This window comes from Streptomyces sp. NPDC002054 (assembly GCF_040296685.1).
Classification (GTDB): Bacteria; Actinomycetota; Actinomycetes; order Streptomycetales; family Streptomycetaceae; genus Streptomyces.
This window is the reverse complement of sequence record NZ_JBEOXT010000014.1, coordinates 1-57,671: the sequence shown is the minus strand read 5'-3', so window position 1 is coordinate 57,671 and position 57,671 is coordinate 1. Positions and strand designations below refer to the sequence as shown.

Genomic DNA, 57,671 nt, shown 5'->3' with positions numbered 1-57,671 from the left:
TCGCTGGCCCGTACTTCAACCTCTCCACCCCGGAGCCGACCGGTGTGGTGACGGTCGTGGCCCCGCAGGACTCCTCGTTCCTGGGCCTGATCTCGGTGATCGCCCCGGTGATCGCGACGGGCAACACGGTCGTGGTGATTGCCTCGGAGAAGTCCCCGCTCCCCGCCCTCTCCCTGGGCGAGGTGCTGGCCACCTCCGACCTGCCCGGCGGCGTGGTCAACATCCTGTCCGGCAAGGCCGGCGAGATGGGCCCGCACCTGGCGTCCCACCAGGACGTCAACGCGATCGACCTGGCCGGTGCGGATGTGGCGCTCGCCAAGGAGCTGGAGGTCGCGGCGGCCGACAACCTCAAGCGCGTCCTGCGTCCACAGCCTGTGGACGACTGGACCGCCGACCCGGGCACGCACCGCATGACGGCGTTCCTGGAAACCAAGACCGTCTGGCACCCCACGGGCTCGCTCGGCGCATCGGGCTCTGCCTATTAGGGCTCGGTTCGCCTCCGGCGGCGCTTCTGTCGGCTCCAGGAGGGCGTGCGTCCTCAGAAACCACTCGTTCCTCGCGGTTTCCTCCGGGCGCTCGCCCTCCTTCGCCGACGCGCCGCCTTCGGCTCACTCGCCCGCGCAGGCTTCGGCGGGACGGGCAAGGGGCGGCTGCGGCCGGTCCTGACAACGGCAGGGCTCACTTGCCCGCAAAGACCGGCCCCGGCAGCGAACCCCCGCGCTGCCGGGGCCTTTCGTCTAGCGCTGCCCGTTGAGCGGTCCCAGCAGGGACGAGACCGCGGTCGTGGGGAGTTCGCCGACCGAGGGGCCCTGGGTGAGTACCCCGGTGACCATCGTGGTGCCCACCGCCGGGAAGTCGGCGACCTTCGTGCCGACCCCGTTGTCCAGCGGGTCCACGCCGGTACCGGCGAGCGGGTTCACCTTGAGCGCGGTGACGGGATCGGTGATGCCGGCCAGCGCATGTGGCACCGACACCTCACCGGCCTGGGCCGCGCCCGCGGCCATCGCCAGGGCCGCGCCGGCCATCGAAACGGTCAGACCGGCGTTGCGGAGAGCGTGCCGGGGTGCGGATGATGCGTGACGTCCCATGCACTCAGCGTAGTTGAGGTGTGATGCTGAATACCAACGGGCCTCCGCGGGGATCCCCTACGCGGGGTAATGCGTCACACTGGTGTCCCGTGAGCTGTTCATCTCCCCTTCCGACGCGCGTCGTCCTGTTGACGGGTCCCTCGGGTTCAGGAAAGTCCTCGCTGGCAGCCCGGTCCGGGCTGCCAGTCCTGCGTCTCGACGATTTCTACAAAGAGGGGTCGGATCCGACCCTTCCGCTGGTCGACGGCAGCTCCGACATCGACTGGGACTCTCCGCGGTCCTGGGACTCGGACGCCGCCGTGGCGGCCGTCGCCGCGTTGTGCGGGGCGGGTCGGACCGCGGTGCCGGTCTACGACATCGCCACCAGTTCCCGGACCGGTTCCGAGACCCTCGACATCTCGCGCACCCCGCTGTTCATCGCGGAGGGGATCTTCGCGGCCGACATCGCGGCCCGGTGCCAGGAGCTGGGGCTGCTGGCCGATGCGATCTGCCTGCGCGGGCGGCCGTCCACGACGTTCCGGCGGCGGCTGTCGCGCGATCTGCGGGAGGGGCGCAAGTCGATGCCGTTCCTGCTGCGCAGGGGATGGCGGCTGATGCGCGCCGAGCGGGGCATCGTGGCCCGGCACGTCGCGCTGGGCGCGCACGCCTGTGGCCGGGACGAAGCGCTGGGCCGCCTCGCCGCGGCGGCGGCCGGCCGCCACCGCACGGCCGGCGCCACCAGCGGCGCCGCCGCCTAGGCCCGGGCCGTACGTGGTTGAACCCGCGCCCGGATAGGCACGTGGTTCAGGTGGGCAGCAGACCCTGCCCGCCAGTCGACGGACGGAGTCCGGCGCAGCCGGGCGAAGCCCGGGAGGCCCCTTGGGGCCGAGCGGTGCGAGTCCGGCGTCCAAAAATCAGAACAGCGCGGGATCAGTCGGACCCCCGGCCGACTGATCCCGCGCGTTCCCCCATGGCCTCCGTCCCACCCCCGCAGGACGGCCCCCGTGGCCGTTGGCTCTCAGGCGACGAGCTCCTCGAAGGACTCCGCCTCGTCACGGCCGAAGCTCAGCGCCTCGTCCTCGCGCAGCCGGCGCAGCGAGCGCCAGATGCTCGACTTCACCGTGCCGACGCTGATGCCCAGGATCTCGGCGATCTCCGGGTCCGTACGGCCCTCGTAGTAGCGCAGCACCAGCATGGTGCGCTGCGGCTCCGGGAGGCGGGTCAGGGCCTGCCACAGGACCGCGCGGAGTTCGGTGCCGCGCATCGCGTCCGAGTCGCCGACCGTCTCCGGCAGTTCCTCGGTCGGGTACTCGTTCAGCTTGCGCCGGCGCCAGGCGCTGATGTGCAGGTTGGTCATGGTCCGGCGCAGGTAGCCGCCGACCGCGGCCTTGTCGGTGATCCGGTCCCAGGCGCGGTACGTCGAGAACAGCGCGCTCTGCAGCAGGTCCTCGGCCTCGTGCCGGTCGCCGGTCAGGTGGAACGCGGTCGCGAAGAGCGCGGCCCGGCGCTCCTGGACGTACGCCGTGAACTCGGCCTCGGAGGAGGGCGACGGCGCAGCCGGTGCAGACTGCGTGCGCTGCGCGGGAACCGCCTGGTACTCGTTGGCGTCAATGGCTGTGAGATGAGCCGGCCGGGGCCGGGAGACCGTACGGGCAGCCGTCCGGCGGTTCACATCGTGCAGCCGCGTGACAACCGCGCTGGGCGTGGTGCTGTGCAGCGTGTTCATCTCGCGCCTCCTGATCGGTCCGACATCGAAAAGACTGCCGGGCCGACTTAACCGAGGTGTCCGCCGACTGTCACAGGGCTGTCACAGCCGCCTGTCGCGTGTCGCGCGGACCGCGGCTGTCGATCGTGACCGTTCGACGGTCGAAGTCCGAAGGGGGCATGGGACAGAATGAGCGGGTGCCTTTCCTGTTGCTGATCGAGGACGACGACGCCATCCGCACGGCCCTCGAACTCTCCCTGTCACGCCAGGGCCACCGTGTGGCCACCGCGGCGACGGGCGAGGACGGCCTGAAACTGCTGCGTGAGCAGCGGCCGGACCTGATCGTGCTGGACGTGATGCTGCCCGGGATCGACGGTTTCGAGGTCTGCCGGCGGATCCGGCGCACCGACCAGCTGCCGATCATCCTGCTGACCGCCCGCAGCGATGACATCGACGTGGTCGTCGGACTGGAGTCCGGTGCCGACGACTACGTGGTCAAGCCCGTCCAGGGCCGGGTGCTGGACGCCCGCATCCGGGCCGTGCTGCGCCGCGGTGAGCGGGAGGCCAGCGACTCGGCGACCTTCGGTTCCCTGGTCATCGACCGGGCCGCGATGACGGTCACCAAGAACGGCGACGACCTCCAGCTGACCCCGACCGAGCTGCGGCTGCTGCTGGAACTCAGCCGCCGGCCGGGCCAGGCACTGTCCCGGCAGCAGTTGCTCCGCCTGGTGTGGGAGCACGACTACCTCGGCGACTCCCGGCTGGTGGACGCGTGCGTGCAGCGGCTGCGCGCCAAGGTCGAGGACGTGCCGTCCTCGCCGACGCTGATCCGGACCGTGCGCGGGGTCGGCTACCGCCTGGACTCCCCGCAGTGATCCGCGCGCTGCTCGCGGGCCGGCGCTGGACCAGCCTGCGGCTGCGGCTCCTGATCGTGTTCGCGCTGGTCGCGCTGACCGCCGCGGTGTCGGCGTCCGGGATCGCGTACTGGCTGAACCGGGAGGCGGTGCTCACCCGTACCCAGGACGCCGCCCTCGGGGACTTCCGGCAGGAGATGCAGAACCGTGCCGCCGCGCTGCCCGGCGACCCGACCCCGCAGGAACTGCAGCGCACCGCCGAGCTGATGGCGGGCAGTGCCCCCGGGTACAGCGTGCTGCTGGTGGACGAACGCAAGAGCGGGCAGAAGGTGTCCGGTTCGGCCGGGCCGGACGCGTTCACGCTGGAGGACGTACCGAAGTCCCTCCAGTACGCGGTGAACGACCAGCAGAAGGTGACCGCGGCCAACGACGCCGAGTACCACATGTACTGGCAGCGGACGAAGCCCGACGGCAACCCGTACCTGGTGGGCGGCACCCGGATCGTGGGCGGCGGGCCGACCGGCTACATGTACAAGTCCCTGGCCACCGAGCGGGACGACCTGAACGCGCTGGCCTGGTCGCTGTGCATCGCGACGGCCCTGGCCCTGCTCGGTTCGGCGCTGCTGGCGCAGGCGGCGGCGCGGACCGTGCTCAAGCCGGTGCAGCGGCTGGGCGACGCCGCCCGCCGGCTGGGCGAGGGCGAACTGGACACCCGGCTGGACGTGTCCGGCACCGACGAACTGGCCGACCTCTCCCATACGTTCAACAAGACGGCGGAGGCGCTGGAGAAGAAGGTCGCCGACATGAGCGCCCGGGAGGAGTCCAGCCGGCGGTTCGTGGCGGACATGTCGCACGAACTGCGGACCCCGCTGACCGCGTTGACCGCGGTGACGGAGGTGCTGGAGGAGGAGGTCGAGGGCCTCGATCCGATGATCGCGCCGGCCGTGAACCTGGTGGTGAGCGAGACCCGGCGGCTCAACGTCCTGGTCGAGAACCTGATGGAGGTCACCCGCTTCGACGCGGGCACGGCCCGGCTGGTGCTCGACGACGTGGACGTGGCCGACCAGGTGACGGCCTGCATCGATGCGCGCGCCTGGCTGGACGCGGTGGAACTGGACGCGGAGCGGGGCATCGTGGCCCGGCTGGACCCGCGGCGGCTGGACGTGATCCTGGCGAACCTGATCGGCAACGCGCTCAAGCACGGCGGCTCGCCGGTCCGGGTTTCGGTGCGGATGGACGCGCAGTGGCTGGTGATCGAGGTACGGGACAACGGCCCGGGCATCCCGGAGGAGGTCCTCCCGCACGTATTCGACCGGTTCTACAAGGCGAGCGCCTCGAGGCCGCGTTCGGAGGGCAGCGGGCTCGGACTGTCCATCGCGATGGAGAACGCGCACATCCACGGCGGTGACATCACGGCGGCCAACTCCCCCGGGGGCGGTGCGCTGTTCACGCTGCGGCTGCCGGTCGACGTGGGAAGGGTGAGCGCCGGTGGCGAGGACACGGATGCAGATGCGTAAGCGGGTACAGGTGGGCGTGGTCGGGGTCGCGCTGTTGCTCTCCGGATGCGGGATCCGGGCCACCACCGTCCCGGTGGACGTGGGCGCGGCCCCGTCGCGGGTGTCCTGTGACATCCCGGCACAGAACGCCGCGACCTCCGTCCAGGGCTTCAGGGCCACCGTGGAGCTGGTCTGCGGATCGCAGCTGGTCGGTGTGGAGCGGGTGGTGCCGGCCCCGGAGAAGCGGCCGGTGCGGGAGCCGGAAGCGCTGGTGGCACAGGCACTGCTGGAGGCGCTGGAGCGCAACCCTTCCGGAGAGGAGCGGGAGGCGGGGTTCACCACCGGGGTTCCGGCCGGGCTGTCGGCGGTCCGGTCCCGGACCGGGGACCCGCAGGGCACCCTGCGGCTGAGCCGCCGGCCGGAGGACCTGCCGCCGGTGGCGCTGGCCCAGGTGGTGTGCACGCTGGCGGGCAGCGAGGCCGTTTCGGCGGGCCCGGGCCCGGTCATCCTGGGCGGCCCGGACGCGGATCCGCCGCGCAAGTGGGAGTGCACGGACGCGATGCGGGCCCGCCCGGAATCGGTGCCCACCCTGGGCGAGATAGCCCGTACGACACCCTCGCCGACACCCTCGCCGGCAGGGTCCCCGTCGCCGTCGGCCTCGGCCTCTTGACCCCGAGCGCGCTTGAGGTCCGCCCCTACGAGGTGGTCCGGGAGGTCGGCCCGGTGGCGCCCCGCGGCTGACGGCCCGCGGCTGACGGCGCGCGAGCCCGGTGGCGGGGCCGCTCAGGTCCGCCACCGGGCGGCCATCGGAGGCGGGCTCAGTTGGCCGCGTACAGCCGGACGGCGAATTCGGCGATCTCCTCGTCGGAGAGGTTCTTCGCCAGATTGGCCTCGGTGATCATGCCGACCAGGCGGTGGCCGTTCTGCACGTCGATCACGGGCATCCGCTTGATCTGGTGCATCTCCATGCTGTCCACGGCTTCGGTGGCGCTGCTCTCCGCATCGATCCAGTGCAGGTTCCCGCCGAGCTCGCCGGCCTTCATCGTCGCCGGGTCCTTACCCTCCGCGCAGCACTGGATCACGATGTCGCGGTCGGTGACCAGGCCCTGGAGACGCTGGTCGTCCCCGCAGATCGGCAGACAGCCGACATTCAGATCGCGCATCATCCGCGACGCGTCGAGCAGGGACTGGTGCTCGCCCACGCACTGCACACCGGCGGTCATGATGTCCCGGGCCCGCAGGTTCTTCGCCATGGTTCCTCCTTGGTTGCCATCGTTCCCTGTGGTTCCCACTACGAGCACAGCACGGATGGCGGAACACGGCGCGCCGGGCGCGCGAAGGCCCCCGGACCTCAGGGGGAGGGTCCGGGGGCCTTCGGCGGAGCCGGGCGGGTCAGATGCCCGCGGCGGCGGCCAGGTCCTTCTTGACCGCGGCCAGCACATCGGCACCGCGGACGCGGGCCGAGGCCAGGTCGGAGGCGTCCGCCACCGGGACCACGACCTCCAGGTAGCACTTGAGCTTGGGCTCGGTGCCGGACGGGCGGACGATCACCCGGGCCTTGTAGTCGCCGTCCAGGTAGTAGCGCAGGCCGTCGGTGGGCGGCAGTGCGTCGGTCCCCCGGGTGAGGTCCTCCGCCGAGGTCACCCGCAGGCCCGCCAGCACGGTCGGCGGCTGCTCCCGGAGCCGCTGCATGGCGTCGGCGATCACCGACAGGTCCTCGACCCGGACCGACAGCTGGTCGGTGGCGTGCAGGCCGTGCTCCATCGCCAGATCGTCCAGCAGATCGGTCAGGGTGCGGCCGTGCTCCTTGAGCTCCGAGGCCAGCTCGGCCACCAGCAGGGCGGCGGTGATGCCGTCCTTGTCGCGGACGCCCTCGGGGTCCACGCAGTAGCCGAGCGCCTCCTCGTAGCCGTAGCGCAGACCCTCCACCCGGGAGATCCACTTGAAGCCGGTGAGGGTCTCCTCGTAGCCGACCCCGGCCGCCTCGGCGATCCGGCCCAGCAGCGAGGAGGAGACGATGGACTCGGCGAAAACGCCCCGAGCGCCCTTGTGCACCAGGTGCTCGGCCAGCAGCGCGCCGACCTCGTCGCCGCGCAGCATCCGCCAGCCGCCCTCGACGCCATCGTCCGGAACGGCCACCGCGCAGCGGTCGGCGTCCGGGTCGTTGGCGATCACGATGTCCGGGCCCGCCGCGCGGGCCGCCTCGAAGGCGAGGTCCATCGCACCCGGCTCCTCCGGGTTGGGGAAGGCCACGGTGGGGAAGGCGGGGTCCGGTTCGGCCTGTTCGGCGACCAGGACGGGGGCCGGGAAGCCGGCCCGGGCGAAGGCCGCCATGACGACGTCCTTCCCGACGCCGTGCATGGCCGTGTAGACGGTCCGCACGGTGCGGGGGGACCCGGGGCTCAGGACGGCGTCCGTACGCGCCAGGTAGGCCTCCAGGACCTCGTCCCCGAGCTGTTCCCAGCCCTCCGCCGGACGCGGTACGTCGGCCAGCGCGCCGACCGCCGCGATCTCGGCGGCGATCTCCGCGTCCGCGGGGGACACGATCTGGGAGCCGTCGCCGAGGTAGACCTTGTAGCCGTTGTCCCGGGGCGGGTTGTGGCTCGCGGTCACCTCGACGCCGGCGACGGCACCCAGGTGCCTTATGGCGTACGCGAGGACGGGCGTCGGCAGCGGACGGGGCAGGACGGCGGCGCGCAGACCCGCGCCGGTCATCACCGCCGCGGTGTCGCGGGCGAAGTCCGCCGACTTGTACCGGGCGTCGTAGCCGACGACGACCAGGCCGCCCTCGTGGCCCTTCGCCTTGAGGTAGGCCGCGAGGCCCGCCGCGGCCCGGATGACCACCGAGCGGTTCATCCGCATCGGACCGGCCCCGATCTCGCCGCGCAGTCCGGCGGTGCCGAACTGCAGGGTGCCGGAGAAGCGGTCCGCGAGCTCGGTGAGGTCCTGTGCCTCGATGAGCCCGCGGAGCTCCGCGGCGGTCTCGGGGTCGGGGTCCTCGGCCAGCCATGCCTGGGCCCGTGCGATCAGATCGTCCTGCACTACTTCCGCCTAACCTCTCGCGTCGCCTACGCCTGGTGCTACCAGCGTCCTACCAGCCTGCTCAGATCCGGGCGAGGACCTGGGTGAGCAGCTCGCCCATCCGGGCGGCCGAGTCGCGGCCGGCCTGGAGGACCTCTTCGTGGTTGAGCGGCTCGCCGGACAGGCCCGCCGCCAGGTTGGTGACCAGCGAGATGCCGAGCACCTCGGCGCCGGCCTCACGGGCGGCGATGGCCTCCAGCACGGTGGACATGCCGACCAGGTCGGCGCCCATGACGCGGATCATGTTGATCTCGGCCGGGGTCTCGTAGTGCGGGCCGGGGAACTGGACGTAGACGCCCTCTTCGAGGGTCTCGTCGATCTCCTTGCACATCGCGCGCAGGCGAGGCGAGTAGAGGTCGGTGAGGTCCACGAAATTGGCGCCGACGATCGGCGAGGTCGCGGTGAGGTTGATGTGGTCGCTGATCAGGACCGGCTGGCCGGGGCGCATGCCCTCGCGGAGGCCGCCGCAGCCGTTGGTGAGCACGACCGTCTTGCAGCCGGCGGCCACGGCGGTGCGGACACCGTGGGCGACCGCGGCGACGCCGCGGCCCTCGTAGTAGTGGGTCCGGCCGAGGAAGACCAGCGCGCGCTTGTCGCCGATCTTGTACGAGCGGACCTTGCCGCCGTGGCCGGCGACGGCGGCTGCGGGGAAGCCGGGCAGCTTGGTGATCAGGAACTCGGCCTCGGGAGCGCCGAGGGCTTCGGCGGCCGGGGCCCAGCCGGAGCCCATGACGAGGGCGACATCGTGGGACTCGGCGCCGGTGAGCTCACGCAGACGCGCGGCCGCGGCGTCGGCGGCGGCGTGGGGATCGGTAACAGATGCGTTCACGCAGACGAGCGTAGCCGCTCCTGGCCTACGCGCGTAGATGTAACAGCTCACGGTGTTCGGATCGTTGCCTTGTCGTTTCCGACGATTTGCGCCACCCACCTGCGACGCAGCCCCGTTTCCGGGGCCGGAGGCAGTCAGCAGGGACGCTTGCGGAGTTCCATCACATAGTCGTGGGGGGCGCCCGCGGACTCCGCGGCGTCGGCGATCTCGCCGAGGTAGCGGGCCGACGGCAGGCCGCCCTCGTAACCGTTCAGGACGTACACCCAGGCGGCCTCCTCGCCGTCCAGGGTGTGCACCCGCACCCGCATCCGGCGGTAGATGTCGAGCCCGACACCCTCCCAGCGGTCCATGGACTCCTCGTCCGCGGGCGCGATGTCGTAGAGCGCGACGAAGACCTGCTGGCGCGGGGCCTCCACGATCGTGGCGAGGGCGCCCTCCCAGCCCATCTGCTCGCCGCCGAAGGTCAGCCGCCAGCCGTTGATCCAGCCCGTGCCGCGCAGCGGGGAATGCGGGGCGCGGCGCGTCATCAGCCGCGGGTCGAGGTTGCCGGCGTACGCGGCGTAGAGCGACATGAGGTCGAGGGTACGGGAGGGGTGGCGCTGGACGCCCGTCGCCCGCACTCCCGGATGGCCGCCCCGGGCGGAAGCACCTTGAAGCGTGCGGGACAATGGAGCACGGAATGCATCCCCCGGGGAAGACCCCCCGGACACACCGGCCGGGGCGGCTGCCGGCCGGGCAGACGTGAGGCGGACTTTTCGTGACCCGGATCGTGATCATCGGCGGCGGACCCGGCGGGTATGAGGCGGCGCTCGTGGGCGCTCAGCTCGGCGCGGAGGTGACCGTCGTGGACTGCGACGGTCTGGGTGGGGCGTCGGTGCTCACCGACTGCGTCCCCTCCAAGACCCTCATCGCAACCGCCGAGGTCATGACGAACTTCGATTCGTCCTACGAAGAGCTGGGGATCATCGTCGCGGACGACACCCCCCACCTCGAGCAGGCCGCCCGCGTGGTCGGCGTGGACCTGGGCAAGGTCAACCGCCGTGTGAAGCGGCTCGCGCTCGCCCAGTCGCACGACATCACCGCCTCCGTCACCCGGGCCGGCGCCAAGGTCATGCGCGGTCGCGGCCGGCTCGGCGGCCCGCAGGGCATCGACGGCACCCGGGACGTCATCGTCACCGCCGCCGACGGCACGGAAACGATTCTGACCGCCGACGCGGTGCTGATCGCCACCGGCGGCACCCCGCGCGAGATCCCGGACGCCCAGCCCGACGGCGAGCGGATCCTGAACTGGACCCAGGTCTACGACCTCGACGAGCTCCCCGAGGAGCTCATCGTGGTCGGCTCGGGCGTCACGGGCGCCGAGTTCGCCGGCGCGTACCAGGCGCTGGGCTCGCGGGTCACCCTGGTCTCCTCCCGCGACCGGGTGCTGCCCGGCGAGGACCCGGACGCGGCGGCCGTCCTGGAGGACGTCTTCCGCCGCCGCGGCATGAACGTCATCGGCCGGTCCCGCGCCGAGTCCGCCAAACGGGTCGGCGACCGGGTCGAGGTCACCCTCTCCGACGGCCGGGTCATCACCGGCACCCACTGCCTGATGGCGGTCGGCGCCATTCCGAACACCAAGAACATGAACCTGGAGGAGTCCGGGGTCCGGCTCAAGGAGTCCGGGCACATCTGGACCGACAAGGTCTCCCGCACCTCCTCGCCCGGCGTATACGCGGCCGGCGACGTCACCGGCATCTTCGCCCTGGCCTCCGTCGCCGCCATGCAGGGCCGGATCGCGATGTACCACTTCCTCGGCGACGCGGTGACCCCGCTCAACCTCAAGACGGTCTCCTCGAACGTCTTCACCGACCCCGAGATCGCCACCGTCGGCTACACCCAGGCGGATGTGGACGCGGGCAAGATCGAGGCCCGGGTGGTGAAGCTGCCGCTGCTGCGCAACCCGCGCGCCAAGATGCAGGGCATCCGGGACGGGTTCGTGAAGCTGTTCTGCCGTCCGGGCACCGGCATCGTGGTCGGCGGTGTGGTCGTCTCCCCGCGTGCCAGCGAACTGATCCACCCCATCTCGATCGCGGTCGACAACAATCTGACGGTCGAGCAGATCGCAAACGCGTTCACCGTGTACCCCTCGCTGTCCGGGTCGATCGCCGAGGTGGCCCGCCAGCTGCACACCCGGAAGGCGTCCGGGGAGGCGTAACCGCCTGCGAACGACCGCCGCCTGCAAGGGGGTTGGGGGTGGGGTGCCGGGGCGGCCCCGGATGTTCACGAACAACTCGGGCCGCGTATACCACTAGTCACCCCACCTTGCGAACAACTTCGGTATTCCGGCGCAAAGAGCTGAAAGCAGACGGTCGCCCGCGTTACCGTCTGTTTCGTGTTCGCTGCAGAACGTCGCCAGTTGATCCTCGAAATGGTGCGCGCCAACGGAGCCGTGTCGCTCCGTGAGCTCGCCCGCGTCGTCCAGACCTCCGAAGTGACCGTACGGCGGGACGTGCGGGCGCTGGAGGCAGAAGGACTCCTCGACCGCCGGCACGGCGGTGCGGTGCTGCCGGGCGGGTTCACCCGTGAATCCGGCTTCCCGCAAAAGTCCCACCTCGCGACGGCGGAGAAGACCGCCATCGCCGATGTCGCGGCCGGCCTCGTCGAAGAGGGCGAGGCCGTTGTCGTCGGTGCGGGCACCACGACCCAGGAGCTGGCCCGCCGGCTCGCCCGGGTGCCCGGCCTGACGGTGGTGACCAACTCCCTCCTGGTCGCCCAGGCGCTGGCCCATGCCAACCGGGTCGAAGTGGTGATGACCGGTGGCACCCTGCGCGGCTCCAACTACGCGCTGGTGGGCAGCGGGGCGGAGCAATCCCTCCAGGGGCTGCGGGTCTCCCGGGCCTTCCTGTCGGGCAGCGGCCTGACCGCGGAACGGGGCCTGTCCACGTCCAACATGCTCAGCGCGAGCGTGGACCGCGCCCTGGTGCAGGCGGCGGCGGAGGTGGTGGTCCTCGCCGACCACACCAAGCTCGGCACCGACACCATGTTCCAGACGGTGCCGACGGATGTCATCACCCGCCTGGTCACGGACGAGCCGCCACCGCACGACGACCGGGCCGCCGCGGAGCTCCAGGCCCTGGCGGACCAGGGCGTCCAGGTCACCGTCGCGGGCTCCGGCCCGGCCACCGGCGTCGACGGCCTCCCGGGCCGCCGCCCGCGCCGCGAATCCCCCCTCCCGGTCCAACGCCGCGGCGGCCCGACCGCCCAACTCCGCAGCGCCCCGGCTCTGTCGGAGCCGGGGGAACGGGAACGCGAGCGGGCGAGGGTGGCGGACCTCCGGCGGCGGTAGCGGCAGCGGGCGGCCGAGCGTGAGAGAAGGGCCCCGCCGGAAATTCCGGCGGGGCCCTTCGTATTGCGTTACTGGTGCTTACCCTTCGGGGGGCCGTAGTTCGCGGTCAACCTCTCCGCGTACTCCGTCGGCACGTTATCGCGAAAGACCATCGCGAGTGACGTCTCCAGTGCGCCTTGCGCATCGGTGAAGGGGCCGAACCGCTCACGCCATTCGTTCTGTGCCCCCGGGCTCGGGAACCCCCGGAACACCGATACTTCAGGATCCCTTTCGCCCCAGCAGCCCCACTGTCCGGAGGGCCCCGTAAGGGTGATGACGTTCGCCGAGATGGCGATCGACCCGAAGATGTCACCCTTCGGCTCGTGGCTGATCGCCTCCCAGTAATCGTCTTCCGTGGCATCGACGGACAGCGAGACCGCCGGGTACACCTGGTAATCGTTCAGGTAGTACGTCTGGCAGTCCGGCTTGAGGACCACCAGATCGATCCGGTCGTCCCCGTGCCATCGGGCCATCTCGCACAGGGCCGGCCAGATCTCCGGGGCGAGCAGCGAATCGAAGTCGTAGAACAACGATTCGCCCCAGGTCCCTTTGAAAACCTGCCCGGGCAGCCGGGCGGCCGAGTCGAAAACGGCCTCGCTGCGGGAGAGGGCGGCCAGATACGCATCGTGATCGATCATGGTCTGATTCTCCTCCTCCGTCGTCGGTCATCGGGCACGGTCGTCAGTCCGTCCCCAGCCTGATCTTGAGATTGGCCTTCTTCGTCGTGCCGTCGTAGAAGTCGGCGGTCCATCCGTCGTAGCTGTCGGCCTTCGCCCGGAGGAAGTACTTCTTGCCGTCCTTCAGGTACATGGCCATGTCCGGGCCCTTGTCGATGAACTTCCATCCGTTCGCGACGAGGTTCTCACCGAATTCCTTGGGACCGACGTCCGTCTGGACGTTCCGGACGGAATCCCCCTTGGTCTTGTCCACGTACTGCGACGAGGTGCGGCAGTTGGTGTTGTGGACGAGGACAGGAGTCGCATCCGCCAGCACGTAGTAGCTGTGCAGGTTCCCGACGGTCAGGTTGTGGACCGTGGAGGACGCGGACGTCCACCGTTCGACCGCGGTGATCTGGACGTACGCCCCGGAACCGGTCCGGAGCCATTCGCCCTGGTCGAGGTCCTTGGCGTCGATCCACTCGCCGAGTTCCTCCACCCAGAACGGGTGTCCGGCCGTCGCGGTGACCGAAGCCACAGCGTCACCCCGGTCGCCGTCGACATCGACGGTGACGCGGACCAGCTTCTTGACGCCGTGCCCGTTGATCTCGCCCACGACCGATTCGGAGCGGGTCTCACCAGTCTCCGGATCGGTTGCCAGGACGCGGTCACCGATCCTGACGTCCTCGATGGACCTGGTGGTGCCGTCCGCCATCAGGACCGCGGTACCAGGCACGAAGCTGTTGTTCTCACAGCCCGGGGGAGCACCGGACTCCTTGGGCTTCGCCGTGTCCTTGCCGCCGGAGGCCTCCTGGCCGCCGCTGTCGGATTCCTTGTCCTTCGACTTCTTGGGTCCGTCGGCCTTCTTGGTCTCGGCTGCCTTGGAGGCCTTTCCGTCGCCGTCGGCCTTCTTGGCCTTCTGCGCGGACGCCTTGCCTTGCTTGGCTGCTGTGGCCTTGGCTTCGTCGGCCTTCTTGGCGGCTGCGGCTGCGGCTTCTTGTGCGGCTCTTCGGGCTGCTGCTGCTTCTTCCTCGAGTTTTCTTGCTCGTTCGGCGGCTTCTTCTATTTGTCGTTTCCATTCGGCCAGGTCTTCGGCGTACTTGGCCATGGCCTGTTGGTAGCGCTCGACCCGGCGGAGGATGTCCCGTGCCAGTGCGAGCTTCTGCGACCAGCTGTTGAAGGCTTCCCAGGCGCGGTCGAGTGCCTTGAGGATGCGCTTGGCGCGTCCCGCGAAGGGCAGGGCCGCGTCGAGGGCCAGGCTGGCACAGGCGCCCCACGATCCGCTGAGGCAGTCGCGGATGTCGTTGTAGCCGGAGGCGTCCTTGAGGATGCCCAGGGCGATCTCAAGGGCGATGTCCAGGGCGCTCTTGCCCTGGATCATGTTGGCCCAGGCGGCTTCCGCGTCCGTGAAGTCCTTGATCGGCATCGTGGGAGGCGCGATCGAGAGACCCGACGGGTCACTGAAGGTGACCGGGGAATTGTTGGCGTAGACGTAAGGGTTCTGCTGCTTGGCTTCGTTGAAGTCGACGATCGGGTCGACTGAGAGGAACCGGCCCGTGGCCGGGTCGTATTCGCGTGCGCCGAGGTGGACGGTCCCGAGGGACTCGTCGACCTCACCGCCGATGAAGCCCTTCTTGCCCGGCCAGACGGTCGGGGCGGTGCCCCGGGCCTCGCCGTACGGCGTGAACTTGCGGCGGGTGACCGCTCCGGTCTTGGCGTCCACCGCGGTGGTCGCCGTCCCGTTGTTGTCCCGCATCAGGTACGACGTGGTGATCACGCCGTCCTTGGCCGTCTTCACCAGCACCGGTCCGGCGGGGTGGGCGTAGTAGCGGGTGCCCTCCAGCTTGCCGGCCTTGGTGAGCTTGACCTCGGTGCCCGGCAGGTACAGCGTGGTGCCGGTGGCATCACGCTTGATGAGACGGCTGCCGCCGGCGTCGTAGACGAACTCCGTGGACTCCGTGCCCTTGGTGACCTTGGCCAGCTGGCCGGTCGTGTCCCATTCCCAGTTCTGGGTGTCGCCCTGGATGGTGCGGGTCTTGGTGTTGCCGACCGCGTCGTAGGTGTAGGACTCGGTGCGGGATCCGCCGGGTCCGGTGGTGTCGACCTTCTTGAGGCCGTTGGCGCCCGCCTGGCCGGGGGTGCCGTAGGTGTAGGTGCGGGTGACGTCCTTGGTGGGGTCACCGGTGGGGCTGTGCTGGATCTCCTTGGTGCGGTTGCCGGCCGCGTCGAAGCTGTAGGAGGACCAGTACGGGTTGGGTCCGCCGACCTGCGGCTTGGAGCCCGGTCCGGACGCGTTCGGCTGCGCGGCGCAGTCGTCCGTCGCCGTCCAGGCCTCGTCCATGCGGCGCATGTAGTCATACGCGAAGCACTGGGTGTCGGCGGTGGGGTTGGTGCCCTCCTTGTCGGAGATCTTGAGGATGTTGCCGACGGCGTCGTAGCCGTAGGAGGTGTCGCTGATCGCGGCGGGCGACTTCTCCTGGCTGTTGACGCTGCGCGTCAGGCGCCGGGTCTGCTCGTCGAAGAAGTTGGACGTGTAGACCTGGGATCCGGCCGCGCCCGCGTAGGTGCGCAGGACGTCGCCCATGGGCGAGTAGTCGACCTTGTCGACGAAGGTCTTGCCTTCGATGCCCATGACGGTGGGCAGCTCGAAGTGGTTGTACTTCATCGTGGTGAGCTCGATCGGCAGACCACCGACCGCGGGCTGCTCGGTCCACTCGGTGAGGCCGGTGTTCTCCCGGTAGCCGGTGGTGAACTCGTAGCTGCCGCCGAGCTTGCCCTCTTCGGCCGGGATGGTGATCCGCGAACCGGTCGCCCGGTACTCGGTGTCGTACCCGGTGACTTCCTGCGTGTACGCCTTGCCGTTCACGTACCGGGTGGAGGCCACCGGCAGGCCGACGGCACCGGGGAGGGTGTCGAAGGTGTTCGAGGTCAGCTTCGGGCCGGTGATCGAACCCTCATGGGTGGCGATGATGCGGCCGAGTGCGTCGTACTCCGGGGCGATGACCTTGCCCCGCCCGTCGGTCACGGTGGCCAGTCGGTCGCCCTGGCCGTACGTGATCGTGGACGTGCCCTTTTCCGGGTCCGTCTGCTTGGTCTGGCGACCGCGGATGTCGTACTCGAAGCCCCACTTGTCGCCGGCCTGGTTGACGACCGACTCCAGCGCGCCGCGCTGGTTGTAGGCGTAGGTCGTCTTGTCGTAGGCGCCGGTCGGGGAGTCCGAGCGGTAGTAGCGGAGTTCGGTTTTGCGGCCGGCTCCGTCGAGGAAGGCCCGGGTGGGGGTTTCGCCGGTGGGCGGGTCGACGGTGATGTTGTCGCCGCCGTAGGTGGTGGTGGTGCGGGAGGTTTCCTCGCCGAGCTTGCGGGAGATCTGGGCGGTGGAGCGGCCCGAGCCGTCGTACTCGGTGACGGTGGAGGAGGGGACTTCGTTGTCGCGGGGTGCGAACTGGACGCCGGAGGCTTCGCCTGCGGTGTAGTAGGCGCCGTTGGACTTCCAGACCTGGCCGAGGCTGTTGTAGAAGGTGTCGGAGATGATCCGACCGCCTGCGAGGGCTTCCATCTGGGTCTGGCGGATGCGCAGGCTGCTGTCGTAGATGTCGTAGCTGGTGCGGTACGTACCGTCATCCAGCAGCGCCTTGTTCGTGATGACGACCGGACCATCGGTACGGACGTCGTACGAGAACATGCCGTTCGGCGACTTGGCGGTGGGGTTCCGGGACGGGGACCACACCTTGGCGAGACGGCCGAGGGCGTCGTACTCCATCACCTGGCGACGGCCGTTGGTGTCCTGCTTCGCAAGGACGGAGCCACGGCCCAGGTCGGTCTCCGTGGTTTCGGTGTGACCGGCGTGGTTGGTGGAGACGACCTTGGTGACGATCTGCCCGGAGGCAGGTGTGTAGTCGAGCTTGGTGACCTTGCCGAATACGTCGGTGCTGGTCTTGGGGCGGCCGTAGGCGTCGAAGGTCGCGCTGCCGTCCACCTGGTACTGCGGAGTGCTGCCGCTGTAACCGGTGAGGGACTCCGTGGACTTGACGTTGCCCGCGGCGTCGTAGGACATCTTGATGTCCGAGGTCACGTCCGCTGGACGTTGGACCGCCGCGTCACACGCCTTGGCGACCGTTTCGATGCGCTTCTGGCGGGCGATGATCCAGCGGGTCTCGTCCGCGTCGTACTCGTATCGGCTGCAGCTGTCGTCCGAGGGATCGGCAATGTCGCCCTTGCTCGACACCCATTGGGCGAAGCCGCGGTCGTCGTACTTGGTTTCCATGGCGGTGCGGCGCCAGCCGCGGCCGTCGGAGAGCAGGATGCGCGAGTTGACGTGCGTGGTCTGCTGGACGAAGGCCTGCTGGGGCTCGATGTCCTCGGCCGCGGTTTCGCCCTTGCGGAGGCGGGTGGCGGTCGGCCCGTGGATCCAGGGGGTGTAGGTGGTGGCTGCTTCGAGGGCGCCGCCTTCGCCGTTGTAGGCCAGGACCTCGCGGGTCTGGCCGGCGTAGAGGCGGTGGTCGTCGATCTCGTTGCCCTCGGAGTCCTTGACCTTGACCGACTTCTTGCCGCCGTCGGGGGCGGCGCGGTCGCCGTCCAGGCCGCGGAAGAAGAGGGTTTCGGTCATGGAACGCTTGTCGGGGGCTGCGCCGATGTATGTCTTGACGCGTTCGTAGCCGCGCCACTGCGACCAGGTGCGCGTCTTGGGCCGCATCATCTCCGTTTCGTCGTCGAAGGCCCAGGCGGGCTTTCCGAGGAACTGGTAGGAGGTGGTGCGGGTGGGGGAGTTGCCGTTGCGGTCTTCTTCACGGACGGAGTCCACGATGTGCTTGTGGAACCAGTCGGTGGAGTAGATCTTCCGCTCGCGCTTGGGGTCGGTCGGGTCCGGGAGTTCGGAGATGACCGGGTAGCAGCGCAGGGTGTTGTTCTCGGGTGAGGCCGGCATGACGCGCGGGTCGGCGACGCGGCACTCGGGATCGGCGTAGTTGACGGCGATGGTCGAGCCGGTCTCGGTGTCGATGGCCTCGATGCGGTACCGCTTGTAGGGGACCTTGCCGTCGCCGTTGCCGTCGACGCGGTTGTCGAGCTGCTTGCCGCGGAATTTCACCGGGGGCAGTTCGATCGCGGTGCCGTTCTTGCCCACGTGGCGGATCTCCGACAGCCACAGCGGGTAGTCGGATCCGTCACCCGTCATCGGGAAGTCCTGGATCAGGTTCCAGGTGTCGACCGGCTTGTGGGCGGTGCCGTTCCACACGAACGTGTTCACGTCCGTGAGGCGCTTGCGGCTGAAGAAGGTCGGGGTGAACCGGCCCTTGCATTCCTCGCCCTTGGCACACAGCTGGTCGCCTGGGGTGTCCGGCCACTGCTTGGCGATGTTCCAGTCGACCTCCGGCTTGAGCTTTGCCGGGTCGCAGTCGAACGTGGTCGTCTTCAGGCAGCGTTCGGCGACGGTGAAGCGGGCCTCGGCGGGGGCGGAGGCGAAGAGGTTGTCCTCACGCAGGCCGTAGGAGATGCGGTCCAGCCAGCCGGAGCGGGTGTATTCGCGGGCGGTGGAGCCGCCGGCGATCTTGTAGTTGGAGCCGTAGTAGTTCTGTTCCTTCTGGTACCAGTACGTCATCGCGTTCCCGCGGGGGTCCACGACGTAGTCCAGGTTCCAGCGGTAGGCCTGGTCACAGACGGCGTCTGCGAAGGTGGCGTTGTAGCAGGGCTCGCCGGGGTGGTTGGCGTAGACCGGGACCGTCCAGGTGGAGTTGGTCACCGGCTTGCCTGCGGCCCAGTTCTTCAGCTTGTTCTGGCCGAAGTAGAACTGGATGCCCTGCGGGTTGGTAAACCGCCAGTGCTCGCCTTCCTTGTCACCGTTGTCGGCGCCGGTCAGCAGTTCCAGGCGGGAGCCGTCGTCCTTGGCCGGACGCCACTTCTTCGTCTTGTCGTCCAGGACCAGGGGCGTCGAGCCGCCGTTCAGGGACATCGTGACCATGGGTGCGCCGTGGCAGAGGTCGCCGGTGTCGTCCTTCGGGTTGTTGAACCCGGAGCCGGCACGCTTGTCCTGGCTGCAAGGGACGTAGCCGCGCTCGATGTAGTTCGAGGCCAGGTCCCAGCCGTCGCCGACCCAAGAGGTCTGCTGGGCAGAGGCGTTGGTGCGGCCGTCGATGTTCGCGCTGGAGTAACCCAGTGAGAGGGACGGGCTGGGGCCGCCGAGGGAGGCGGGGATGTCCAGCGGGTAGGACCAGGAGAAGTCACCCGCCGAGCCGCCGGCCTGCCAGGAACCCGAAGCGCTGAGCGACGTGGCCTTGTAGGTGCCGTTGGCGCCGTCCGCGCCGGCCGTGGCCGACAGCATCATCGCACCGCCTGCCGCCGCGGCGGCCGGGGCGGACATGAACGCGCTGCCCGCGGACTTCGCGGCGGGACCCGGGTTGGCCGGGGCGTCGAAGGTCGCGATGAGCTTGCCGGTGACGGGGTCGTTCTTCGTCACCACATCCTTGGCCTCCCGGCACTCCGGGCGCTCGGGGGTGGTGAAGGCACAGGCGGGAACGGCCTTGAAGCGGAGGCGGGAACCCCAGCCACCGCCGTAGGCGTTCTTGAACGTGTTGTAGTCCAGCTCCACCGACACCGGAGCCGAAGCCTTGCCCGCGTCGGTCCGCTGGACCGACAGCAGCAGGCCGTTGCCGGCCCCCGCGCGCTTCGCCGCGGCCCGGTCGTGCAGATCGACCTTGACCTTGACCCCGCCCGTGGCGTCGGCCGCCGGAGCCCCCGCGGCTGCGGCGGAACGGCGGTCTGCCGAGGGCGGGTTCTTGGCCGGGAGGGCGGAGACGGAGACGGGGAGCGTGCCCGCCTTCACCGCCTTGCCGGGCTTGCCCGCGCCGTCTGCGGCCGGTGCGGAACCGGCAGCGGAGCCGGTGGCTGATTTCATCGCCGCGGCGGCCGGGACCGGCGCGTCGGGCAGGCTGATCTCAGCCGTTCCGGGTGCGGGCCAGGCCACGCCCGGCGCGGACTTCCACGCCTTCTTCTGCGACTCCGCGGGCCCGGCCGCCGGCTTGCCCTTGACGTCGGTACCGGTGACCTTCGTCAGCTTCTGATTGCCGGGCAGCTTGGGCTTGGAGTCCGCCGAGGCCTCCACCACGGTCAGGCCCGTGGCCAGCACGCTGGCGGCGATGAGCGGTATCGGCCACCGCCACGCACGCCTCAGAGGCGCACGCATCACATGCGCCTGGGTTCTTTTCAAGATTCGAACACTCCTGATTCTGGCACGCGGATCACCGTGATTCCGCGCATTTATCAAACGCGCAGAACCTAACAGTGGCGGGCTTGCCAGTCGAGAAATATCCGGAGGGTGTCAGTCCGCATATGTGCAGGTGAGAGGCATGGTGAACGGAGGGTTAAAATCGGAATTTGGCGTTCCTGTGGGTCTTCGTGTATATGGGCTGGCGGTCTCGGAAGATGGGATCCCGGTCGAATGAAGGGCGCTTCGGCTGCTACAAATCAATCGAACACGTCGAGCCGATATCGGGATGGCTGAATTCCGCTTTCCGGTTGGAGGCTCAGCCGACTCTTTTCGGCCGCTCCCCGGGGTGGGGTGTGGTCGGAACCGACACCGAGGACCCACTCAGTGAGACCTTTGCCGACGCGGACCCGCGTCACCGGGTCGCCCTCCCGCAGGGCGCCCGTACTCACCGTGGCGACCGCCCTGGTCGCCACCCTGCTCGGCGCGGTGCCCGTCGCCGCGGCGGCCGGACCGGGGCTCGCCCCGGCCGCCGCCAAGCCCAAGCCCGGCAAGCCTGCCGCCACCGAGTCCGAGCAGGCGGTCAAGGCGAGCGCCGAGGCCAAGCGCACCGGCAAGCGCGTCGAGATCATCTCCCAGCGCACCGAGAACGAGGAGGTCTGGGCCAACCCGGACGGCTCCTTCTCCACCGAGCAGGCGCTGGTGCCGATCCGCGTCCACCGCGGCGGCAAGCTCGTTCCCGTGGACACCGGCCTGGCCAAGCAGAAGGACGGCCGGATCGCCACCAAGGCCACCCGTACCGGACTGACCTTCTCCGGCGGCGGCACCGCGCCGCTGGTGACCATGCGCAAGGACGGCCGGGACGTCTCCCTGACCTGGCCGAAGCCGCTGCCCAAGCCGACGGTGGAGGGCAACAGCGCCACGTACCCGGAGGTGCTCAAGGGCGTCGACCTGCGGGTCGCCGCGGACGCCACCGGCTTCTCGCACCAGCTGATCGTGAAGAACCGGGAGGCCGCCGCCAACCCGGAGCTCGGCTCCCTCACGTTCGGTCTCAAGGGCAACGGCGTCAGCGTACGCAAGGAGGCCAACGGCGAGCTCCAGGCCGTCGACCCCTCCGGGCAGACCGTGTTCAGCTCCGCCAAGCCCCAGATGTGGGACTCGGGCGCGGAGAAGACGGCCGCGCCACAGCCTGCGGCGGACGCCAAGTCGCCCGCAGCCAAGGCCCCGGCAGCCGCCCCGGCCGCCGCCCCGACCGCGCAGGGCGACGGCACGCCCGTCACCGAAGGCATCGACCTCGGCAGCAAGCAGGCCGACCTCGGCATCGACCTCAAGGGTGACAAGCTCACCCTCACCACGGACCGGCAGCTGCTGACGGCCGCGGACACCGCCTACCCCGTCGTCATCGACCCGAAGTGGCGGGACGACTGGAAGTCCGCCTGGACGGTGGCCTACAAGCACAACGGCATCGCGGGCACCGCCGACACCAACTACTGGAACGGCGGCACCCTCAGCGACGACGCCCGCGTCGGCTGCGCCAAGGACGCCGCCAAGGGCGGCGCCGTGGTCTGCGCCAAGACGTTTTTCCAGGTTCCCATGGGCAACCTGTGGGGCAAGAAGATCCACGACGCCACGCTGCGGATCCAGCAGAAGTCGGCCGGCTCCTGGAGCTGCAAGTCCGGTGACATCCAGGTCTGGGACACCGATGTCATCAGCAAGAAGACCACTTGGAACAACCAGCCGGACTGGAACCGGATGGTGGACGCCTCCGGCCAGTCCTACGGCGGTCGCAACTGCCCCGGTGACGGCGACACCATCGAGCTGGACGTGACCTCCGCGGTCGCCGCCGCCGCGAGCGGTAAGTGGCCGACGTGGACCCTGGGCCTGAAGGCCGCGAAGGACACGGTCGACGTCTCCTGGCGGAAGATGAACCCGGACAGCGTCCGCATCTCCACCAAGTACAACACCGTCCCGACCGTCTCCGAGCGCACGACGGACCCGTACGTGCCCTGCACGGGCGGCACCATCGGCCGGACGGACCAGGTCGTCCTGCGCGCCCGGGTGAAGGACGCCGAGGACAACGGCCTCACCGCCGAGTTCCACTACTGGAGGGCCGACGACTACAGCGGCACTCTGAAGAAGGTCTCCGACAAGAAGACCTCGGGCAGCGTCGCGATGGCGACGATCCCGGCGCCCACCGACGGTACCTACAAGTGGGACGTCAAAGTCTCCGACGGCACCGACGCCAGCGCCTGGGCCGGCCAGTGCTCGTTCACCGTGGACCTGAAGGGCCCGACCTTCAAGCCCAAGGTGTCCTCGGCGCAGTTCCCCGAGGACAACCAGACGGACAACGGCTACGCCCGCACCGAGGGCACGTTCAAGTTCGAGAACGGCGGCGCGACGGACGTCGCCAAGTACCAGTGGTACACCTCCGACAACCCGACCGTCCGTACGGCCGTCCCGACCGCCAAGGGCGGACCGGTGGAGGTCAAGTACACCCCGCTGGCGGCGGGCCCCCACAGCCTCTACGTGTGGAGCCTGGACGCGGCGGGCAACTCCTCGAACAAGACGTTCTTCCAGTACTACGCCAAGCGCCCGCTGGAGCGGGACAAGCACGGCGACGTCAACGGCGACGGCCAGACGGACATCTGGAGCGTCGACCCGGGTGACGGCCAGTTGTGGGTGGTCCCCGGTACGGCCGGCGGCGCCTTCGGCGTGCCCCGGAAGACCGACTACGGCAACTTCGCCGGCGCCCGGTCCCTGACGCAGTGGGGCAGCTGGAACGAGGGCGACTACTACGAGGACCTGATCGCCCTGGAGCCCTCGGCCGACGCCACCCGGCAGAACCTCTACGTCTACCGCGGCGCGGGCAACGGCGAGCTCGAGAACCCCGAGGCCAGCAGGATCGAGCTGAACACCCGCTACGACGACAACGACCACTGGGCCAACGCCGACCAGGTGCTGGCCATCGGCAGCGTCAACGACGACCCGCTGCCCGATCAGGACTCCGGCGACGGCAAGATCGACGAGGCGGACCAGGCCGATCTGCTGGTCAAGACCGGCGGAGAGCTCTGGCTCTACTTCGGCCAGCCCGACGGCGTCCTGGACCGGCGGTCCTACGACCCGATCCCGCTCGGCAACGCCGACTGGCAGGACATGACCCTGATCGCGCCCGGCGACCTCAACAAGGACGGTCTGCCGGAGCTCTGGGCCCGCGACAAGACCAGCGGCAAGATCCACCAGTACACCAGCCGCCCCTCCACCGACCCGGCTTCCAAGGCCGGCATCGACCTGGCCGTCTACGGTGAGGCGGCAGCCCGCACCCAGTCCATCGGCACCGGCTTCACCGGTGCGGCCCGGCCCCACCTGACCAGCCTCGGCGACTTCGAGAAGGACGGCTTCGCCGACCTGTGGTCGCGTGACAACAACGGCGTGCTCTGGGAGTTCCAGGGCCGTCAGCCGGTCAGCGGGTCCGCCTTCGGTGCGCCCCGCCAGATCGCGGTCGGCGGTACCCCGTGGTCCCAGTGCGAGAACGTGGCGTCGGTGACCGCCGGAACCACCCAGCAGCTGTGCGGTCCGATCCTGGCGAAGTTCAAGGCCAAGGGCGGCGTCGCCTACGCCAAGCCCTCGGGCAAGGTCACGGAGAACCCCGACGGCGGCAAGTTCGTACACCTGCGGACCAATGGCGCCACAAGTGACAACGCCTCCATCTACTGGCACCCGAGCACCGGTGCCTGGCTGGTCGTGAACGGCATCCGCGCGAAGTGGATCGCCCTCGGCGCCGAGAAGGGCGTCATGGGCTACCCGACCTCCGACGAGAGCAAGACGTTCGACGAGGTCGGCTCGTTCTCCACCTTCTCCGGCTCCGGCGGCGCCGGCGCGATCTACTGGACGCCGGACCTCGGTGCCTGGTCGGTCCACGGCGGCATCTACAACCGCTACGTCCAGATGGGCGGCCCGAGCCGCCTCGGCTACCCGACGACCGACGAGACCAACCTCACCGACGGCAAGGGCCGCTACAACCACTTCCGCAAGCGCGGCCAGACAGCGGACAGCGCCTCCATCTACTGGACCTCCGCCACGGGCGCGCACCCGGTCTACGGCCAAATCCGCGCGAAGTGGATCGCACTCGGCGCGGAGAAGAGCACCCTGGGGTACCCGAAGTCGGACGAGTACGAGGTCGCGGCCGGTCCCCGCGCCGACTTCACCGGAGGCTACATCCGCTACAACCGGACGACCGGCGTGGCGACCAACTACTCTCCCAACCACCGCACCGCGGACCAGCGGACCGACCTGTCCGGCGACTTCAACGGCGACGGCCGCAGCGACCTGGCGACCGTCTACGACTACGGTGACAACACCACCGCCCTGTGGGTGCTCAACGCCCGTGCGGACGGCGGGTACGAAGAGCCCACGGTGCGCTGGACCAGCGCCAAGGGCAGCTTCTCCTACGCCCGCGCCAAGTGGGTCGCCGGCGACTTCAACGGCGACGGCCGCACCGACATCGGCGCGGTCTACGGCTATGCCGACGGCAGCAACGCGCTGTGGAACTTCCTGTCGAACGAGAACGGCACCTTCACCCCGGTCAAGGGCCTGACGGCGGCCGTGGGCAACTTCGACTGGGACAGGGGCATCTACGTCGCCGGCGACTACAACGGCGACGGACGGTCCGACATCGCGATGGTCTACGACTACAGCGACGGCGCGGCCGGCCTGCACACCTGGACGGGCAACGCCAACGGCACCTTCAACTCGGGTGTCGCCAGCTGGCGGGTGGGCACCGGGAACTGGTGGATCTTCCACGCCTCGTTCCGGTCCGGTGACGTCAACGGCGACGGCCGCGACGACATCATGGCGCTGTACGGCTACACCGCCGGCGGCGTCGCGATGTTCACCTTCATCGGCCAGCCGAACGGCGGCTTCGCCGCTCCGGTCAAGTCGTGGACCAAGACCAAGGAGCAGTGGGACTACGCGCGCACCAAGTTCACGGTCGGCGACTACAACGGCGACGGCCGTGCCGACGCGGCGCTGATGTACGACCACGGCGACGGCCACGCCTCGCTGGACACCCTGCTCGGCCAGCCGGACGGCAAGGTGGGCGCCGAGCTGCGCAGCTGGGACACCCCCGAGGGCAACTGGTACGCGTCCAGCGCGGGCATGCCGGTGTCGGGCGACGCCGACGGGGACGGCCGCGACGACGTGTCCAGCATGTACAACTACGCCACCGGCGCCACGAGCGCCTTCACCTTCAAGAGCCGCCCCGACGGCGGCTTCGAGAACCCCTCCCGGAGCTGGCAGGCCCTGCCCGGCACCTGGTAACACCTGCATGACATGACGGAGCCCCCGCCCGGAACGATCCGGGCGGGGGCTTCGTTCATGAGAGCGTCTCGATCGGCACTTCTCCGAGAAGATTGAGAACGACCTTCTCCAGTGCATCCTGGCCGAGTCGCCTGAGAGACGAAAGGTGACTCTCGGGGACGTCGATCAGTACACAGGTGCGCATGTTCTTCCCCGATTCAAGGAACCAGAGATAGCACCTGAACGACCTTTCCCCCACAGATTCACGATATCCGTTCTCCAGCAGGGGCATGAAGACGTGAAGTCCGTTCCTGTCCACGCGGCCGGTGGAGATCAAAGGATCCAACCGGGCGTTCAAGAACGCACTCCTGGGGTCATCGCGGATTGCGAGGAGTTCCGAGTATGAAGCAACCATCACTCCATACTCGCCCGTCACCAGTCCAGACTGTTCCATAGGTCATCCATGCTCTTGCTGCCGCCTCCACCGCCGCCGCCGTCGAAGTCGTCAAACATGCTCATGTCCCTCCGGTGGCGCTGAATGGCAACCCGTGTGCTCCATTGGATCTTGCTGTTCGGGTCATCCGCTCGCCGTGCAAGCTCAGCTACCCGGTGGTTACCCTGAACCACCGTGTTGAGCTCATTGAGGGTGATGAACTCTCCGTCATTCGGATTGTTGATCGCGTTGAGGAAATCATCATCGGAAAGGTCGCGAAGCGGATTGAGGCGCGATTCGGATGTGCCATGCGCCGGCTTCGCCATGTGCAGTTCCTGCACGGTGGCCGAGCAATTGTGAACCAGGACCGGCGTGGCCCCCGCCAGCACATAGTACGTGTGCTCGCTGGCGACGGTGAGGTTGCGGACCTTCTTCTGCTGGGTCCACCGCTTGACTTCGGTGACCTGGACCCACGTACCGGATGAGGTGCGGAGCGATTCACCGGCCGTGAGCTCCGTGGCCTGGAGCCACTTGCCGAGGGCAGGGGCCCAGAACGGGTGCCCGTCGGTTGCCGTCAGCTTCTCGGAGGCATCCCCCTTGGCGCCGTCGGTGTCGATGGTGATCTCGACCAGGTTCTTCTGGCCTTCGCCGACGATCTGAGCGACGACCGGCTGAGTCTCCACGGTGCCCGACTCGGCGTTGGACGCCACGACTTCGTCGCCGAGCTGGACGTCCTCGATCGGCTTGGACGAGCCGTCCGCCATCAGGACCTTCGTGCCGGGTACGAAGCTGTTGCAGGTCTCGCCCTTCTCGCCACCGCCGCTGCGGCTGCTGCCGCTGTCGTTGTCCTTGGCCGCGGACTTCTTGGGTCCGTCGGCCTTCTTGGTCTCGGCGGCCTTGGACGACTTGCCGTCGCCGTCGGCCTTCTTGGCCTTCGTCGCGGAGGCCTTGCCCTGCTTGGCGGCTGTTGCCTTGGCTTCGTCGGCCTTCTTGGCGGCTGCGGCTGCCGCTTCTTGCGCGGCGCGCCTTGCCGCTGCGGCTTCTTCCTCCAGTTTTCTGGCGCGTTCGGCGGCTTCCTCTATCTGGCGTTTCCACTCGGCCAGGTCCTCGGCGTACTTGGCCATGGCCTGTTGGTAGCGCTCGACCCGCGCGAGGATGTCCCGTGCCAGTGCGAGCTTCTGCGACCAGCTGTTGAAGGCTTCCCAGGCGCGGTCGAGTGCCTTGAGGATGCGCTTGGCGCGGCCTGCGAAGGGCAGTGCGGCGTCGAGGGCCAGGCTGGCGCAGGCGCCCCATGATCCGCTGAGGCAGTCGCGGATGTCGTTGTAGCCGGAAGCGTCCTTGAGGATGCCGAGGGCGATTTCGAGGGCGATGTCCAGGGCGCTCTTGCCCTGGATCATGCGGGCCCAGGCGGCTTCGGCGTCCGTGAAGTCCTTGACGGGCATCGTGGGAGGCGCGATGGACAGGCCGCTGGGGTCGCTGTACGTGATCGGCGAGTTGTTCGCGTAGGCGTACGGGTTCTGCTGCTTGGGCTCGCTGTAGTCGACGATCGGGTCGACGGAGAGGAAGCGTCCCGTTGCCGGGTCGTATTCGCGTGCGCCGAGGTGGACGGTGCCGATGGTCTCGTCGATCTCGCCGCCGACGAAGCCCTTCTGGCCCGGCCACACCGACGGTGCGGTGCCGCGGACCTCGCCGTACGGGGTGAACTTACGCCGGGTGACCGCTCCGGTCTTGGCATCCACCGCGGTGGTCGCCGTCCCGTTCTTGTCGCCCATCAGGTACGACGTGCTGATGACGCCGTCCTTGGCCGTCTTCACCATCACCGGGCCGGCCGGGTGGGCGTAGTAGCGCGTGCCCTCCAGCTTGCCCGCGGCCGTCAGCTTGACCTCGGTGCCGGGCAGGTAGAGCGTGGTGCCGGTCTTGTCGCGCTTGATGAGGCGGTTGCCGCCGGCGTCGTAGACGAAGGATGTGGAGTCGGTGCCCTTGGTGACCTTCTCCACCTGGCCGCTGGTGTCCCACTCCCAGTTCTGCGTGTCTCCCTGGATGGTGCGGGTCTTGGTGTTTCCGGCTGCGTCGTAGCTGTAGGACTCGGTGCGGGATCCGCCGGGTCCGGTGGTGTCGACCTTATTGAGCCTGTTGGCGCCGGGCTGGCCGGGGGTGCCGTAGGTGTAGGTGCGGGTGACGTCCTTGGTGAGGTCACCGGTCGGGCTGTGCTGGATCTCCTTGGTGCGGTTGCCCGCGGCGTCGAAGCTGTAGGAGCTCCAGTACGGGTTGGCTCCGCCGACCTGCGGCTTGGACTCCGGCCCGGCCGCGCCCGGCTTGGCGGCGCAGTCGTCTGTGGCCGTCCAGGCCTCGTTCATACGGCGCAGGTAGTCGTAGGCGAAGCACTGCACGTCGGCAGTGGGGGAGGTGCCCTCCTTGTCGGTGATCTTGAGGATGTTGCCGACCGCGTCGTAGTCGTACGACGTGTCGTTGATCGCTGCCGGTGAGCGTTCCTGGCTGTTGACGGTGCGGGTCAGGCGCCGGTTCTGCTCGTCGTAGAAGTTCGACTTGTAGACCTGGGCTCCGGCGGGGCCCGCGTGGGTGCGCAGGACGTCGCCCATGGGCGAGTAGTCGACCTTGTCGACGAAGGTCTTGCCTTCGATGCCCATGACGGTGGGCAGCTCGAAGTGGTTGTACTTCATCGTGGTCAGCTCGATGGGCAGACCGGCCACGGCCGGCTGCTCGGTCCACTCGGTCAGACCGGTGTTCTCCCGGTAGCCCGAGGTGAACGCGTAGGTGCCGCCGAGCGCACCCTCCGAGGAGGGGATGGTGATCTTCGTCCCGGTCGGACGGTATGCGTTGTCGTACCCGGTGACTTCCTGGGTGTAGGCCTTGTCGCCCACGTACCTGGTGGACGCCACCGGCAGGCCGATGGCACCCGGCAGCGTGTCATACGTGGCTGAGGTCAGCTTCGGGCCCGTGATCGAGCCCTCGTGGGTGGCGACGACACGGCCGAGCGCGTCGTACTCGGGAGCGACGGTCTTGCCGCGGGCGTCGGTCATCGTCGCCAACCGGTCGCCCTGACCGTAGGTCATCGTGGACGTGCCCTTTTCGGGGTCCGTCTGCTTGGTCTGGCGCCCGCGGATGTCGTACTCGAAGCCCCACTTGTCGCCGGCCTGGTTGACGACCGATTCCAGCTTTCCGCGCTGGTTGTAGGCGTAGGTGGTCTTGTCGTAGGCGCCGGTGGGGGAGTCCGAGCGGTAGTGGCGGAGCTCGGTCTTGCGGCCGGCTCCGTCGAGGAAGGCCCGGGTGGGGGTCTCTCCGGTGGGCGGGTCGACCGTGATGTTGTCGCCGCCGTAGGCGGTGGTGGTGCGGGAGGTTTCCTCGCCGCGCTTCCGCGAGATCTGGGCGGTGGAGCGGCCCGAGCCGTCGTACTCGGTCACCGTGGAGGACGGGACCTCGTTGTCGCGGGGTGCGAACTGGACGCCGGAAGCGTCGCCTGCGGTGTAGTAGGCGCCGTTGGACTTCCAGACCTGGCCGAGGCTGTTGTAGAAGGTGTCGCTGATGATGCGTCCGCCGGCCAGGGCTTCCATCTGGGTCTGGCGGATGCGCAGGCTGCTGTCGTAGATGTCGTAGCTGGTGCGGTACGTACCGTCATCCAGCAGCGCCTTGTTGGTGATGACGACCGGACCATCGGTGCGGACGTCGTACGAGAAGATGCCGTTCGGCGACTTGGCAGTGGGGTTCCGCGAGGGGGACCACACCTTGGCGAGACGTCCGAGGGCGTCGTACTCCATCGTCTGGCGGCGGCCGTTGGTGTCCTGCTTGGCCAGGATCGAACCACGACCCTGATCGGTCTCCGTGGTCTGGGTGTGACCGGCGTGGTTGGTGGTCACGACCTTGGTGACGATCTGGCCGGAGGCCGGGGTGTAGTCCAGCTTGGTGACCTTGCCGAACACATCCGTGCTGGTCTTCGGGCGGCCGTAGGCGTCGAAGGTCGCGCTGCCGTCCACCTGGTACTGCGGAGTGCTGCCGGAGTAACCGGTGAGCGACTCGGTCGACTTCAGGTTGCCGGCCGCGTCATAGGACATCCGCTTGTCGGAGGTGACATCCGCGGGACGCTGGACGTTGGCGGCGTCACAGGCCTTGGCGACGGTCTCGGCGCGCTTCTGGCGGGCGATGATCCAGCGGGTTTCGTCCGCGTCGTACTCGTAACGGGTGCAGCTGTCGTCCGAGGGGTCCGCGACGTCACCGAGGTTGGACACCTGCTGGGCGAAGCCCCTGGTGTCGTAGTCCGTCTTCATCGCGGTGCGGCGCCAGCCGCGGCCGTCGGAGAGGAGGATGCGGGACTGGACGCCGGTGGTCTGCTGGACGAAGGACTGTTGGGGCTCGATGTCCTCCTCGGGGACCTCGCCCTTACGGAGGCGGGTGGCGGTGGGTCCGTGCAGCCAGGGGGTGTAGGTGGTGGCTGCTTCGAGGGCGCCGCCTTCGCCGTTGTAGGCCAGGACCTCGCGGGTCTGGCCGGCGTAGAGGCGGTGGTCGTCGATCTCGTTGCCCTCGGAGTCCTTGACCTTGACCGACTTCTTGCCGCCGTCGGGGGCGGCGCGGTCGCCGTCCAGGCCGCGGAAGAAGAGGGTTTCGGTCATGGAACGCTTGTCGGGGGCTGCGCCGATGTATGTCTTGACGCGTTCGTAGCCGCGCCATTGGGACCAGGTGCGCGTCTTGGGACGCATCATCTCCGTTTCGTCGTCGAAGGCCCAGGCGGGCTTTCCGAGGAACTGGTAGGAGGTGGTGCGGGTGGGTGAGTTGCCGTTGCGGTCTTCTTCACGGACGGAGTCCACGATGTGCTTGTGGAACCAGTCGGTGGAGTAGATCTTCCGCTCGCGCTTGGGGTCGGTCGGGTCCGGGAGTTCGGAGATGACCGGGTAGCAGCGGAGGGTGTTGTTCTCGGGTGAGGCCGGCATGACGCGCGGGTCGGCGACGCGGCACTCGGGATCGGCGTAGTTGACGGCGATGGTCGAGCCGGTCTCGGTGTCGATGGCCTCGATGCGGTACCGCTTGTAGGGGACCTTGCCGTCGCCGTTGCCGTCGACGCGGTTGTCGAGCTGCTTGCCGCGGAACTTCACCGGCGGCAGTTCGATCGCGGTGCCGTTCTTGCCCACGTGGCGGATCTCGGACAGCCACAGCGGGTAGTCGGATCCGTCGCCCGTCATCGGGAAGTCCTGGATCAGGTTCCAGGTGTCGACCGGCTTGTGGGTGGTGCCGTTCCACACGAAGGTGCTGACCTCGGTCAGCCGCTTGCGGCTGAAGAAGGTCGGGGTGAAGCGGCCCTTGCACTCCTCGCCGGATGCGCAGAGCTGGTCACCGGGGGTGTCGGGCCATTCCTTGGCGATGTTCCAGTCGACTTCCGGCTTGAGCTTTGCCGGGTCACAGTCGAACGAGGTGGTCTTCAGGCAGCGTTCGGCAACGGTGAACTTCACCTGGGCCGGGGCGTTGGCGAACAGGTTGTCGCTGCGCAGGCCGTAGGAGATGCGGTCGAGCCAGCCGGAGCGGTCGTAGGCGCGGGCGGTGGAGCCGCCGGCGATCTTGTAGTTGGAGCCGTAGTAGTTCTGCTCCTTCTGGTACCAGTACGTCATCGCGTTCCCGCGGGGGTCCACGACGTAGTCGAGGTTCCACCGGTAGGCCTGGTTGCAGACCGCGTCGGCGAAGGTGGCGTTGTAGCAGGGCTCACCCGGATGGTTGGCGTAGACCGGAACGTTCCAGGTCGAGTTGGTGACGGGCTTGCCCGTCGCCCAGCCGTCGAGCTTGTTGAGGCCGAAGTAGAACTGGATGCCCTGGGGGTTGGTGAACCGCCAGTGCTCGCCTTCCTTGTCACCGTTGTCCGCTCCGGACAGCAGCTCCAGACGCGAGCCGTCGTCCTTCGCCGGACGCCACTTCTTGGTCTTGTCGTCAAGGACCAGCGGGGTCGAGCCGCCGTTGAGGGACATGGTGACCATCGGGGCGCCGTGGCAGAGGTCGCCGGTGTCGTCCTTCGGGTTGTTGAACCCGGAGCCGGCACGCTTGTCCTGGCTGCAGGGGACGTAGCCGCGCTCGATGTAGTTCGAGGCGAGATCCCAGCCGTCACCGACCCAAGAGGTTTGCTGGGCCGAGGCGTTGGTGCGGCCGTCGATGTTCGCGCTGGAGTAACCCAGCGACAGCGACGGGCTCGGGCCGCCCAGGGAGGCGGGGATGTCCAGGGGGTAGGACCAGGAGAAGTCACCCGCGGAGCCGCCGGCCTGCCAGGAGCCCGAGGCGCTGAGTGAAGTGGCCTTGTAGGTGCCGTTGGCACCCGACGCGCCCGGGGAGGCGGCCAGCGTCATGCCGCCTGCGGCAGCAGCCGCGGCCGGGGCGGCCATGAACGCGGAGGCGCCGGACTTGCCGGCGGCGGCGGGAGCCGCCTTGGCCGGGGCCTCGAAGGTTGCGACCAGCTTGCCGGTCTTGGGGTCGTTCTTCGTGGTGACCGGGAAGCTGCCCTGGCATTCGGGACGATTCGGGGTGGTCAGTGCACAGGTCGGGATCGCAGAGAACTGCAGCCGGGAGCCCCAGCTGCCGCCGTACGCGTTCTTGAACGCGGCGTAGTCCAGCTCCACCGACACCGGGGCGGAAGTCTTGCCCGCGTCGGTGCGGTTGACGTTCAGGAGAAGGCTGTTGGCCAGGCCGGCGCGCTTGGCGGCGGTCTGGTCGAGCAGGTCGACCTTCAGCTTGACGTCGGTCGGAGCGGCAGCCGGAGTCCCGGCCGCCATGGACCGCTTGGCGGGATGGTCGGTGGACGCCGCGGTCGGGGTGACGGCGGAGACCGAGACGGGCAGCTTGCCCGCCTTGACCAGCTTGCCGGCCACACCGGTGTCCTTGGCCGGGAGACCGAAGGCCCCACCGATGGCCGACTTCAGCGCAGTTTTTTCAGCCCTGGGCGCGTCAGGTAGGGCAATTTCGGCCGAGCCTGCCGCAGGCCAGGCGATCTTCGGTGCGGACTTCCACGCCTTCGTCTGCGATTCGGCGGGGCCGGAAGCCGGCTTGCCCTTGACGTTCTCGCCGTTGACCTTCGTCAGCTTCTGCAGGCCCGGCAGCTTGGCACCAGAGGCAGCGGACGCCTCCACCACCGTCATGCCACTGGCGAGCAGTGTGGTGGCCAGCAGCGGTATCGGCCACCGCCAGACACGCCTCGAAGACGCACGCATGGCGTGCGCCTGGGATCGTCTCAAAATTCGAACACTCCCCGTCGGATCGCGCGAATCACAGTGATTTCGCGCTGTTGATGAAACGCGCTGAATTTAACAGCGCGGGATCGGGGGCGTCGATTATTTGGTGGGGCCGCCAGGGTCGGCTCGCGCCACATCGTCGCTGGTGCGAGCAGGTAAGTGGAACTTCTTATTCGGAATTTTTGATTCCGGTGAACGCCTGATAAAGGGCTGTGGCCGCGGGTGGGTTCATGGGGCATCGCCTCGAATTTCCGAGGCGGTGGGTGCTACAAATCAATCGAACACATGGGACCTGTCGGCTGATGGCTGAATTTCGGCCTCCGCTTAGAGGTTCAACCGATTGTTTTCGGTCGCACCTGAGAAGGGGTTGCCGGAAACCGACCCGAGGACTCAGTCAGTGAGACCCTTCCCGACACGGGACCGCCTCGCGGGACCGCCCTCCCGCAGGGCGCCCGTACTTACCCTGGCGACCGCGCTCGTCGCCACCCTGATCGGCGCGATACCCACGGCCGCCGCAGCCGCACCGGCCGTGGCCTCCGCCGCGGCCAAGGCCAAGCCCAAGCCGCCCGCCGCGACCGAGACGGAACGCACCGTCAAGGCGAGTGCCGAGGCCAAGCGCACCGGCAAGCGCGTCGAGATCATCTCCCAGCGCACCGAGAACGAGGAGGTCTGGGCCAACCCGGACGGGACCTTCTCCGCCGAGCAGGCGCTGGTGCCGATCCGCGTCCACCGCGGCGGCAAGCTCGTCCCCGTGGACACCCGCCTCGCCAAGCAGAAGGACGGCCGGATCGCCGCCAAGGCGACCCGCACCGCGCTCAGCTTCTCCGGCGGCGGCAAGGCCCCGCTGGTGACCATGCGCAAGGACGGCCGGGACATCACCCTGACCTGGCCGAAGCCGCTGCCCGCCCCGACGGTCGACGGCAACAGCGCCACGTACGCCGAGGTCATCAAGGGCGTGGACCTGCGGGTCGCCGCGGACGCCACCGGGTTCACGCACCAGCTGGTGGTCAAGAACCGCGAGGCCGCAGCCAACCCGGAGCTCGCCTCCCTCACCTTCGGCCTCAAGGGCAATGGAGTCACCGTCCGCAAGGAGGCCAACGGCGAGCTGCTGGCCGTCGACCCCGCGGGCCAGGCCCTGTTCAGCTCCGCCAAGCCCCAGATGTGGGACTCCGGCGCGGACAAGCCCGCCGCACAGCCCGCCACGTCCGGTGCGAAGGCCGCGCCCAGTGCCAAGGCCGCAGCCCCCGCCACCGACGCGACCCCGGCGCCTTCCGCCGACCGGGTGCCCGCCGTCGACGGCATCTCCCTCGGCAGCAAGCAGGCCGACCTCGGCGTGGCGCTGAAGGGCGACAAGCTCACCCTCACCACGGACCGGACGCTGCTGACGGCCGCCGACACCACTTACCCGGTCGTCATCGACCCGAAGTGGCGGGACGACTGGAAGTCCGCCTGGACGGTGGCCTACAAGCACAACGGCATCGCGGGCACCGCCGACACCAACTACTGGAACGGCGGCACCCTCAGCAACGACGCCCGCGTTGGCTGCGCCAAGGACGCCGCGAAGAACAACGCCGTCGTCTGCGCCAAGACCTTCTTCCAGGTCGGCATGGGCGCCCTCCACGGCAAGATCATCAAGGATGCCACCCTGCGCATCCAGCAGAAGTCGGCCGGCTCCTGGAGCTGCAAGTCCGGTGACATCCAGGTCTGGGACACCGGCACCATCTCGAAGTCCACGACCTGGAACAACCAGCCGGACTGGTCGCGCCTCGTCGACGTCTCCGGCCAGTCCTACGGCGGCCGTAACTGCCCCGGCGACGGCGACACCGTCGAGCTGAGCGTGACCTCCGCGGTCGCCGACGCCGCCCGGTACAAGTGGGGGTCCTGGACGCTGGGCCTCAAGTCCGCCAAGGACACGGTCGACGTCTCCTGGCGCAAGCTGAACCCGGACAGCGCCCGCATTTCCACGCTGTACAACACCGCGCCGACCGTTCCGACCGAGCGCTCGATCGACCCGTACGTCCCCTGTGAGGGAGGCGTGTTCGGCAAGACGGACGAGGTCGTCCTGCGGGCCAGCGTGAGGGACACCGAGGACACCAAGGTCTGGGCCGAGTTCCACTACTGGAAGGCCAGCGACTACGGCACCCTCAAGAAGAAGCTCGTCGAGGTCAAATCGGGCAACCCCGCGTCCCTTCGGATCCTCGCCGACGACCTCGCCGACACCCCCTACAGGTGGGACGTACGGGCCACCGACGGGTCCGACGCGGGCCCCTGGGCCGGTCAGTGCCAGTTCAGCATGGACCCCAACGCCCCGAGCTCGAAGCCGACGGTGAGCTCGACGCAGTTCCCCGCGGACAATCCGGAGAACCCCACCCTTGCGCGCACCGAAGGCACCTTCGACGTGACGGCCAACGGGGTCACCGATGTCACCCGGTACCAGTGGCACACGGAAGGCGACCCCACGGTCCGGACGGTCAACGCGACCTCCACGGGTGGTCCGGCGCAGATCAAGTACACCCCTGTCGCGGCCGGTCCGAACTCCCTCTACGTGTGGAGCCTCGACGCCGCGGGCAACAAATCCGACACCACGGTGTACCACTTCCACGCCAAGCGCCCGCCGGAGCGGGACAAGCATGGTGACACCAACGGCGACGGCCACACCGACATCTGGAGCGTGGACCCGGGCGACGGCAGGCTGTGGACGGTCCCCGGCAAGGGTGCCGGCGCCTTCGGCACGCCCTGGCAGACCAAGCACGGTGAGTTCGCCAACGCCCGCTCGCTGACCCAGTGGGGCAGTTGGAACGAGGGTGACTACTACGAGGACCTCATCGCCCTGCGCCCCTCGGCCGACGGCAGCCGCCAGGAGCTGTACGTCTACCGCGGAGCGGGCAACGGCGAACTCGAGGACCCCTATGCCAGCGCGATAGAGCTGGACGCCTTCGACCGCAACGACCACTGGGGCCAGGCCGAGCAGGCCCTGGCCATCGGCAGCGTCAACGACGACGACGGTGACGGCCAGATCGGCGAGAGCGACCAGGCCGACCTGCTGGTGAAGACCGGAGCCGATCTCTGGCTCTACTTCGGCTCGGGAGCCGGGAAGATCGACCCGCGCGGCTACGACCCGATCCTGCTCGGCAACGCCGACTGGCAGGACATGAACCTGATCGCGCCCGGCGACCTCAACGGCGACTCGCTGCCGGAGCTGTGGGCCCGTAACAAGACCACCGGCAAGATCCACCAGTACACCAGCCGCAAGACCACCGACCCCGAGGCGAAGGTCGCAATCGACCTGGCCGTGTACGGGGATGCCGCCGTCCGCGCCGGCTCCATCGGCTCCGACTTCACCGGCACTGCCTGGCCGCACCTGACCAGCGTCGGTGACTTCGAGAAGGACGGCTTCCCGGACCTGTTGTCGCGCGACAACAACGGCGTGATCTACGAATTCCCGGGCCACCAGCCGGTCAACGGCGATGGCTTCGGCGCACCCCGCCAGATCGCCCTCAGCGGCACCCCGTGGACCACCTGCGAGAGCGTGCTCTCGGCGGTCTCCGGTTCGCACCAGCTCTGCGGCCCGATCCTGGCCAAGTTCAAGGCCAAGGGCGGCACCGCCTGGGCCAAGCCCTCGGGCAACGTCGCCAACACGGCCGACGGCGGCAAGTACATCCACCTGCGCGGTCCCGGCCGCACCAGTGACAACATCTCCATCTACTGGCACCCGAGCACCGGCGCCTGGTCCGTCGAGAACGGCATCCGCGCGAAGTGGTTCAGCCTCGGCGCGGAGAAGGGCTTCCTCGGCTACCCGACCTCTGACGAGAGCACGACGTTCGACCAGGTCGGCGCGTACACCACGTTCACCGGGTCCGGCGGCAACGGCGCGATCTACTACTCGCCCGAGTTCGGTTCCTGGTCGATCCACGGCGGCATCTACAAGAAGTACCTGGAGACCGGCGGCCCGAGCGGCTACCTCGGCTACCCGACCACCGACGAGACCAACCACACCGACGGCAAGGGCCGCTACAACCACTTCCGCAAGCGCGGCCAGACCGCCGACACCGGCTCCATCTACTGGACCTACGCCAACGGCCCTTGGCCGGTCCACGGCAGCATCCGCACCAAGTGGATCGCCCTCGGGGCCACGGCCAGCCACCTGGGCTACCCGCTCTCGGGCGAGTACGAGGTCTACGGCGGCCCCCGCGAGGACTTCGAGAACGGCTACATCCGCCACAACCGCACCAACGGCATCACCCTGGACCACAAGCCGGCCGACCGCACCGCCCACCTGCGTACGGACCTGGCCGGTGACTTCAATGGCGACGGCCGGGACGACATGGCCACGGTCTACGACCACGGCAACCAGACCACCGCGCTCTACTCGCTGCTGGCGCGGCCGGACGGCGGCTTCACCGAACCCGTCCTCGGCTTCAACAGCGGCAACGGCCACTTCTCGTACGCCCACTCCCAGTGGGTGACGGGCGACTTCAACGGTGACGGCCGCGACGACCTGGCCGCGCTGTACGGCTACGACAACGGCTCCAACGGCATGTTCACCTTCCTGGGCAATGCCGACGGAACGTTCACCGAGCTGCCGCGCAGTGCCTACGTCGCTGCGGGCAACTGGGAGGCGAAGAAGGGCCGGATCACCGCCGGCGACTACGACGGCGACGGCCGCGACGACGTGGCCATGTTCTACGACCAGGGCAGCGGCGCCACCGGGGCCCACACCTTCCTGTCGAACCCCGACGGCACCTTCAAGGCGTCCTTCGCCAGCTGGCGGTCGGCCAACAACGCCTGGAACTGGAGCCTGTCCAAGCAGGTCTCCGGCGACTTCAACGGCGACGGCCGGGACGACATCCTCTCCGTCTACTCCAGCCCCACCGCGGTGACCGCGTACACGCTGCTCGGAAAGGTCGGCGGCGGGTTCGCGAACCCCGTCGCGTCCTGGACCCGGGCACCGGCCAACTGGAACTTCGCCAAGAGCCGGTTCACCTCGGGCGACTACAACGGCGACGGCCGTGCCGACCTGGGCGTCCAGTACGACTACGACAACGGCAGCGCCGGCCTGTTCACCATGCTGGGCAAGCCGGACGGCGGGGTCACCAACGAGGACTTCCGCAGCTGGTTCGTCGAGGACGGCAACTGGTTCTCGTCCTCCACGGGCAACGCGGTGTCCGGCGACAGCGACGGCGACGGCCGCGACGACATTGCGTTCATGTACAACTACGCCGTCGGCGCGTCCGCTGCATTCACCTTCAAGGCCCGCACCGACGGTGGTTTCGAGAACCCCCTGAAGAGCTGGTACGCGGCCCCCGGCACCTGGTGACCACCAGAATCCGACCGCTGACCGCATAAGCTGACGCATAAGACGAGGAAGCCCCCGCCCGGAAATCCGGGCGGGGGCTTCTTCATGCATGTGCGGGTCGGGTCAGGAGTCGAACACGACGCCGTGACGGACGCCGATTTCGCGAAGTCCTTCAGCGGCGTTCTTCAGCGCGCTTTCAAGCTCCGGAAGTTTCAGCCTGGCCTTCTTGGATTCGGCTTCGCCGGTCACGGCCTTCCATGCGCGGCGGTAAGCGCCCTCAAGTTCAAGGACCCTTTCCGTCGTCTCGATGTATGCGTCGAGATCGAGAGCTGCCGGTCCGTTCAACCCCATACTCAGTTGTGCGCGAATGGAGATGATGTCCCCGACATAACGGATGTGGGAAGTGCCGACCCGATTACTCAGGAGGATTTCGGCGAGAACGGCATCATGGTGCTCCTCTTGCCCGCTCATCCCGATTCCTTCTTTGCCTTCAGCATTTTCATGAGCACTACCATTCCTGGGGCGCCGGCTGGAATATCGGCACCTCCAGCTCTGAGAACGTCGACAGCGTACGTCATGCAGCTGTTGTGGTACTTATCGTAGCCACCCCGGTCCCTGCCGATGTCCGTCCGCTGATACCGCTTGGCGGCACCGGCATCGGGCAGGTCGATGGTGATCTCGATGACGTTCTTTCCCAGAGGGATGGCGCGGTCGGACTCGGTAGGTGTACCCGGGGGAACTTCGCCGGGTCCATCGAAGTCGGGGACCTGTTCGGTCTCCAGGGACTTGCCGTGGGTCTCCACACGGATGGTGGCGTGTTGAATGTCCTCATCCCATCGGACTGTTGCCGTGCCAGGGGTGCTTCGATTTCCGACGAGGCGACTCTCGGTACCGGTGCCGGTGTTCTTGGTGATCGATTTATTGGGGGCGTCGGCCTTCTTTGTCTCCGCGGACTTGGACGCCTTGCCGCCACCGTCGGTGTTCTTCGTCTTGGTGGTCGACGTCTTGGCCTGCTTGGCTGCGGTGGCTTTTGCTTCGTCGGCCTTTTTGGCGGCTGCGGCTGCTGCTTCTTGTGCGGCTCTTCTTGCTGCTGCGGCTTCTTCCTCGAGTTTTCTTGCTCGTTCGGCGGCTTCTTCTATCTGGCGTTTCCATTCGGCCAGGTCTTCGGCGTACTTGGCCATGGCCTGCTGGTAGCGCTCGACTCGTTGGAGAATGTCGCGGGCCTTGGCGAGTTTTCCGGCCCAGCTGTTGAAGGCTTCCCAGGCTCGGTCGAGTGCCTTGATGATGCGCTTGGCGCGGCCGGCGAAGGGCAGGGCTGCGTCGAGGGCGAGTCCTGCGCAGGCGCCCCATGATCCGTTGAGGCAGTCGCGGATGTCGTTGTAGCCGGAGGCGTCCTTGAGGATGCCCATCGCGATTTCCAGCGCCACGTCCAGGGCGCTCTTGCCCTGGATCATGTTGGCCCAGGCCACTTCGGCGTCCGTGAAGTCCTTGACCGGCATCGTGGGAGGCGCGATCGAGAGACCGGACGGGTCGCTGAAGGTGATGGGTGAGTTGTTGGCGTAGGCGTACGGGTTCTGCTGTTTGGGTTCGTTGTAGTCGACGATGGGGTCGACGGAGAGGAACCGGCCCGTTGCGGGGTCGTATTCGCGTGCGCCGAGGTGGACGGTACCGGTGGTCTCGTCGATCTCGCCGCCGACGAAGCCCTTCTTGCCCGGCCACACGGACGGCTGTGCACCACGAGCGTCGCCGTAGGGGGTGAACTTCCGGCGGTTGACCGCTCCGGTCTTGGTGTCGACCGCGGTGGTCGCCGTGCCGTTCTGGTCGGCCATCAGGTAGGACGTGGTGGTCACGCCGTCCTTGGCCGTTTTGACCATGGTGGGTCCGGCCGGGTGGGCGTAGTAGCGGGTGCCCTCCAGCTTGCCCGCCGTGGTCAGCTTGACCTCGGTGCCGGCCAGGTAGAGCGTGGTGCCGGTCTTGTCCCGCTTGATCAGACGGCTACCGCCCACGTCGTACACGAACTCGGCCGAGTCGGTGCCCTTGGTGGCCTTCTCCAGCTGGCCGCCGATCGTCCAGTCGAGCGTCTGGGTTTCGCCTTGGATGGTGCGGGTCTTGGTGTTGCCCGCGGTGTCGTAGGTGAAGGAGTCGGTGCGGGATCCGCTGGGTCCGGTGGTGTCGACCTTCTGCAGCCTGTTGGCTGCGGTCTGGCCGGGGGTGCCGTAGGTGTAGGTGCGGGTGACGTCTTTGGTGAGGTCACCGGTGGGGGAGTGCTGGATTTCCTTGGTGCGGTTGCCGGCCGCGTCGAAGCTGTAGGAGGTCCAGTAGGGGTTGGGCCCGCCGACCTGGGGCTTGGAGCCGGGTCCGGCTGCGTTCGGCTTGGCGGCGCAGTCGTCGGTGGTGGTCCAGGCTTCGTCCATGCGACGCATGTAGTCGTAGGCGAAGCACTGGGTGTCGGCGGTGGGGGAGGTGCCCTCCTTGTCCGAGATCTTGAGGATGTTGCCGATCGCGTCGTAGTCGTACGACGTGTCGTTGATCGCTGCCGGTGAGCGTTCCTGGCTGTTGACGGTGCGGGTCAGGCGCCGGTTCTGCTCGTCGTAGAAGTTCGAGGTGTAGACCTGGGCTCCGGCGGGGCCGGCGTAGGTGCGCAGGACGTCGCCCATGGGCGAGTAGTCGACCTTGTCAACGAACGTCTTGCCCTCGATACCCATGACCGTGGGCAGTTCGAAGTGGTTGTACTTGACGGTGGTGAGCTCGATGGGGAGTCCGGCCACGGCCGGCTGTTCCATCGAGTCGACCAGGCCGGTGTTCTCGCGGTAGCTGGTGGTGAACTCGTAGGTACCACCGAGAGCACCCTCAGAGGAGGGAATCGTGGTCTTCGACCCGGTGGGGCGGTACGCGATGTCGTAGCCGGTGACCTCCTGGGTGTACGCCTGCCCGTTCACGTAGCGGGTCGATGCGACCGGCAGGCCGATGGCGCCCGGCAGGGTGTCGTAGGTGGTGGAGGTTAGCTTCGGACCCGTGAGGGAGCCTTCGCGGGTCGCGATGACGCGACCGAGCGCGTCGTATTCCGGAACGACGGTCCTGCCGCGGCCCTCGGTTACCGAAGTGACGCGGTCGCCCTGGCCGTACGCCATGGACGTCGTGCCCTTGTCGGGGTCCGTCTGCTTGGTCTGGCGGCCCCGGATGTCGTACTCGAAGCCCCACTTGTCGCCGGCCTGGTTGACGACCGATTCCAGCGCACCACGGTTGTTGTAGGCGTAGGTCGTCTTGTCGTAGGCACCGGTCGGGGAGTCCGAACGGAAGTACCGCAGCTCCGTCTTGCGGCCGGCTCCGTCGAGGAAGGCCCGGGTGGGCGTCTCTCCGGTGGGCGGGTCGACGGTGATGTTGTCGCCGCCGTAGGCGGTGGTGGTGCGGGAGGTTTCCTCGCCGCGCTTCCGCGAGATTTGCGCAGTCGAGCGGCCGGAGCCGTCGTACTCGGTCACCGTGGAGGAGGGGACCTCGTTGTCGCGGGGGGCGAACTGGACGCCGGAGGCTTCGCCTGCGGTGTAGTAGGCGCCGTTGGACTTCCAGACCTGGCCGAGGCTGTTGTAGAAGGTGTCGGAGATGATCCGACCGCCCGCGAGGGCTTCCATCTGGGTCTGGCGGATGCGCAGGCTGCTGTCGTAGATGTCGTAGCTGGTGCGGTAGGTACCGTCGTCCAGCAACGCCTTGTTGGTGATGACGACCGGACCATCGGTACGGACGTCGTACGAGAACATGCCGCTGGGAGACTTGGTGGCAGGGTTCCGGGAGGGCCCCCACACCTTGGCGAGTCGGCCGAGGGAGTCGTACTCCATGACCTGGCGGCGGCCGTTGGTGTCCTGCTTGGCCAGGACCGAACCACGGCCCTGGTCGGTCTCCGTGGTCTGCTTGTGACCGGCATGGTTGGTGGTCACCACCTTGGTGACGATCTGACCGGACGCCGGGGTGTAGTCCTGCTTGGTGACCTTGCCGAACACGTCGGTGCTGGTCTTCGGGCGGCCGTAGGCGTCGAAGGTCGCGCTGCCGTCCACCTGGTACTGCGGAGTGCTGCCGCTGTAACTGGTGAGGGACTCGGTGGACTTCATGTTGCCCGCCGCGTCATACGACATCTTGACGTCGGAGGTAACGTCTGCGGGCCGCTGGGCCGTGACGTCACACGCCTTGGCGACGGTCTCGACCCGCTTCTGGCGGGCGATGATCCAGCGGGTTTCGTCCGCGTCGTACTCGTAGCGGGTGCAGCTGTCGTCGGTCGGGTCCGCGATATCGCCCTTGTTCGACACCCACTGGGCGAAGCCGCGGTCGTCGAACTTGGTTTCCATGGCGGTGCGGCGCCAGCCGCGGCCGTCGGAGAGCAGGATGCGGGACTGAACGCCCGTGGTCTGCTGGACGAAGGACTGCTGGGGCTCGATGTCCTCGGCCGCGGTTTCGCCCTTGCGGAGGCGGGTTGCGGTGGGGCCGTGGAGCCAGGGGGTGTAGGTGGTGGCTGCTTCGAGGGCGCCGCCTTCGCCGTTGTAGGCCAGGACCTCGCGGGTCTGGCCGGCGTAGAGGCGGTGGTCGTCGATCTCGTTGTTCTCGGAGTCCTTGACCTTGACCGACTTCTTGCCGCCGTCGGGGCCGGCACGGTCGCCGTCCAGGCCGCGGAAGAACACGGTCTCCGTCATGGAGCGCTTGTCGGGTGCGACACCGATGAACGTCTTGACGCGGGAGTAGCCACGCCACTGAGACCAGGTGCGCGTCTTGGGACGCATCATCTCGGTCTCGTCGTCGAACGCCCACGCGGGGTCGCCGATGAACTGGTACTCGGTCCGCCGCGTCGGCGAGTTGCCGTTGCGGTCTTCCTCCTGGACGGATTCCACGACGTGCTTGTGGAACCAGTCGGTGGAGTAGATCTTCCGCTGACGCTCCGGGTCGGTGGGGTCCGGGAGCTCGGAGATCACCGGGTAGCAGCGGAGGTTGTTGTTCTCCGGCGAGGCCGGCATGACCTTGGGGTCAGCCGCCTTGCACTGGGTGGGCGCGTAGTTGGCTCGGATGGTGGAGCCGGTCTCGGTGTCGATCGCCTCGATGCGGTAGCGGCGGTAGGGCGGCTTGCCGTCGCCTTGGCCGTCCACGCGGTTGTCGAGCTGCTTGCCGCGGAACTTCACCGGGGGCAGTTCGATCGCGGTGCCGTTCTTGCCGGTGTGGCGGATCTCCGACAGCCACAGCGGGTAGTCCGTGCCGTCACCGGTCATCGGGAAGTCCTGGATCAGGTTCCAGGTGTCGACCGGCTTGTGGGCGGTGCCGTTCCAGACGAAAGTGCTGACCTCGGTCAGCCGCTTACGCGTGAAGAAGGTCGGGGTGAAGCGGCCCTTGCACTCTTCGCCGGATGCGCAGAGCTGGTCGCCGGGGGTGTCCGGCCATTCCTTGGCGATGTTCCAGTCGACTTCCGGCTTGAGCTTTGCCGGGTCGCAGTCGAAGGTCGTGGTTTTCAGGCAGCGCTCTTCGACCTTGAAACGGGCCTCGGCCGGGGCGTTGGCGAACAGGTTGTCGCTGCGCAGGCCGTAGGAGATGCGGTCCAGCCAGCCGGAGCGGTCGTACGCGCGGGCGGTGGAGCCGCCGGCGATCTTGTAGTTGGAGCCGTAGTAGTTCTGCTCCTTCTGGTACCAGTACGTCATCGCGTTCCCGCGCGGGTCCACGACGTAGTCCAGGTTCCAGCGGTAGGCCTGGTTGCAGACGGCGTCTGCGAAGGTGGCGTTGTAGCAGGGCTCACCCGGGTGGTTCGCGTAAACCGGAACGTTCCACGTCGAGTTGGTGACGGGCTTGCCCGCCGCCCAGCCGTCGAGCTTGTTCAGGCCGAAGTAGAACTGGATGCCCTGGGGGTTGGTGAACCGCCAGTGCTCGCCTTCCTTGTCACCGTTGTCCGCTCCGGACAGCAGCTCGATCCGTGAGCCGTCGTCCTTGGCCGGACGCCACTTCTTGGTGGTGTCGTCCAGGACCAGCGGGGTCGAGCCGCCGTTGAGGGACATGGTGACCATCGGGGCGCCGTGGCAGAGGTCGCCGGTGTCGTCCTTCGGGTTGTTGTACCCGGAGTCCTTGCGCTTGTCCTGGCTGCAGGGGACGTAGCCGCGCTCGATGTAGTTCGAGGCGAGATCCCAGCCGTCACCGACCCAAGAGGTTTGCTGGGCGGAGGCGTTGGTGCGGCCGTCGATGTTCGCGCTGGAGTAACCCAGCGACAGCGACGGGCTCGGGCCGCCCAGGGAGGCGGGGATGTCCAGCGGGTAGGACCAGGAGAAGTCACCCGCCGAACCGCCGGCCTGCCAGGAACCCGAAGCGCTGAGGCTGGTGGCCTTGTAGGTGCCGTTGGCACCCGACGCGCCAGGGGAGGCGGCCAGCGTCATGCCGCCTGCGGCAGCAGCCGCGGCCGGGGCGGCCATGAACGCGGAGGCGCCGGACTTGCCGGCGGCGGGAGCCGCCTTGGCCGGGGCCTCGAAGGTGGCGACCAGCTTGCCGGTCTTGGGGTCGTTCTTCGTGGTGACCGGGAAGCTGCCCTGGCATTCGGGACGGTTCGGGGTGGTCAGCGCACAGGTCGGGATGGCGGTGAACTGCAGCCGGGAGCCCCAGCTGCCGCCGTACGCGTTCTTGAATGTGTTGTAGTCCAGCTCCACCGAAACCGGGGCGGCGGACTTGCCCGCATCGGTGCGGTTGACGTTCAGCAGCAGACTGCCCGTCCGGCCGGCGCGCTTGGCGGTGGCCTGGTCGAGCAGGTCGACCTTCAGCTTCACGCCGGACGCAGCCGCAGCCGGAGCCCCGGCCGCCGCCATGGACCGCTTCGCGGGATGGTCGGCGGACGCCGCAGTCGGGGTGACGGCGACGACCGAGACGGGCAGCTTGCCCGCCTTGACCGGCTTCCCGGCCACACCGGTGTCCTTCGCCGGGAGACCAAAAGCCCCACTCGTGGCCGACTTCAGCGCACTCGCAGGCGCAGCCGGCGCGTCGGGCAGTGCAATTTCAGCCGAACCGGCCGTCGGCCAGGCGACCTTCGGAGCACCCTTCCACGCCTTCAGGTCCGACTCGGCGGGGCCGGACGCCGGCTTGCCCTTGACGTTCTCGCCCTTGACCTTCGTCAGCTTCTGCAGGCCCGGCAGCTTGGCACCAGAGGCAGCGGACGCCTCCACCACCGTCATGCCACTGGCAAGCAATGTGGTGGCCAGCAGTGGTATCGGCCACCGCCAGACACGCCTCGAAGACGCACGCATGGCGTGCGCCTGGGATCGTCTCAAAATTCGAACACTCCCCGTTGGATCGCGCGGATCACAGTGATTTCGCGCTGTTGATGAAGCGCGCTGAATTTAACAGCGGGGGATTAGGGGCGTCGATTTTTTGGCGGGGTCGCCAGGGTCTGCCCGTGGTGCATCGTCGCTGGTGCGAGCGCTCAAGTGGAATCTTGTATTCGGAATTTTTAATTCCGGTGAACGTCTGATAAAGGGCTGTGGCCGCGGGTGGTCTCGTGGGGGATCGCCTCGAATTTCCGGGGCCGTGGGTGCTACAAATCAATCGAACACATGGGACCTGTTGGCGGATGGCTGAATTTCGGCCTCCGGTTAGCGGTTCAACCGATTGTTTTCGGCCGCTCCTGAGAGGGGGTTGCCGGGAACCGACCCCGAGGACTCAGTCAGTGAGACCCTTCCCGACGCGGCCACGCGTCGCGGTACCGCCCTCCCGGAGGGCACCCGCACTCACCCTGGCGACCGCAGTTGTCGCCGCCCTGATCGGCGCGTTGCCCGCGGTTGCCGCGGGGGCACCCGCGTTTGCGTCCGCCGCGCAGGCCGCCAAGGCCGCCAAGGCGGCGAAGGACGACCAGGAGAACATGTCCGCCGAGGCGAAGGCCTCGGCCAAGGCCGGTGGCGAGGCCAAGCGCACCGGCAAGCGCGTCGAGGTTCCTTCGCTGCGTTCGGAGACCGAAGAGGTCTGGGCGAACCCGGACGGGTCGTTCACCTCGGAGCAGTCGCTGGTGCCCACCCGGGTCCGTCGCGGCGGTGCCTACGTCCCGGTGGACACCGGACTGGTGAAGCAGAAGGACGGCCGGATCGCCCCCAAGGCGACCGTCGCCGGGCTCAGCTTCTCCGGCGGCGGCAAGGCCCCGCTGGCCACCATGCGCAAGGACGGTCGGGACATCACCCTGACCTGGCCGAAGCCGCTGCCCGCCCCGACCGTCGAGGGCAACAGCGCCACGTACGCCGAGGTCATGAAGGGCGTGGACCTGCGGGTCAGCGCGGATGTGACCGGCTTCTCGCACCAGCTGGTGGTCAAGAACCGCGAGGCCGCGGCCAACCCGGAGCTGGCCTCCGTGGACTTCGGCCTCAAGGGCAACGGCCTGACGGTCCGCAAGGAGGCCAACGGCGAGCTGCTGGCCGTCGACCCCGCGGGCCAGGCCCTGTTCAGCTCCGCCAAGCCCCAGATGTGGGACTCCGGCGCGGACAAGCCCGCCGCGCAGCCGCCCGCGGCCGACGCGAAGGCCGTGGCCGAAGCGAAGGCCGCGGCCGGTGCGAAGGCCGCGCCCGGTGCGAAGGCCGCAGCCCCCGCCGCCGACGCCACCCCGGCGCCTTCCGCCGACCGGGTGCCCGCCGTCGACGGCATCTCCCTCGGCAGCAAGCAGGCCAACCTCGGCGTGGCGCTGAAGGGCGACAAGCTCACCCTCACCACGGACCGCAACCTGCTCACCGCCGCCGACACCACCTTCCCGGTCGTCATCGACCCGGTGTGGCGGGACGACTGGAAGTCGGCCTGGGCGGTGGCCTACAAGCACAACGCCATCCCCGATTCGGCGAACACCAACTACTGGAACGGCGGCACCCTCAGCAACGACGCCCGCGTCGGCTGCTCCAAGGACGCCCAGCGCGGCAACGCCGTCGTCTGTGCCAAGACCTTCTTCCAGGTCGGCATGGGCGGCCTGGGCGGCAAGCAGATCGTGGACGCCACCCTGCGCATCCAGCAGAAGTCGGCCGGCTCCTGGAGCTGCAAGTCCGGTGACATCCAGGTCTGGGACACCGATCCCATCAGCGGCTCCACCACCTGGAACCGCCAGCCCGCCTGGAAGCGGATGGTGGATGCCTCCGGCCAGTCCTACGGCGGTCGCAACTGCCCCGGCGACGGCGACACCATCGAGCTGAACGTGACCTCCGCGGTCGCTGATGCCGCCCGCTGGAGCTGGCCGGCCTGGACCTTCGGTCTGAAGTCCGCCAACGACACGGTCGACGTCTCCTGGCGCAAGCTGAACCCGGACAGCGCCCGCATCTCCACGCAGTACAACACGCTGCCCAACGCCATCGGACCGGACGATCGCTCGATGAACCCGTCCCTCCCCTGTGAGGGCGGCGAGATCGGCACCACCGACGAGGTGGTGCTGCGCGCCCGCGTCAGCGACGCCGAGGACAACAAGGTCTGGGCCGAGTTCAACTACTGGAACGCCGACGACTACTGGGGCACGATCAAGCGGCCCAAGGTCGAGATCACCAACGGTAACGTCGCCCTTCTCAGGATCCCGAAGGCGGAGCTCCCCGGAGCCACCGCCACCTACCAGTGGGACGTACGCGGTCTCGACGGTACCGGCGAGGGCCCCTGGGCCGGTCGGTGCGCGTTCAGCATCGACCGGGACCGTCCCGGTTCTGCACCGGGTGTGAGCTCGCCGCAGTTCCCCAAGGACGACCAGACGAACAACGCCTACGCGCGCACCGAGGGTACGTTCAACCTGACCCCCAACGGGGTCGGCGACATCACCCAGTACCAGTGGTACACGGCGGCCGACCCGACCGTCCGCACGGTCAACGCGGACTCCAAGGGTGGGCCGGGGCAGTTCAAGTACACCCCGACCGCGGCCGGCCCGCACAGCCTCTTCGTCTGGAGCGTCGATGCCGCGGGCAACCGGTCCGACGTCACCTCGTACTCCTACTACGCCAAGCGTCAGGCCAACCGGGACAAGCACGGCGACCTCGACGGCAACGGCACCACCGACATCTGGAGCGTCGACCCCGGCTCCGGCCAGCTGTGGATGCACCCGGGCAACGGCGACGGCTCGTTCGAGCCGTCCAAGAAGCTCAACCGGGGCTCCTTCGCCGACGTGGCCTCGCTGACCCACCGGGGCAGCTGGGACGCGGACTACTACGAGGACCTGGTCGCCCTGCGGCCGGCGGCCGACAACACCCGCAAGAACCTGTACCTCTACCGGGGCAACGGTGACGGCGACCTCGAACACAGCGACGCCACCGCGATCCAGATGTCGACCCAGTACTCCTCGGACGACCGCTGGGGCCAGGCCGATCAGGTAGTGGCGATCGGCAGCGTCAACGACGACATCGATCCCATCCTGGAAGCCGGCGACGGCAAGATCGACGGCGCGGACAACCCCGACCTGCTGGTCAAGGAGGGCTCCAACCTCTGGCTCTACGCCGGCACCCCGTCGGGCACGCTCGGTCTGCGCAACTTCCGGCCGATCCCGCTCGGCAACTCCGACTGGCAGGACATGACCCTGATCGCCCCCGGCGATCTCAACAAGGACGGTCTGCCGGAGATCTGGGCCCGTAACAAGAACACCGGAAAGATCCACCAGTACACCAGCCGCAAGACCACGGACACGACGGCGGCCGTGGCCCTCGACCTGACCGTGTACGCGGACCCGGCGGTCCGGACCACCTCCATCGGCACCGGCTTCACCGGCACCGCCTACCCGCACCTGTCCAGCAACGGCGACTTCGAGAACGACGGCTTCGTCGACCTCTGGTCGCGCAACGGCGACGGTGCGATCACCGAGTTCCCCGGTCGCGCGCTGAGCGGCGGCTCCGCCTTCGGCCCCGGCAAGCCGCTCGTCCTCGGCGGTACGCCCTGGAACGAGTGCGAGACCGTCCCGTCGTCCGCCGACGACAAGGTCACCCACTCCCTGTGCGGTCCGCTGCTGGCCAAGTTCAAGGCGGCAGGCGGCCTCGCCGGCTTCGGAAAGCCGACGGGCCCCGTCGGTGTGGGCGCCGATGACGGCCGGTTCATGCACTTCCGCATGAACGGCTCGCACTACGACAACGCCTCCATCTACTGGCACCGCACCACCGGCGCCTGGATCGTCATCAACGGCAACCGGGAGCGGTGGTTCAGCCTCGGGGCGGAGAAGGGCATCCTCGGCTACCCGACCTCGGACGAGATCCGCAACTCCGACGGCGTCGGCGTCGTGTCCACGTTCAGGGGATCCGGCGGCGACGGCGCGATCTACTGGGCGCCCGAGACCCATTCCTGGGAGCTCCACGGCGCGATCTACAAGAAGTACCTGGCGACCGGCGGCCCCAGCGGCCCGCTCGGCTACCCGACCACCGACGAGGTCACCCACCCCGACGGCAAGAGCCGCTACAACCACTTCCGCCACCGGAACGAGTCCTCCGACACGGCCTCCATCTACTGGACCACGGCCACCCAGAAGGCCTGGACGGTCCGCGGCGAGATCCGCAACAAGTGGGTTTCGCTCGGCGCCGAGAAGAGCTTCCTCGGCTACCCGAAGTCGGACGAGTACGAGGTCTACGGCGGCCCCCGCGAGGACTTCGAGGGCGGCTACATCCGGCACAACCACACCACCGGTGTGAGCGTCGAGCACAAGCCGGACGACCGCACCGCCCACCTGCGCACCGACCTGGCGGGTGACTTCAACGGCGACGGCCGGTCCGACATGGCCACCGTCTACGACTACGGCTACGACAACACGGCGCTCTACACGCTGGCCGGCAAGGCGGACGGCGGTTTCGCCGCGCCGCTGCTCGCCTACGAAACCGGCCGTGGCAACTGGGAGTACCGCCGGTCGCAGTGGGTCGCCGGCGACTTCAACAACGACGGCCGCGACGACCTGGCTGCGCTGTACGACTACAGCTGGGGCCAGAACGCCATGTTCACCTTCCTGGGCCAGGCCGACGGGACCTTCGTCCAGCTGGGCAAGAGCGCAGCCTCCCCGGCCGGCAGCTGGGAGCCGAGCAAGGCCAAGCTGGTCGCCGGTGACTTCAACGGCGACAAGCGCGACGACGTGGCGTTCTTCTACGACCACGGCGGCTCGACCGGCGCCCACACCTTCATCTCCAAGCCGGACGGCTCGTTCAACCCCTCCTTCGGGAGCTGGCGCTCCGCCCAGGGCGGCTGGTACTGGAACGAGTCCAAGCAGGTCGCCGGTGACTTCAACGGCGACGGCCGGGACGACATCCTCGCCCTCTACGGCAACGGCAACGGCACCGTGACCGCCTACACCCTGCTCGGCAAGACCGACGGCGGCTTCGCCGACCCGGTGGCCTCCTGGACCCGCTCCCCGGGCAACTGGGAGTTCAACAAGAGCAGGATCACCGCGGGCGACTACAACGCCGACGGCCGCGCCGACCTCGCCATCCTCTACGACTACACCGAGGGCAAGGCGGCGCTGTTCACGCTGACCGGCCGCCCCGACGGCGGGGTCAACGAGGACTTCAAGAGCTGGGAGGTTCCTGCGGGGAACTGGTTCGCCGGGTCGTACGGCATGCCGGTGTCCGGCGACAGCAACAAGGACGGTCGCAAGGACATCGCGATCATGTACAACTACGCCACCGGAGCCACCGCGGCGTTCACCTTCAAGGCCCGCACCGACGGAGGGTTCGAGAACCCCCTGAAGAGCTGGCAGGCGGCACCGGGCACCTGGTAGTCCCGTAGCACCACAGCACGAAGCCCCCGCCCGGGCGAACCGGGCGGGGGCTTCGTCATACCGCGTGCAGGACGTCAGCCCTGACGTCAGTCCTTGATCTCGCAGATCGCGGCGCCCGAGGTGATCGAGGCGCCGACCTCGGCGTTGAGGCCCACGATGGTGCCGGAGCGGTGCGCGTTCAGCGGCTGCTCCATCTTCATGGCCTCGAGTACGACCACCAGTTCGCCCTCGGCGACCTGCTGGCCCTCCTCCACCGCGACCTTGACGATGGTGCCCTGCATCGGGGACGCGAGGGTGTCACCGGACGCGGCCGGGCCGGACTTCTTGGCAGCCCGGCGCTTCGGCTTGGCGCCGCCCGCAGCCGCGGTACGGGCCAGGGTCATGCCCAGCGAGGACGGCAGGGAGACCTCGAGGCGCTTGCCGCCGACCTCGACCACGACGGTCTCGCGGCCCGGCTCCTCCTCCAGGTCCTCCGCCGCCGGGGCGGCGAAGGGCGGGATCTCGTTGACGAACTCGGTCTCGATCCACCGGGTGTGGACCCGGAAGGGGTCCGAGGTGAACGCCGGGTCCACAACGACCGCGCGGTGGAACGGGATGGCCGTGGCCATGCCCTCCACCTGGAACTCGGCCAGCGCGCGGGCAGCACGCTGCAGGGCCTGCTCACGGGTGGCACCCGTGACGATCAGCTTGGCCAGGAGCGAGTCCCAGGCCGGACCGATGACCGAGCCCGACTCGACGCCCGCGTCCAGGCGGACGCCCGGACCGGTCGGCGCGTTGAACGTGGTGACCGTGCCCGGGGCCGGCAGGAAGTTGCGGCCCGGGTCCTCGCCGTTGATGCGGAACTCGAACGAGTGGCCGCGCAGCACGGGGTCGCCGTAGCCGAGCTCCTCGCCGTCGGCGATGCGGAACATCTCCCGGACGAGGTCGATGCCGGTGACCTCTTCGGTGACCGGGTGCTCGACCTGGAGACGGGTGTTGACCTCCAGGAAGGAGATGGTTCCGTCCAGGCCCACCAGGAACTCGACGGTGCCCGCGCCGACGTAGCCGGCCTCCTTGAGGATGGCCTTGGACGCGGCGTACAGCTGCGCGTTCTGGTCCTCCGACAGGAACGGCGCGGGGGCTTCCTCCACCAGCTTCTGGTGGCGGCGCTGCAGCGAGCAGTCACGGGTGGAGACGACCACCACGTTGCCGTGCGAGTCGGCCAGGCACTGGGTCTCCACGTGGCGCGGCTTGTCGAGGTAGCGCTCGACGAAGCACTCGCCGCGACCGAAGGCGGCGACCGCCTCGCGGACCGCGGAGTCGTACAGCTCCGGAACCTCTTCGAGGGTCCGGGCGACCTTCAGGCCGCGTCCGCCGCCGCCGAAGGCGGCCTTGATGGCGATGGGCAGGCCGTGCTCCTGGGCGAAGGCGACGACCTCCTCGGCACCCGAGACCGGGTCCGGGGTACCCGCGACCAGCGGGGCGCCGGCCCGCTGGGCGATGTGCCGGGCGGCGACCTTGTCACCCAGGTCGCGGATCGCCTGCGGCGGCGGTCCGATCCAGGTCAGCCCCGCGTCGATGACGGCCTGCGCGAACTCGGCATTCTCCGAGAGGAAGCCGTATCCGGGGTGGATGGCGTCCGCGCCCGAGTCGGCGGCGGCCTGCAGGACCTTCGCGATGTCCAGATAGCTGGCGGCCGGGGTGTCACCGCCCAACGCGAAGGCTTCGTCGGCCGCGCGGACGTGCAGAGCGTCCCGGTCCGGATCGGCGTATACGGCTACGCTCGCGATCCCGGCGTCCCGGCAGGCCCGGGCAACGCGGACAGCGATTTCGCCACGGTTGGCGATAAGCACCTTGCGCACGATGGCTCCCTCCTTTGAAACAAGCTGAGTTTAGGGACAGCCGACACCGGCTTTCGACCCGTCTCCAGAGGTGAGCTTGCCCACACAGAGTGTTATTCGAGGCCGGTTCGAGTTCAAAGAACCCTTGTGGCGCCCCAGGTCGGAGGCATCCCCAACGGCACAGTAACCCTGTCATGTGGTCAAGGTCTCTGTGCGCACGCGCAGCGGCCCCCGACGATTCTTTGTGGGGTCCCTACGAACGCCCCGATCATTCTTTGCCCGTGCGCAACCCCTTGTCCCGTGGTTTACCGGTTAGTAGCCTCCGGGGCATGCTGCGCAGACTGGTGGCCGGAGTGGCCACCCTCGTGCTCGTCGCGGAAGCGGCGGTTCTCGTCCTCGTCCACGTCGTGCTGGGCAAGACGACGGAGAGCCAGTCCATGTCGATCGCCGGCATGGACCCGGATGTCATGTCCAAGGCAACCTACGCCATGGGGGCGGGCATGGGCGGCTTTCTGCTGCTCTGCGCCGTCCTGCTGGCCGTGGCCGCCGTCCGGGACCGGGCGCCCGGCAGGTTCGCCCGGGCGGTCCTGATCGGCGCCGCCGTCACCCACGGTGTCCTCGGCGCGCTGGTGGTCGGCCTGGTCGGCTGGCCCGCCTTCGCCGTGATGATGCTGATCCTCTGCCTGGTCGTCCTGACCCTGATGCTCTACCCGGACGCGCCGGACAAGCCAGGCAAGCCGGACGCGCCGGACACCCCGGCCGCGCCCGACGCACCGGTGGGGATCACGCCCACAAGTCCGTGATGGACACGCCCAGTTCGCCCAGCAGCGAGCGCAGCAGCGGCAGCGACAGCCCGATCACATTGCCGTGGTCGCCGTCGATGCCCTCGATGAACGGCCCCGAGAGTCCGTCCAGGGTGAAGGCCCCGGCAACGTGCAGCGGCTCCCCGCTCGCCACGTACGCCGCCACCTCCGCGTCCGTCGGCTCGCCGAACCGGACCGTCGTGGAGGCCGTCGCCGACACCTGACGCCCGGTCGCCGTGTCGATCACACAGTGCCCGGTGCGGAGCACCCCGGCCCGCCCGCGCATCGACTTCCAGCGGGCCGTGGCCTCCTCGGCGTCCGCCGGCTTGCCCAGCGCCTCGCCGTCCAGTTCCAGTACGGAGTCACAGCCGATCACCAGGGCCCCGGCGGCCGGCTCCAGACCGGCCACCACGCCCGCCTTGGCCTCCGCCAGGGCGAGCGCCAGCTCGGCCGGGGTGTCCGCGTCCACCGAGTCCTCGTCGAACCCGCTGACGATGACGTGGGGGGCGAGCCCGGCCTGGCGCAGCAGGTTGAGCCGGGCGGGGGAGGCGGAGGCGAGGACCAGGGAGCGCGGTGCGGCAGCAGTCATGCCCGCCATCGTAGGGGCGTGCTAGAAGCCGCCCACGCCCAGGACGTAGACGAGCACCAGCATGGCCACCGCGAGGATCACCGTCATCCGGCGGATCATCGCCTGCGCCTCGCGCATGTCCTTCGGCGGCTCGTTCTTCGGGTCGGACCAGAGCATGCCCCGATCCTGCTCCCCGGGACCCGGAGAGCGCCTGAGTACGGGTACTCAGGCGCCCCCCGGTGTTCCCCTAAGGGTCAGGCCGGCCAGTACGTACGGCCCCACGCCCGCGGCCCCGGCTGCGGCGTCCGCCGCCGGGCCACCTGCGCCGGATCCGCCCACTGGGCCGGGGTCCGCTCCGCGCCCGGCGCCGCCGAAGCCAGCACCGCCGCGCGCGCTTGGACCACCGCCAGTGCGGCGGCCAGCTCCTCCGGGGTCGGATTCCCCTTGACGACCTTGATCATCGGACCTCCTAGAGGGGGATGTTGCCGTGCTTCTTCGGGGGCAGGGCCTCGCGCTTGGTCCGCAGCTGACGCAGCCCCTTCACGATGTGTGCCCGCGTCTCGGACGGCATCACCACCGCGTCGATGTATCCGCGCTCGGCCGCCGTGTACGGGTTCAGCAGCGTGTCCTCGTACTCCGCGATCAGCCGCGCCCGGGTCGCCTCGCGGCTCTCGTCGTCCGGCGCCTCCGCGATGGCCCGCCGGTGCAGGATGTTCACCGCGCCCTGCGCGCCCATCACCGCGATCTGCGCGGTCGGCCACGCCAGGTTCAGGTCCGCGCCCAGGTGCTTGGAGCCCATCACGTCGTACGCGCCGCCGAAGGCCTTGCGGGTGATCACGGTGATCAGCGGGACGGTGGCCTCGGCGTAGGCGTAGATCAGCTTGGCGCCGCGCCGGATGATGCCGCCGTACTCCTGGTCCACGCCCGGCAGGAAGCCCGGCACGTCCACGAAGGTCAGCACCGGCACGTTGAAGGCGTCGCAGGTCCGGACGAACCGGGCGGCCTTCTCCGAGGCGTTGATGTCCAGACAGCCGGCGAACTGCATCGGCTGGTTGGCGACGATGCCCACCGGGTGCCCCTCGACCCGCCCGAAGCCGGTCAGGATGTTCGGCGCGAACATCGCCTGGGTCTCCAGGAACTCACCCTCGTCGAGGACGTGCTCCAGCACCGTGTGCATGTCGTACGGCTGGTTGGCACTGTCCGGGATCAGGACGTCGAGCTCCCGGTCGGTGTCCGAGACCTCGGTGTCCGCCTCCTCCGGGAAGGCCGGCGGCTCCGACAGGTTGTTCGAAGGGAGATAGGAGAGCAGCGACTTGACGTACTCGATCGCGTCCTTCTCGTCGCCCGCCATGTGGTGCGCCACACCGGAGGTGGTGTTGTGGGTCCGGGCCCCGCCCAGCTCTTCAAAGCCGACGTCCTCGCCGGTCACCGTCTTGATGACATCCGGACCGGTGATGAACATGTGCGAGGTCTGGTCGACCATCACGGTGAAGTCGGTGATCGCCGGGGAGTACACGGCGCCACCCGCGCAGGGCCCGACGACCAGGCTGATCTGCGGGATCACCCCGGAGGCGTGGGTGTTCCGGCGGAAGATCTCCCCGTACATGCCGAGGGCCATGACGCCCTCCTGGATGCGCGCGCCACCGGAGTCGTTGATGCCGACCACGGGGCAGCCGGTCTTCAGCGCGAAGTCCATCACCTTCATGATCTTCTGGCCGAAGACCTCGCCGAGGGCTCCGCCGAACACCGTGAAGTCCTGCGAGAAGACGGCGACGGGACGGCCGTCGACGGTGCCGTAACCGGTGACGACGCCATCGCCGTACGGGCGGGTCTGCTCCAGCCCGAAATTGGTCGACCGGTGCCGGGCGAGCTCGTCGAGCTCGACGAAGGAGCCCTCGTCGAGCAGCAGCGCCACGCGCTCACGAGCCGTCAGCTTGCCTTTGGCATGCTGCTTCTCCACGGCGCGCGCCGAGCCGGCGTGCGTGGCTTCGTCGATTCGGCGCTGCAGGTCCGCGATCTTGCCCGCGGTGGTGTGGATGTCGATCGGCTCTGAGGGTTGAGACATCGGGGTCGCGGCTCCCTGAGTGGTGTCCACTGCCTGGTCAATTGATTGACTACTGCTGGCTACTGGTGCGTAGCGTATCGGCGGGCATGGCGCACGGCAGTGCGGCGTTTGACACACCTAATGTGGCTTGCATGACGCCATCAGATGCCTCTGCCGGATCGGCCGGCCGCTGGTCGAGCCTCGACCGGCCGCCGCTCAATGCCGCCTCGCTGCGCCGCGCCCTTGTCACCCCGGACAGTCTGTGGACCTCGCTGGAGGTCGTCGAATCCACCGGATCCACCAACAGCGACCTTGCCGCGCGGGCCGGGGAGCTGCCCGAGGGGGCGGTGCTGGTCGCCGAGGAGCAGAGCGCAGGCCGTGGCCGCCTGGACCGCAGCTGGGTCGCACCGGCGCGGTCCGGGCTGTTCTTCTCCGTCCTGCTGAAGCCGGCGGGGGTGCCGGTGGAGCGGTGGGCGTGGCTGACCCTGCTCGCCGGGGTGGCCACCGCGACCGGGCTGTCCCGGGCGGCCGGGGTGGACACGGCACTCAAATGGCCCAACGACCTGCTGGTGACGGTTGACGGCGAGGAGCGGAAGACGGGCGGCATCCTCGCGGAGAAGGCCGACGACGCACTCGTCATCGGGATCGGGCTGAACGTCACGCTCACGGAGGACGAGCTACCGGTGCCGGGGGCCGGATCGCTGGCCCTGGCGAAGGCGACGGTGACCGACCGGGACCCGCTGCTGAAGGCGGTGCTGCGGTCGCTGGAGGACTGGTACGGGCGCTGGCGCGCGGCGGAGGGGGATCCGGCGGCGAGCGGCCTCCAGGAGACCTATGCGGCGGGCTGCGCGACGTTGGGGCGGCATGTGCGGGCCGAGCTGCCGGGGGGGCGGGAGCTGACGGGGACGGCGGAGGCGGTGGACGCGGAAGGACGACTGGTCGTCCGGACGGCGGAGGGGGAACGGGAGCGAGTGGGCGCAGGCGACGTAATCCACCTCCGCGCCCACTAGCCCCCGCCGGGCACCCGCAGCCGGCGCCGGGCCCCGGCTAGGCCGCCCTTTGCGGGCCCGGGCCCGCCTGGCCCGGGGCCGGCCGGTCCGGTCCGGCCCGGCCGCTGCCCGAGGCCGTTCGCGGGGCGGCGCAGGCTGGGCCGAAGGGGGGCGGGGGTCCGCTGCGCGGGGCCTTCCCCCACCCCGCCCCTTCCCGAAACCGGGGCCTGCGGCCCCGGACCCCGCCCGTGGGGCTCCGCCCCAC

29 protein-coding genes (1 of these 29 running past the window's edge) are annotated in these 57,671 nt (G+C 68.8%); 12 read left to right on the top strand and 17 right to left on the bottom strand.

Annotation, left to right across the window (positions count from 1 at the left end; translation table 11 throughout):
* A protein-coding gene (locus ABT123_RS15340) for an aldehyde dehydrogenase family protein (protein WP_351313580.1) crosses the window boundary here: on the top strand, positions 1–485 show its 3' portion. The gene continues 415 nt to the left of window position 1, outside the view; only the last 485 of its 900 coding nucleotides appear in the window; its start codon lies beyond the left edge, outside the window; its stop codon occupies positions 483–485.
* A gap of 252 nt (positions 486–737) precedes the next feature.
* Here the strand turns inward: ABT123_RS15340 and ABT123_RS15335 are convergent, their stop codons facing one another.
* On the bottom strand, positions 738–1,088 hold the full coding sequence (locus tag ABT123_RS15335; protein WP_351313577.1) for a hypothetical protein: 351 nt from the start codon (positions 1,086–1,088) through the stop codon (positions 738–740).
* 23 nt (positions 1,089–1,111) lie between these two features.
* Between ABT123_RS15335 and ABT123_RS15330 the strand changes: the two genes are divergently transcribed.
* On the top strand, positions 1,112–1,825 hold the full coding sequence (locus tag ABT123_RS15330) for a uridine kinase family protein (RefSeq protein WP_351313574.1): 714 nt from the start codon (positions 1,112–1,114) through the stop codon (positions 1,823–1,825).
* A 260-nt stretch (positions 1,826–2,085) separates the two neighbouring features.
* On the opposite strand, the gene ABT123_RS15325 is transcribed toward ABT123_RS15330, so the two are convergent.
* Entirely contained in the window at positions 2,086–2,793 is a 708-nt protein-coding gene (locus ABT123_RS15325; RefSeq protein WP_351313571.1) for a SigE family RNA polymerase sigma factor, read from the bottom strand.
* Between the two features lie 176 nt (positions 2,794–2,969).
* Between ABT123_RS15325 and afsQ1 the strand changes: the two genes are divergently transcribed.
* Genes afsQ1 through ABT123_RS15310 form a run of 3 tightly spaced genes read left to right on the top strand, consistent with a single transcriptional unit; the run spans position 2,970 to position 5,792 of the window.
* A complete protein-coding gene (gene afsQ1 / locus ABT123_RS15320; RefSeq protein WP_190344991.1) occupies positions 2,970–3,647 on the top strand; it encodes a two-component system response regulator AfsQ1 in 678 nt (225 codons plus the stop codon).
* Complete coding sequence (locus ABT123_RS15315; protein ID WP_502970962.1) at positions 3,545–5,143, top strand: sensor histidine kinase; 1,599 nt, start codon at positions 3,545–3,547, stop codon at positions 5,141–5,143. Before afsQ1 ends, ABT123_RS15315 begins: the two co-directional genes overlap by 103 nt.
* Positions 5,136–5,792 (top strand): GerMN domain-containing protein, encoded by a 657-nt coding sequence (locus tag ABT123_RS15310; RefSeq protein WP_351313565.1) that lies wholly within the window; start codon positions 5,136–5,138, stop codon positions 5,790–5,792. The genes ABT123_RS15315 and ABT123_RS15310 overlap by 8 nt, the downstream gene beginning before the upstream one ends.
* Before the next feature lie 148 nt (positions 5,793–5,940).
* Here the strand turns inward: ABT123_RS15310 and ABT123_RS15305 are convergent, their stop codons facing one another.
* The 4 genes from ABT123_RS15305 to ABT123_RS15290 all read right to left on the bottom strand — a co-directional run bounded on the left by ABT123_RS15305 (position 5,941) and on the right by ABT123_RS15290 (position 9,604).
* On the bottom strand, positions 5,941–6,375 hold the full coding sequence (locus tag ABT123_RS15305; RefSeq protein ID WP_351313562.1) for a CBS domain-containing protein: 435 nt from the start codon (positions 6,373–6,375) through the stop codon (positions 5,941–5,943).
* 139 nt (positions 6,376–6,514) lie between these two features.
* Complete coding sequence (locus tag ABT123_RS15300) at positions 6,515–8,164, bottom strand: phospho-sugar mutase (protein ID WP_351313560.1); 1,650 nt, start codon at positions 8,162–8,164, stop codon at positions 6,515–6,517.
* A gap of 61 nt (positions 8,165–8,225) precedes the next feature.
* Positions 8,226–9,032, bottom strand: coding sequence for a purine-nucleoside phosphorylase (locus tag ABT123_RS15295; RefSeq protein ID WP_351313557.1), 807 nt, complete (start codon positions 9,030–9,032; stop codon positions 8,226–8,228).
* 134 nt (positions 9,033–9,166) lie between these two features.
* Entirely contained in the window at positions 9,167–9,604 is a 438-nt protein-coding gene (locus ABT123_RS15290) for a gamma-glutamylcyclotransferase family protein (protein WP_150209391.1), read from the bottom strand.
* Between the two features lie 185 nt (positions 9,605–9,789).
* On the opposite strand from ABT123_RS15290, the gene ABT123_RS15285 reads away from it, so the two are divergent.
* Complete coding sequence (locus ABT123_RS15285; RefSeq protein ID WP_351313553.1) at positions 9,790–11,229, top strand: NAD(P)H-quinone dehydrogenase; 1,440 nt, start codon at positions 9,790–9,792, stop codon at positions 11,227–11,229.
* A 177-nt stretch (positions 11,230–11,406) separates the two neighbouring features.
* Positions 11,407–12,360, top strand: a complete 954-nt coding sequence (locus tag ABT123_RS15280) for a DeoR/GlpR family DNA-binding transcription regulator (protein ID WP_351313550.1) — start codon at positions 11,407–11,409, stop codon at positions 12,358–12,360.
* A 68-nt stretch (positions 12,361–12,428) separates the two neighbouring features.
* On the opposite strand, the gene ABT123_RS15275 is transcribed toward ABT123_RS15280, so the two are convergent.
* Both ABT123_RS15275 and ABT123_RS15270 read right to left on the bottom strand, forming a co-directional pair.
* Positions 12,429–13,037, bottom strand: a complete 609-nt coding sequence (locus ABT123_RS15275; protein WP_351313547.1) for a hypothetical protein — start codon at positions 13,035–13,037, stop codon at positions 12,429–12,431.
* Between the two features lie 43 nt (positions 13,038–13,080).
* Positions 13,081–20,232, bottom strand: coding sequence for an RHS repeat-associated core domain-containing protein (locus tag ABT123_RS15270; protein WP_351313544.1), 7,152 nt, complete (start codon positions 20,230–20,232; stop codon positions 13,081–13,083).
* Between the two features lie 408 nt (positions 20,233–20,640).
* Between ABT123_RS15270 and ABT123_RS15265 the strand changes: the two genes are divergently transcribed.
* Entirely contained in the window at positions 20,641–25,569 is a 4,929-nt protein-coding gene (locus tag ABT123_RS15265) for an FG-GAP-like repeat-containing protein (RefSeq protein ID WP_351313541.1), read from the top strand.
* 55 nt (positions 25,570–25,624) lie between these two features.
* Here the strand turns inward: ABT123_RS15265 and ABT123_RS15260 are convergent, their stop codons facing one another.
* Together ABT123_RS15260 and ABT123_RS15255 are read right to left on the bottom strand one after the other, a co-directional pair.
* A complete protein-coding gene (locus tag ABT123_RS15260; protein ID WP_351313538.1) occupies positions 25,625–25,984 on the bottom strand; it encodes a hypothetical protein in 360 nt (119 codons plus the stop codon).
* Positions 25,981–33,177: a polymorphic toxin-type HINT domain-containing protein gene (locus ABT123_RS15255; protein WP_351313535.1), complete on the bottom strand. Its 7,197-nt coding sequence runs from the start codon at positions 33,175–33,177 to the stop codon at positions 25,981–25,983. Before ABT123_RS15255 ends, ABT123_RS15260 begins: the two co-directional genes overlap by 4 nt.
* Positions 33,178–33,595: 418 nt before the next feature.
* On the opposite strand from ABT123_RS15255, the gene ABT123_RS15250 reads away from it, so the two are divergent.
* On the top strand, positions 33,596–38,515 hold the full coding sequence (locus ABT123_RS15250) for an FG-GAP-like repeat-containing protein (RefSeq protein ID WP_351313532.1): 4,920 nt from the start codon (positions 33,596–33,598) through the stop codon (positions 38,513–38,515).
* A 102-nt stretch (positions 38,516–38,617) separates the two neighbouring features.
* On the opposite strand, the gene ABT123_RS15245 is transcribed toward ABT123_RS15250, so the two are convergent.
* Together ABT123_RS15245 and ABT123_RS15240 are read right to left on the bottom strand one after the other, a co-directional pair.
* Positions 38,618–38,965, bottom strand: coding sequence for a hypothetical protein (locus ABT123_RS15245; RefSeq protein ID WP_351313529.1), 348 nt, complete (start codon positions 38,963–38,965; stop codon positions 38,618–38,620).
* Entirely contained in the window at positions 38,962–45,672 is a 6,711-nt protein-coding gene (locus ABT123_RS15240) for an RHS repeat domain-containing protein (protein WP_351313526.1), read from the bottom strand. Before ABT123_RS15240 ends, ABT123_RS15245 begins: the two co-directional genes overlap by 4 nt.
* Positions 45,673–46,163: 491 nt before the next feature.
* Here ABT123_RS15240 and ABT123_RS15235 point away from each other — a divergent pair, with 491 nt between their 5' ends.
* Positions 46,164–51,182 carry an FG-GAP-like repeat-containing protein gene (locus ABT123_RS15235; protein ID WP_351313523.1) on the top strand — a complete coding sequence of 1,673 codons (5,019 nt, stop codon included), beginning with the start codon at positions 46,164–46,166 and terminating at the stop codon, positions 51,180–51,182.
* An 86-nt stretch (positions 51,183–51,268) separates the two neighbouring features.
* On the opposite strand, the gene ABT123_RS15230 is transcribed toward ABT123_RS15235, so the two are convergent.
* Positions 51,269–53,023 (bottom strand): acetyl/propionyl/methylcrotonyl-CoA carboxylase subunit alpha, encoded by a 1,755-nt coding sequence (locus tag ABT123_RS15230; protein WP_351313521.1) that lies wholly within the window; start codon positions 53,021–53,023, stop codon positions 51,269–51,271.
* 308 nt (positions 53,024–53,331) lie between these two features.
* Here ABT123_RS15230 and ABT123_RS15225 point away from each other — a divergent pair, with 308 nt between their 5' ends.
* The gene (locus ABT123_RS15225; protein WP_351313519.1) at positions 53,332–53,805 is read left to right on the top strand and encodes a hypothetical protein; all 474 of its coding nucleotides are present in this window, start codon (positions 53,332–53,334) and stop codon (positions 53,803–53,805) included.
* Here ABT123_RS15225 and ABT123_RS15220 read toward each other — a convergent pair.
* From ABT123_RS15220 to ABT123_RS15205, 4 genes are all read right to left on the bottom strand, one after another.
* Entirely contained in the window at positions 53,786–54,403 is a 618-nt protein-coding gene (locus ABT123_RS15220; RefSeq protein ID WP_351313516.1) for a nucleoside triphosphate pyrophosphatase, read from the bottom strand. The two genes, ABT123_RS15225 and ABT123_RS15220, sit on opposite strands and share 20 nt — an antisense overlap.
* A gap of 12 nt (positions 54,404–54,415) precedes the next feature.
* Positions 54,416–54,550 (bottom strand): morphogenic membrane protein MmpB, encoded by a 135-nt coding sequence (mmpB, locus tag ABT123_RS15215; RefSeq protein ID WP_351313513.1) that lies wholly within the window; start codon positions 54,548–54,550, stop codon positions 54,416–54,418.
* A gap of 77 nt (positions 54,551–54,627) precedes the next feature.
* On the bottom strand, positions 54,628–54,834 hold the full coding sequence (locus ABT123_RS15210; protein ID WP_351313510.1) for an acyl-CoA carboxylase epsilon subunit: 207 nt from the start codon (positions 54,832–54,834) through the stop codon (positions 54,628–54,630).
* Between the two features lie 8 nt (positions 54,835–54,842).
* Entirely contained in the window at positions 54,843–56,438 is a 1,596-nt protein-coding gene (locus ABT123_RS15205; RefSeq protein ID WP_351313507.1) for an acyl-CoA carboxylase subunit beta, read from the bottom strand.
* A 131-nt stretch (positions 56,439–56,569) separates the two neighbouring features.
* Between ABT123_RS15205 and ABT123_RS15200 the strand changes: the two genes are divergently transcribed.
* A complete protein-coding gene (locus tag ABT123_RS15200; RefSeq protein WP_351313504.1) occupies positions 56,570–57,427 on the top strand; it encodes a biotin--[acetyl-CoA-carboxylase] ligase in 858 nt (285 codons plus the stop codon).
* Positions 57,428–57,671: the final 244 nt, after the last annotated feature.

Coding starts and splice junctions, on each gene's coding strand:
- ABT123_RS15335 (WP_351313577.1), bottom strand. CDS start 1,088: ATGGGACGTCACGCATCATCCGCACCCCGGCACGCTCTCCGCAACGCC.
- ABT123_RS15330 (WP_351313574.1), top strand. CDS start 1,112: ATGCTGAATACCAACGGGCCTCCGCGGGGATCCCCTACGCGGGGTAAT.
- ABT123_RS15325 (WP_351313571.1), bottom strand. CDS start 2,793: ATGAACACGCTGCACAGCACCACGCCCAGCGCGGTTGTCACGCGGCTG.
- ABT123_RS15310 (WP_351313565.1), top strand. CDS start 5,136: ATGCGTAAGCGGGTACAGGTGGGCGTGGTCGGGGTCGCGCTGTTGCTC.
- ABT123_RS15305 (WP_351313562.1), bottom strand. CDS start 6,375: ATGGCGAAGAACCTGCGGGCCCGGGACATCATGACCGCCGGTGTGCAG.
- ABT123_RS15290 (WP_150209391.1), bottom strand. CDS start 9,604: ATGTCGCTCTACGCCGCGTACGCCGGCAACCTCGACCCGCGGCTGATG.
- ABT123_RS15275 (WP_351313547.1), bottom strand. CDS start 13,037: ATGATCGATCACGATGCGTATCTGGCCGCCCTCTCCCGCAGCGAGGCC.
- ABT123_RS15270 (WP_351313544.1), bottom strand. CDS start 20,232: ATGCGTGCGCCTCTGAGGCGTGCGTGGCGGTGGCCGATACCGCTCATC.
- ABT123_RS15255 (WP_351313535.1), bottom strand. CDS start 33,177: ATGCGTGCGTCTTCGAGGCGTGTCTGGCGGTGGCCGATACCGCTGCTG.
- ABT123_RS15245 (WP_351313529.1), bottom strand. CDS start 38,965: ATGAGCGGGCAAGAGGAGCACCATGATGCCGTTCTCGCCGAAATCCTC.
- ABT123_RS15240 (WP_351313526.1), bottom strand. CDS start 45,672: ATGACGGTGGTGGAGGCGTCCGCTGCCTCTGGTGCCAAGCTGCCGGGC.
- ABT123_RS15225 (WP_351313519.1), top strand. CDS start 53,332: ATGCTGCGCAGACTGGTGGCCGGAGTGGCCACCCTCGTGCTCGTCGCG.
- ABT123_RS15220 (WP_351313516.1), bottom strand. CDS start 54,403: ATGGCGGGCATGACTGCTGCCGCACCGCGCTCCCTGGTCCTCGCCTCC.
- mmpB (WP_351313513.1), bottom strand. CDS start 54,550: ATGCTCTGGTCCGACCCGAAGAACGAGCCGCCGAAGGACATGCGCGAG.
- ABT123_RS15210 (WP_351313510.1), bottom strand. CDS start 54,834: ATGATCAAGGTCGTCAAGGGGAATCCGACCCCGGAGGAGCTGGCCGCC.
- ABT123_RS15205 (WP_351313507.1), bottom strand. CDS start 56,438: ATGTCTCAACCCTCAGAGCCGATCGACATCCACACCACCGCGGGCAAG.
- ABT123_RS15200 (WP_351313504.1), top strand. CDS start 56,570: ATGACGCCATCAGATGCCTCTGCCGGATCGGCCGGCCGCTGGTCGAGC.